Source organism: Streptomyces noursei (assembly GCF_001646665.1).
Lineage (GTDB): Bacteria > Actinomycetota > Actinomycetes > Streptomycetales > Streptomycetaceae > Streptomyces > Streptomyces lavendulocolor.
In genome coordinates this window covers 143,786-201,456 of the sequence record NZ_LWBU01000363.1, presented here as the reverse complement: position 1 = coordinate 201,456, position 57,671 = coordinate 143,786, and the positions used below count along the sequence as shown (strand labels likewise).

Below are 57,671 nucleotides of genomic sequence, written 5' to 3'. Positions count from 1 at the left end.
CCGAGCGCGCCGGCAACAGCGTGGAGGTTTGCTGACCCGCTACGCCAAGTGCCTCGACGGACGGCAAGACGTCGCCAACCGGCGTATTGAGGATCTGTTGCGCGAGTACGAGTGATCGCAGACGACGGTAGTCCCGATGCCCCCGGACTTGTTCCGGGGCATCGGCATGCCTTGGCCGAGAGGGGCGTTCCTGTCCTCAGGAATTCCGCGCCGGTGGCTCCGGGGTGTATGTCGGGCCGGGCCATGAAGTAAGGCCGGCTTCCATCACTCGTTCAGAGGCGCCTCTCATGCGCATTACGCGCATGATGCCCAGAGTTGACCACGACTAGTTGCGTCTACTTACAGGGGTAGAGGATCATGCCGACGTTTGTTGCGCTGCTGAACTGGACCGACCAGGGAGTTCGCGGCTACAAGGACACCCCGCAACGCGCCGAAGCCTTCACGGCAGCGGCTCAGAAGCTCGGGGTGAAGGTCCTGAACCTCTTCTGGACCGTCGGCCCGTACGACATCGTGGCTGTCGTGGAGGCGCCCGACGACGAGACTGCCACCGCGGTGCTCCTACAGGTCGGCGCGTTGGGCAACGTCCGTAGCACGACCCTGCGAGCCTTCGGCCGGGAGGAGATGGACCGCATCATCGCCAAAGCCACCGGCTGAGGGACTTCCCCTTCCCCGTCGAGGCTCTGTTGGTGAGAGTGACGCGCTCAAGGCGGTAACCCCAAGGCCCCTGGACCTGTCCGGGGCCTTGGGGAGCCGGGCATGACCTGCGCTTACGTTCCAAGATCCCGTCCACGCCTCGTCCACAGACCTCGACATACGGTCGCTCCGGGCGGCATGTGGCTGCGTATACGCGAAGACCCCGCTCGCAGCGTTTCCGCTGGTGACGGGGTCTTTGGGCACCTCATACAGGGTGCCCCCGGCAGGATTCGAACCTGCGCACACGGCTCCGGAGGCCGTTGCTCTATCCCCTGAGCTACGGGGGCGTGTCCGTCGCGGTGGTGTTGCTCGCGGCGACGGGTAGAACACTACCAGCTCCGGGGCGGTGCCTGTGAACAGGTATTTAGGGGTGGCCGGGAGGGTCGGGTCGCCCGTGTGGGGCGGAAGTGGGGAAAACCCGGACGCAGGGCAGCGGCTCGACCTACTCTCGAGTTGTGTCAGGCGTGTCCGGCCGGGTGCTCGTCGTGGACGACAACAGGGTCATCCGGCAGCTGATCAGGGTCAACCTCGAGCTGGAGGGCTTCGAGGTCGTGACCGCGGCCGATGGTGCCGAGTGCCTGGACGTGATCCATGACGTCCGGCCCGACGTGGTGACCCTCGACGTCGTCATGCCCCGCCTGGACGGTCTGCGGACCGCCGAGCGGCTGCGGGAGGATCCGCGGACCAGACACCTGCCCGTGGCGATCGTCAGCGCGTGCACGCAGTACGAGGTGGAGAGCGGGCTCGCCGCCGGGGTGGACGCGTTCCTGGCGAAGCCCTTCGAGCCGGCCGAGCTCGTGCGGCTGGTGCGGCAGCTCATGCACCGGGAGACTCCGCCGCCCGTCGACGGGCGGAGCGGCGCCGGGCATGCCGGGAGCGCCTGGAGCTGACCGGCCGGCCGGGTGGCGGGTGACCGGATGGCGAAACCGGTTCCTTCCCGGAGGGGGTCCTCCCATACGCTTGTCCCGTGACCCCCGCGGACCTCTCCCTCACCGTGCTGCACGCCGTGCGCCGCGCGGTCGGTGAAGGCGCGCTGCGGGCGGGCACCCGGGTCCCCGAGCGGGTCGGGATCGAGCGCCCGCGGCCCGGCGGCAGCGGGGACTGGGCCACCAACGCCGCCCTCCAGCTGGCCCGCGAGGCCGGGATGGCCCCGCTGGGCGTCGCCCAGGTGCTGCGGCCCAGGATCGCGGAGGCCGAGGGCATCGAGCACGTCGAGATCACCGGGCCGGGGTTCCTCAACATCACGCTGGCCGACCGGAGCCGGCACGCCCTGGTGCGCGACGTCCTCGACAAGAAGGAGCGGTACGGCCACGGCGACGCCCTGCGGGGCCGCGCCTACCGGCTGGTGCACCCCGGCGACGTACGGGCCACCGTGCTGGCCGAGGCGGTACGCGCCCTCCTCCTCGCGCAGGGCGCCCACGTCCACGACGAGCGGCACGACGACCCCCGCCACGACGCCCGCCCGCGCCACGACGACCCCCGCCACGACGCCCGCCCGCGCCACGACGAACGCCACGACGGCCACCCCCACGCCACCCGCCCCGAGACCGTCACCCTCCGCCCCCTCCCCGCCGCCCACGACGTCGCCGCCCTCGGCCCCGACGCCGCCCGCTGGGCGCTGCTGCGGCCCGCCGCGCACGACCGGGCCCTCGTGCCGGACGGGCTGCTCGTCCAGAGCGAGGCCAACCCGCTGTTCACCGTGCGGTACGCCCACTCCCGGGCGCGCGCCCTGCTCCGCAACGGAGCCCAGCTCGGCATCACCCCCGCGTGCGAGGAGGACGTCGCCGCGCCGCGCCTCCTCGCCGCCCTCGGCGATCACCCCGCCGTCCTCGAGGCCGCCGCCCGCCACCGCGCCCCCGACCGGGTCGCCCGGCACCTGGAGGCCACCGCCGACGCGTTCCTGGGGTTCCAGCACACCGTGCTCCCCCTCGGCGACGAGAAACCCTCGGCCGCCCACCGCTCCCGGCTCGCCCTCGCCGAAGCCGCCGGGACGGTGCTGGCCGGCGGCCTGGCCCTGCTCGGCATCAGCGCCCCTGACTACCTGTGAGAGAGAAATGAGCCGTTCCGCACACCCCGCAGGGCCCCGCCACGCCGACGTCCTGCCCGAGGGCCACTACTCCGGCCCGCCCGCCGACCTCAACCGGCTCGACGAGAAGGTCTGGTCCCGGACCGTCGCCCGCGACGCGGACGGGGTCGTCACCGTCGGCGGGATCCCCGTCACCACCCTCGCCGAGGAGTTCGGCACCCCCGCGTACTTCCTCGACGAGGCCGACTTCCGCGCCCGCTGCCGTGCCTGGGCCGAGGCGTTCGGCAGGGACGCGGACGTGTTCTACGCCGGCAAGGCCTTCCTGTCCCGTGCCGTCGTGCGGTGGCTGAAGGAGGAGGGGCTCAACCTCGACGTCTGCTCGGGCGGTGAGCTGACGACCGCGCTCGAGGCCGGGATGCCGCCCGAGCGGATCGCCTTCCACGGCAACAACAAGAGCACCCACGAGATCGAGCGGGCGGTGCAGTCCGGCGTCGGGCGGATCGTGCTCGACTCGTTCCAGGAGATCGTGCGCGTCGCGCACGTCGCCCAGTCGCTGGGCAAGCGGCAGAAGGTGCAGATCCGGGTGACGGTGGGCGTCGAGGCCCACACGCACGAGTTCATCGCCACCGCCCACGAGGACCAGAAGTTCGGCATCGCGCTGGCCGGCGGCGAGGCCGCCGAGGCCGTACGGCGGGCGCTGCGCCTGGACGGGCTGGAGCTCATCGGCATCCACTCCCACATCGGTTCGCAGATCTTCGACACCTCCGGGTTCGAGGTGGCCGCCCACCGGGTGGTGGGGCTGCTCAAGCAGGTCCGCGACGAGCACGGCGTCGAGCTGCCGGAGATCGACCTCGGCGGCGGCCTCGGCATCGCGTACACCTCGGACGACGACCCGCGCGAGCCGCACGAGATCGCCAAGGCGCTCAGCGACATCGTGACGCGCGAGTGCGAGGCCGCGGGGCTGCGCACGCCGCGCATCTCCGTCGAGCCGGGGCGGGCGATCGTCGGCCCCACCGCGTTCACGCTGTACGAGGTCGGCACCGTCAAGCCGCTCGCGGGGCTGCGGACGTACGTGAGCGTCGACGGCGGCATGTCGGACAACATCCGCACCGCCCTGTACGACGCCGAGTACAGCGTCGCGCTGGTCTCGCGGACGAGCGACGCGGAGCCGATGCTCAGCCGGGTCGTCGGCAAGCACTGCGAGAGCGGCGACATCGTGGTCAAGGACGCGTTCCTGCCCGCCGACGTGGCGCCCGGCGACCTCATCGCCGTGCCGGCCACCGGCGCGTACTGCCGCTCCATGGCCAGCAACTACAACCACGCACTCCGCCCGCCCGTCGTCGCCGTCCGCGACGGCGAGGCGCGCGTGATCGTCCGGCGCGAGACAGAGGAAGATCTTCTGCGTCTCGATGTCGGCTGATGAAATAGATATCTCATAATCCGGACGGAAGGGAGAAACTTCCGTCCGGTGAGTGAGACTGGTCCACACCGTAGAAGTATGAGAAGTGAGGTCGGATGATGCGTACGCGTCCGCTGAAGGTGGCGCTGCTGGGCTGTGGAGTGGTCGGCTCAGAGGTGGCGCGCATCATGACGACGCACGCCGACGACCTCGCCGCGCGCATCGGCGCGCCGGTCGAGCTCGCCGGTGTCGCCGTCCGCCGGCCCTCCAAGGTGCGGGCCGGCATCCCGCCGGAGCTGATCACCACCGACGCGACCGCCCTGGTCAAACGCGGGGACATCGACGTGGTCGTCGAGGTCATCGGCGGCATCGAGCCCGCCCGCACGCTCATCACCACCGCCTTCGAGCACGGCGCCTCCGTGGTGTCGGCGAACAAGGCGCTCCTCGCCCAGGAGGGCCAGAGCCTGTACGCCGCGGCCGAGCAGCACGGCCGGGACCTGTACTACGAGGCCGCCGTCGCCGGCGCCATCCCGCTGATCCGCCCGCTGCGCGAGTCCCTCGCCGGTGACAAGGTCAACCGGGTGCTGGGCATCGTCAACGGCACCACCAACTTCATCCTCGACAAGATGGACACCTCGGGCGCCGGGTACTCCGAGGCGCTCGACGAGGCCACCGCCCTCGGGTACGCGGAGGCCGACCCGACCGCCGACGTCGAGGGCTTCGACGCCGCCGCCAAGGCCGCGATCCTCGCCGGCATCGCCTTCCACACGCGCGTGCGCCTCGACGACGTGTACCGCGAGGGCATGACCGAGGTGACCGCCGCCGACTTCGCCTCCGCCAAGCGGATGGGCTGCACCATCAAGCTGCTCGCCATCTGCGAGCGGGCCGCCGACGGCGGGTCCGTCACCGCGCGCGTGCACCCCGCGATGATCCCGCTGAGCCACCCGCTCGCCTCGGTGCGCGGCGCGTACAACGCCGTGTTCGTCGAGGCCGACGCGGCCGGGCAGCTCATGTTCTACGGACCCGGTGCCGGCGGTTCGCCGACCGCGTCCGCCGTCCTCGGCGACCTCGTCGCCGTCTGCCGCAACCGCCTCAACGACGCGACGGGTCCCGGCGAGTCCGCGTACACCCAGCTCCCCGTCAGCCCCATGGGCGACGTGGTGACGCGGTACCACATCAGTCTCGACGTGGCCGACAAGCCGGGCGTCCTCGCCCAGGTGGCGACGGTCTTCGCCGAGCACGGCGTATCCATCGATACGGTGCGCCAGCAGGGCAAGGACGGCGAGGCGTCCCTCGTCGTCGTCACCCACCGCGCGCCCGACGCCGCCCTGTCCGGGACCGTCGAGGCGCTGCGGAAGCTCGACACCGTGCGCGGTGTCGCCAGCATCATGCGGGTCGAAGGAGAGTAACCAGCAATGACTCACCAGTGGCGCGGAATCATCGAGGAGTACCGCGACCGGCTGCCGGTCACCGACACGACCCCGGTCGTCACGCTCCGTGAGGGTGGTACGCCGCTCGTGCCCGCGCAGGTGCTCTCCGAGCGCACGGGGTGTGAGGTCCACCTGAAGGTCGAGGGTGCCAACCCGACCGGCTCCTTCAAGGACCGCGGCATGACGATGGCCATCACGCGGGCCAAGGAGGAGGGCGCGCAGGCCGTCATCTGCGCCTCCACCGGCAACACGTCCGCGTCGGCGGCCGCGTACGCCGTCCGGGCCGGCATGGTCTCCGCCGTCCTCGTCCCGCAGGGCAAGATCGCGCTCGGCAAGATGGGCCAGGCGCTGGTCCACGGCGCCAAGATCCTCCAGGTGGACGGCAACTTCGACGACTGCCTGACGCTGGCCCGCGCGCTGTCCGACAACTACCCGGTGGCGCTGGTCAATTCGGTCAACCCGGTCCGTATCGAGGGCCAGAAGACCGCCGCGTTCGAGATCGTGGACATGCTGGGCGACGCCCCGGACATCCACGTCCTGCCCGTCGGCAACGCCGGCAACATCACCGCGTACTGGAAGGGCTACACCGAGTACGCCGCGGACAAGGTCGCCACCCGCACCCCCCGCATGTGGGGCTTCCAGGCCTCCGGCTCCGCGCCGATCGTGCGCGGCGAGGTCGTCAAGGACCCGTCGACCATCGCCACCGCGATCCGCATCGGCAACCCGGCCTCCTGGAACTACGCCCTGGCCGCGCGGGACGAGTCGGGCGGGTTCATCGACGAGGTGACGGACCGTGAGATCCTGCGCGCCTACCGCCTGTTGGCCTCGCAGGAGGGCGTCTTCGTGGAGCCCGCCTCCGCGGCGTCCGTGGCCGGCCTGCTGAAGGCGGCCGAGCAGGGCAAGGTGGACCCGGGGCAGACGATCGTGTGCACCGTGACCGGAAACGGTCTGAAGGACCCGGACTGGGCGGTCGCCGGAGCGCCCCAGCCGGTCACCGTGCCGGTCGACGCGGCCACCGCCGCCGAGCGGCTCGGACTGGTCTGAGCGACGGTCGGGACCGGCCCGGCGCCCCCTCGGGCCCGGGCCGCTCCCGACCGGGCGCCGGCCGCCCCCGCACCCGCGAAGTCTGGCCGAAAACCGCAACCCGCACAGCGCCGTACGCGGAAGCACGGGCGGGCTCGCGACACGCATCGTGCGCCTCCTGTGCGCCCTATGTCGCCACAGAACCTTCCTTCGATAGGCTGTACCGAACCCGCCCCGCCGCATATGCCGCGGTGCTGTTGCCGTTGACGCCGCTGCGGCCCCGGGTCTCCGTACCCCTCGTAGAACCCCGACCCCCACGAACGCCCTCAGAACCCCCTCGAACACCCCGAAAACCCTCGACAATCACGTCGTCAGATCCAAGGAGAGTCAGCGAGCGATGGCCGGTCCAGCGTTCCGCGCCGCCGCCGTCCGGGTGCGCGTTCCCGCCACCAGCGCCAACCTCGGCCCGGGCTTCGACGCCTTCGGCCTGTCGCTGGGGCTGTACGACGACGTGGTCGTCCGGGTCGCCGACTCCGGGCTGCACATCGACATCGCCGGAGAGGGCGCCGACAACCTCCCGCGCGACGAGAGCCATCTGCTCGTACGCTCCCTGCGCACCGCCTTCGACCTGCTCGGCGGACAGCCGCGCGGCCTGGAGGTCGTCTGCGCCAACCGCATCCCGCACGGGCGGGGCCTGGGCTCCTCCTCGGCCGCCATCTGCGCCGGCATCGTCGCCGCCCGCGCGGTGACCATAGGCGGCGACGCCCGGCTCGACGACGCCGCGCTGCTGGAGCTGGCCACCGAGATCGAGGGCCACCCGGACAACGTCGCCGCCTGCCTGCTCGGCGGCTTCACCCTCGCCTGGACCGAGGGCGGCGCCGCCCGGGCGATCAGGATGGACCCCGCCGATTCCATCGTTCCGGTGGTTTTCGTCCCCGGTAAGCCGGTCCTCACCGAAACCGCCCGCGGCCTGCTGCCGCGCACCGTCCCCCACGTCGACGCCGCGGTCAACGCCGGCCGCGCCGCGCTGCTCGTCGAGGCCCTGACCAGGCGCCCCGAGCTGCTGCTCGCCGCCACGGAGGACCGGCTGCACCAGGAGTACCGGGCCCCCGCGATGCCGCAGAGCATCGATCTTGTGAACCGACTGCGTGCGGACGGCGTCCCCGCGGTCATCTCCGGTGCGGGCCCCACGGTGCTCGCGCTGGCCGAGGACGGCACGGCGGAGAAGGTCGCGCGGCTGGCGGGCGAGGGCTGGGCGGCCAACAGGCTGGCCCTCGACGTCCCGGGCGCGAGCGTCCTGCCGCTCGCCCCGTAGTGCACGGTTGCCGGTGTTGGAGAGGGGGAATGTTTGTTGGAGCCGGTAGTGTTAACCTCGAATCTGCACCCGACGTCTTTGTGGCGCGGTGCTGAGTGTCCCCATCCGGGACCACCATTCTTCCGGGAGCCTCCTCCACTGCCTGAGCAGCCTGCCTGAGCAGTTTCGAGCACGCTCCGGAACCGGCGCGCGACACCCCTCGCTTTTCCCAGGAGCGGGCCGAGCAGGGGGCCTCGGGCCGGAACCCAGCACGTCTTTTCTTCTCCGCCGTACCCGGCGGGACCACCGCCCCGACTCGGTCCACCGATCAAGGACCGCCGTCGGACAGCACAACCGGTCGCCGAGCCAGAAGGCCGACGTCCGCTCCAGGGAAGGACCCTTCGTGAGCGACACCACCGATCTGATGGGCGTGACTGCCGACAACAGTGTCGACACCACCGCGCCCGCCGCAGGTGCTGCCACTGGCACCACGTCACGGCGCCGCCGCTCCGGCACCGGCCTCGAGGGCATGGTCCTGGCCGAGCTGCAGCAGGTCGCGTCAGGCCTCGGCATCAGGGGCACCGCGCGCATGCGCAAGAGCCAGCTGATCGAGGTCATCAAGGAGGCGCAGGCCGGAGGCGGCGCCTCCGCGCCGAAGACCGCCGACGCGGCCGGTGCCGCCGAGACGAAGCCGAAGCGCCGCGCCACCTCCAAGGCCCGTACGGGCGACGACGCCGCCAAGGCCGTCGACAAGACCGCCGTCGCGGCCGACAAGGCCGTCGAGACGTCCGCCGGGAAGGCGGACAAGGTCGTGGCGCAGCAGCAGATCGAGATCCCCGGTCAGCCCGCCAGCGACGACCAGCCCGTCGGCGAGCGCCGCCGCCGCCGCGCCACCGCACCCGCCGGCAGCCCCGAGGGCGACGTCCGCACCGAGGTGCGCACGGACGTCCGCACGGAGGCCAGGACCGACACCAAGGCCGACGGGCAGTCCGAGGCCAAGGCCGAGGCGTCCGCCGACACCGCCGAGGGCAGCCGCCGCGACCGCCAGCGCGACCGCGGTGACCGTGGCGACCGCGGTGACCGTGGTGAGCGCCGGGACCGTCAGCGCGACCGTCAGCGCGACCGCGGCGGCAAGGGCGACGACCAGCAGGGCGGCCAGCGCCAGCAGCGCCAGGGCGGCCAGCAGGGCGGCCAGGCCGGCCCGCAGGACGACTTCGACGACGAGGGCGGCCGCCGCGGGCGCCGCGGCCGGTACCGCGACCGCCGCGGCCGTCGTGGCCGCGACGAGTTCGCGACCGGTGAGCCGCAGGTCTCCGAGGACGACGTCCTGATCCCCGTCGCGGGCATCCTGGACATCCTCGACAACTACGCGTTCATCCGGACCTCCGGCTACCTGCCGGGCCCGAACGACGTGTACGTCTCCCTCGCCCAGGTCCGCAAGAACGGCCTGCGCAAGGGCGACCACATCACCGGTGCCGTGCGCCAGCCTAAGGAGGGCGAGCGCCGCGAGAAGTTCAACGCGCTGGTCCGTCTGGACTCGGCCAACGGCATGGCCGCCGACTCCGGCCGGGGCCGTCCCGAGTTCAACAAGCTGACCCCGCTCTACCCGCAGGACCGCCTCCGTCTGGAGACCGACCCGGGTGTGCTGACCACGCGGATCATCGACCTCGTGTCGCCGATCGGCAAGGGCCAGCGCGGCCTGATCGTGGCCCCGCCGAAGACCGGCAAGACCATGATCATGCAGGCGGTCGCCAACGCGATCACCACGAACAACCCCGAGTGCCACCTGATGGTCGTCCTCGTCGACGAGCGTCCGGAAGAGGTCACCGACATGCAGCGGTCGGTCAAGGGCGAGGTCATCTCCTCGACCTTCGACCGTCCCGCCGAGGACCACACCACCGTCGCCGAGCTGGCCATCGAGCGCGCCAAGCGCCTCGTCGAGCTGGGTCACGACGTGGTCGTCCTGCTGGACTCCATCACCCGCCTGGGCCGCGCGTACAACCTCGCGGCGCCCGCCTCCGGCCGCATCCTGTCCGGTGGTGTCGACTCGACCGCGCTCTACCCGCCGAAGCGCTTCTTCGGTGCCGCGCGCAACATCGAGGACGGCGGCTCGCTGACCATCCTGGCCACCGCGCTGGTCGACACCGGCTCGCGCATGGACGAGGTGATCTTCGAGGAGTTCAAGGGCACCGGCAACATGGAGCTCAAGCTCGACCGGAAGCTCGCCGACAAGCGCATCTTCCCGGCGGTGGACGTCGACGCGTCCGGCACCCGCAAGGAGGAGATCCTGCTGGGCAGCGACGAGCTCGCCATCGTCTGGAAGCTGCGCCGGGTGCTGCACGCGCTCGACCAGCAGCAGGCGATCGAGCTGCTGCTCGACAAGATGAAGCAGACGAAGTCGAACGCCGAGTTCCTGCTCCAGATCCAGAAGACGACCCCGTCCGGCAACGGCGGCGACTGACGCCGTATCAGCAGGACATAACGGACCGCCCCGTCACTTCGGTGACGGGGCGGTCTCGCTTTCACGAATTTCTCACCCGCCGCTGGTCAACCAGCACTTGACAGGCGTAGCATCCTCGCATCGACGTGGGGGGATTCCACCGCGCAGCAAGAGCCGAGGCCAGGGGGGTTTTCCGGCTCGCTGCCCGTGTGCCGGCAGAGCCCGCCACCGTCATGGATTTCTTCCGGCGCGGCGGTCGCGCTGCGCCGGGTCGACCCAAGGGGTTTACCTAGTGCAGATACGCACGCGCGGCGGCCGTCACCGGCGCCGTATGACACTGGCGCTGCCGGCCGCTGCCGCAGTCGTCGCCCTGGTGGGAGCGGGCATCGCGGTCACCGGCTCGGACTCCGCGGAGGCCGGCGAGGCGCCGCGGATCAGCATGGACACGCAGAAGCCCGCCGAGCCCTCCAAGCAGGAGCTCCGCCAGCGCACCATCAAGGCGATGAAGGGCGACGCGACCAGCGAGCGTTCCCTGGTCAAGCAGCCCGACGCCGCGGCGGCCGACAGCACCGGCAGCGCCCCGAGCGCGCGCATCATCGGCGGCTCGACGACCACCATCTCCACCGCGCCCTGGATGGCGCAGCTCCACTTCAGCGACAGCACCGGCGCGGGCTACTTCTGCGGCGGCGTGGTCATCGCCCCGACGAAGGTCGCCACCGCGGCGCACTGCGTCAAGGGCATCAAGTGGTACGAGGACGGTGCGGTCATCACCGGCACCGACAAGGTGCCCACCGAGAACGCGGACGGCAGCTGGGACTTCCACGGCGGCACCGTGTTCGGCGCCTACCGCCAGTGGAACCACCCCTCGTACAGCCCGTACACGCTCGACGGGGACGTCGCCGTCCTCACCCTCACCTCGCCCACCACCGCCAAGCCGCTGCCGCTCGCGCAGCCGACGGACGGCGCGCTGTACCAGGCGGGCCTGGACGGCAAGGTGTACGGCTGGGGCCGCACCAGCTCCACCGAGCCCAACAGCGGCTCGCCCACGCTGAAGGTGGCCGACGCCGACATCGTCTCGGACACCGCGTGCGGCGCCGCCTACCCGGACGGCTTCATCAAGGGCCACATGCTCTGCGCGGGCGCGGCGCCGACCGGCAGCGACGAGACCAGCGAGACCACCTGCAACGGTGACTCCGGCGGCCCGCTGGTCGTGAGCGGCCGGCTCGTCGGCATCGTCTCCTGGGGCGACGAGAACTGCTCCGCCGCCGGCAAGTACGGCGTGTACGCGAAGGTCTCCACGTACTCCGCCTCGCTCCAGTCCCGCGTCGACGACGCCAACTGGAACAACGACCACGCGGCCGACCTGCTGACCCGCCGCACCTCCGACTCCACGCTGTTCGGCTGGAACTCGAAGATCAGCTCGCTGAGCCGTACCTACAACATGGGGTACTTCGGCGGCTACACCCTGGCGCTGCAGACGGACCTCGACCGCGACGACAACGAGGACATGCTGACGCGCTACAACGGCAGCGTCTACTGGGACCACTGGGTCCCGGCGCTCGGCGAGTGGCAGTCCAAGCTCGTCGCCACGGGCTGGGGCAAGCACAAGGCGATCGTCGCCCCCGGCGACGTCACCGGTGACGAGCTGCCCGACCTGGTCACGGTCGACTCGGCCGGCACCATGCGCGTCTACCCGGGCCGCGGCAACGGCGGCTTCAACGCCCCCGTCACCGTCGGCACCGGCTGGGGTTCGTACACGATGGTCCGCGGTCACGGTGACTTCACCAACGACGGCAAGGCCGACATCTTCGCCCGCGCCACGGACGGCAAGACCTACCTGTACAAGGGCACCGGCGTCGCCACCAAGCCGTGGTCCGCGCCCGTCCTGGTCGCCGCCTTCGGCTCGATGAACGCCCTCGCCACCACCGGTGACGTCAACAGCGACGGCGTCGCCGACGTCCTGGCCCGCGACACCACCGGCAAGCTCTGGCTGTACCCGGGCAAGGGCAACGGCGGCTTCAACACCCGGGTGGCGTTCGGCACCGGCTGGCAGGCCTACAACCTGTTCGGCTGACCGACCCTCCCGGCAGCCGGGGAACGTGCGACGTTCGCCACGTCCGGGACGGCTCGTCCACGAGCCGCCCCGGGCCCCCGGCCCTCCGGAAACCGCAGGTGAACCACGATCTGTGCCCATCGCGCCCCGGCGCGGTGGGCACAGCGCGTTCTCCGGGAGTCCTCGGCCCGCCGTGCAACCCTTTGGGCCGCTTCCCCGTCTGACAGGCCACACGGTGCCTGATCACCACAGCTGGGGGTAGCGGAACCAGCGAGGACTGAGGAGAACATGGCCGAGCAGGGCAGCAGCAGCCGAATACGCGCCACGGGACGCCGTCGCAGGCATCCCGGGAAGAGCCGCAGGGCGCTCACCGTCGCCGCGTGGTCCGCCGCCGGACTGGTGATGGTCGGCGGGTGCGGCCTCGGATACGTGTACTTCACGCTCAACGGCAACATCGAGAGCGTCGACATCAACGCCCAGCTGCGGGACGACGACCGTCCGCAGAACGTCGACAACGGCTCCCTGGACATCCTGGTGCTGGGCTCCGACACCCGGGCCGGCGCCAACGGCGAGTACGGCAGGGACGAGGGCGCCGCCCGCTCCGACACGGCGATGATCCTGCACGTGTACGAGGGCCACAAGAAGGCCGCCGTCGTCTCCGTACCCCGCGACACGATCGTCGAGCGCCCCGACTGCACCGACCGGACCGGCAAGGCCGCCCCCGGGCAGCGCAAGGCCATGTTCAACACGGCGTACGAGGTCGGCGGCCCGGCCTGCGCGGTCAAGACCGTCGAGACGATGTCCGGCATCCGCATGGACCACTACATCGAGGTCGACTTCACCGGCTTCAAGAAGCTCATCGACGAGCTGGGCGGCGTGGAGATCACCACCACCGAGCCGATCAAGGACAGCAGCAGCCACCTCGACCTGGCCGCCGGCCCGCACACGCTCACCGGCGAGCAGGCCCTGGGCCTCGTCCGCACCCGCAAGGGCGTCGGCGACGGCAGCGACCTCGGCCGGATCCAGCTCCAGCAGGCGTTCATGAAGGCCTTCATCGAGCAGGCCAAGAGCGTCGGCGTCTTCACCAGCCCCAAGAAGCTCTGGGACCTCGCGGACACCGCCACCAGGGCTATCAAGCCCGACTCCGAGCTGGACTCGGTCAAGGAGCTGGCGGACTTCGCGGGCGGCCTGAAGCAGCTCGGCGCGAACGACGTCGACATGATCACGCTGCCGGTGCGGTACGACCCGGCCGACCTCAACCGCGTCATACCCCTTCAGGCCCAGTCCCGCCAGGTGTGGGCCGCCCTGAAGGCGGACCGGCCGATCCCCGCCTCCGCCACGAAGGACACCGCCAAGGGACAGGCCGACGGCGTCGTGAAGTAGCCCCCCCGGGGGCCCGGAATAGATCCGGCCACCCCCCGGTTTTGGGAGATACGGCCGGTCCTGGCAGACTGGTACGTCGGCCCCGGTTCACGCACGCGCAGCCCGCGCGGGCGACCCGGCGCCCTCCCGAAACTAGGAGACACCTTGAAGCGCGAGATCCACCCCGAGTACGTCGAGACGCAGGTCAGCTGCACCTGTGGCGCCTCGTTCACCACCCGTAGCACCATCCAGAGCGGCAACATCCGCGCCGAGGTCTGCTCCGAGTGCCACCCGTTCTACACGGGCAAGCAGAAGATCCTCGACACCGGTGGCCGCGTGGCCCGCTTCGAGGCCCGCTTCGGCAAGAAGGCTGCCGGCTCCTCCAAGTAGCGAGCCACCGCGCCGGTCTCCGGCCGCCCCGCGTGTCGGGGTGGCCGGGACCGGCGCTTTGCCGTCTTCCACAGCAGCCACATCCGCGAAACCAGGAGCCCCCGATGTTCGAGGCGGTCGAGGAACTGATCGGCGAGCACGCCGATCTCGAGAAGAAGCTTGCCGACCCTTCGGTCCACGCCGACCAGGCCAACGCCCGCAAGCTCAACAAGCGCTACGCCGAGCTGACCCCGATCGTCGGCACGTACCGCTCCTGGAAGCAGACCGGCGAGGACATCGAGACCGCCCGCGAGTACGCGCAGGTCGACCCCGACTTCGCCGCCGAGGTCAAGGAGCTGGAGAAGCAGCGCGAGGAGCTGACCGACAAGCTGCGGCTGCTGCTCGTCCCGCGCGACCCCAGCGACGACAAGGACGTCATCCTGGAGATCAAGGCGGGCGCGGGCGGCGACGAGTCCGCCCTGTTCGCCGGCGACCTGCTGCGCATGTACCTGCGGTACGCCGAGCGCGTCGGCTGGAAGACCGAGATCATCGACGCCACCGAGTCCGAGCTGGGCGGCTACAAGGACGTCCAGGTCGCCGTGAAGACCAAGGGCGGCAACGGCGCCACCGAGCCCGGCCAGGGCGTCTGGGCACGGCTGAAGTACGAGGGCGGGGTGCACCGCGTGCAGCGCGTGCCCGCCACCGAGTCGCAGGGCCGCATCCACACCTCCGCCGCCGGTGTCCTCGTGACGCCCGAGGCCGAGGAGATCGACGTCGAGATCCACGCCAACGACCTGCGCATCGACGTGTACCGGTCCTCCGGCCCCGGCGGCCAGTCCGTCAACACCACCGACTCCGCCGTCCGCATCACCCACCTGCCGACCGGCATCGTCGCCTCCTGCCAGAACGAGAAGAGCCAGCTCCAGAACAAGGAGCAGGCCATGCGCATCCTGCGCTCCCGGCTCCTCGCCGCCGCGCAGGAGGAGGCCGAGAAGAACGCCGCCGACGCGCGCCGCAGCCAGGTGCGCACCGTCGACCGGTCCGAGAAGATCCGGACGTACAACTTCCCGGAAAACCGGATCTCGGACCACCGGGTCGGCTTCAAGGCGTACAACTTGGACCAGGTGCTCGACGGAGAGCTCGACGCGGTGATCCAGGCGTGTGTCGACGCCGACTCCGCCGCGAAGCTCGCCGCCGCCCAGTGACACCGGCGACCCCCACCCCGTGACCGACCCCGCAGCCCGGAGGACCAGCGTGCAGCAACATTTTGGGGGGCGACCCCCAAGCCCCCGCAGTGTGCTGCTTGCCGAGGTGGCCCAGGCCACCCAGCGGCTGGCCGACGCCGGCGTGCCCTCCCCGCGCTTCGACGCGGAGGAGCTCGCCGCGTTCGTGCACGGCGTCAAGCGGGGAGAGCTGCACAACGTCAAGGACGCCGACTTCGACGCCCGGTACTGGGAGGCGATCGCCCGCCGCGAGGCCCGCGAACCGCTCCAGCACATCACCGGCCGCGCGTTCTTCCGGTACCTGGAGCTCCAGGTCGGGCCCGGCGTCTTCGTGCCGCGCCCCGAGACCGAGTCGGTCGTCGGGTGGGCCATAGACGCCGTACGGGCGATGGACGTCGTCGAGCCGCTCATCGTCGACCTGTGCTCCGGCTCCGGCGCCATCGCGCTCGCCATGGCCCAGGAGGTCCCGCGCTCCCGTGTGCACGCCGTGGAGCTGTCCGAGGACGCCCTGGTGTGGACGCGCAAGAACGCCGAGGGGTCCAGGGTCACCGTCCACCAGGGCGACGCCCTGACGGCCCTCCCGGAGCTCGACGGCCAGGTCGACCTGGTCATCTCCAACCCCCCGTACATCCCGCTCACCGAGTGGGAGTACGTCGCGCCCGAGGCCCGCGACCACGACCCGGAGATGGCGCTCTTCTCCGGCGAGGACGGCCTCGACACCATCCGCGGCATCGAACGCACCGCCCACCGGCTGCTGCGCCCCGGCGGCCTCGTCGTCGTCGAGCACGCCGACACCCAGGGCGGCCAGGTGCCGTGGATCTTCAACGAGGAGGCCGGCTGGACGGATGCCGCCGACCACCCCGACCTGAACAACCGCCCGCGCTTCGCCACCGCGCGCAAGGCGACGCCATGACAGAGCACGTGTACGAGGAGGCCCGCTGATGGCACGGCGATACGACTGCAACGACGCGACCGACCGCACGACCGGCCTCCGCGAGGCCGCGTCCGCCGTCCGCCGCGGCGAGCTCGTCGTGCTGCCCACCGACACCGTGTACGGGATCGGTGCGGACGCCTTCAGCCCGGAGGCCGTCGCGGACCTGCTGGACGCCAAGGGCCGCGGCCGCAACATGCCCACCCCGGTCCTGATCGGCTCGCCGAACACCCTGCACGGCCTCGTCACGGACTTCTCCGAGCAGGCCTGGGAGCTCGTCGACGCCTTCTGGCCGGGCGCCCTGACGCTCGTCGCCCGGCACCAGCCGTCGCTCCAGTGGGACCTCGGCGACACCCGCGGCACCGTCGCGATCCGGATGCCGCTGCACCCGGTCGCCATCGAGCTGCTCACCGACGTCGGCCCGATGGCCGTCTCGTCCGCCAACCTGACCGGCCACCCGGCGCCGGAGGACTGCGACGCCGCGCAGGGCATGCTCGGCGACTCCGTCTCCGTCTACCTGGACGGCGGCCCCACGCCGGGCATCGTCCCGTCGTCGATCGTCGACGTCACCGGCAAGGTCCCGGTCCTGCTGCGGGCGGGCGCCCTCTCCGTCGACGAGCTGCGCAAGGTGGTACCCGACCTCGAGGTGGCCAATTGACCGCCCCTGAGGGGCGTGGCATAGGCACGGATACGTCGTTCCGCATCCTCCACGTCAGCACCGGCAACGTCTGCCGCTCGCCGATCACCGAGCGGCTGACCCGCCATGCCCTGTGCGACCGGCTGGGCGACCCGCTGGGCGGCGGCCTGATCGTGGAGAGCGCCGGCACCTGGGGCCACGAGGGCGCCCCCATGGAGGCCAACGCCGAGATCGTCCTCGCCGACTTCGGCGCGGACGCGAGCGGCTTCGTCGGGCGCGAACTGCTCGACGAGCACGTCATCCGCGCCGACCTGGTGCTGACGGCGACCCGCGACCACCGGGCCCAGGTCATCTCGATGGGCCACTCGGCGGGGCTGCGCACCTTCACCCTGAAGGAGTTCACCCGCCTGGTACGGGCCATAGATCCGGCCACCCTGCCCGACCCCGCCGACGACGGCATGGTCGAGCGCGCCCGTGCCCTGGTCCGCGCCGCCGCGGCGCTGCGCGGCTGGCTCCTCGCCCCCAGCGCGGAGGCGGACGAGGTCAACGACCCGTACGGCGCCCCCATCACCTTCTTCCGCTCCATCGGCGAGGAGATCCAGCAGGCCCTGGACCCGGTCGTCACGGCCCTGACGGGCGTCCCCACGAAGCACTGAGGCACCGGCCGGTGGCGTCCGGTCCCGCCGGACGGAGTACGGCGCAGCGCCGCGAAGCCGGCGAGGCCCCCGGGGCCGAGGGGTGCGAGGGGCGCGTCGGGGATGGGCTCCGGCAGGCCCTGGACCCGGTCGTCACGGCCCTGACGGGCGTCCCCACGAAGCGCTGAGGCTTATCGCCCCCCACACCCCGGCAGGGCGCCCACGCGGTCGTCACGGCCCCTGACGGGTGCTTCCGCCCGGCGGCGGGGGCGGGGCGGGCCTACATTGGGTGTGACGGGGCCCGCCCACGCCTGGAGCCACTGATGCCGGTCACCGCTGCTGCCGCCGACGTGCGCGAGACGAACGCGCACGGGGCGGACGTCGACGTCCTGCGACGGCAGGACCCCGAGATCGCCGACGTGCTGGCGGGGGAGGGGCGGCGGCAGGCCGACAGCCTGCAACTGATCGCCGCCGAGAACTTCGTCTCGCCCGCGGTGCTGGCCGCGCTCGGGTCGCCGCTCGCCAACAAGTACGCCGAGGGCTACCCCGGCTCCCGCCACCACGGTGGCTGCGAGTACGCGGACGCCGCCGAGCGGATCGCCGTCCGGCGGGCCACCGAGCTGTTCGGCGCCGAGCACGCGAACGTCCAGGCCCACTCCGGCTCCTCCGCCGTCCTCGCCGCCTACGCGGCGCTGCTGCGGCCGGGCGACACGGTGCTGGCCATGGGTCTGGCGTACGGGGGGCACCTCACGCACGGGTCGCCGGCGAACTTCTCCGGCCGCTGGTTCGACTTCGTCCCCTACGGCGTGGACGCCGAGTCGGGGCTCATCGACTACGAGCAGGTCCGGGTCCTCGCGCACGAGCACCGCCCGAAGGCGATCGTGTGCGGCTCGATCTCGTACCCCCGGCACATCGACTACGCCGAATTCCGCGAGATCGCCGACGAGGTCGGGGCGTGCCTCATCGCCGACGCCGCCCACCCCATGGGGCTGGTGGCCGGCGGGGCGGCGCCCAACCCGGTCCCGTACGCGGACGTCGTCTGCGCGACCACGCACAAGGTGCTGCGCGGCCCCCGCGGCGGGCTGCTCCTGTGCGGCGCGGAGCTGGCCGAGCGCATCGACCGGGCGGTGTTCCCGTTCACGCAGGGCGGCGCGCAGATGCACACGATCGCCGCCAAGGCGGTGGCCTTCGGGGAGGCGGCGACGCCGGCGTTCACCGCGTACACCCATCGGGTGGTGGCCAACGCGCGGGCGCTCGCCGACGCCCTGGGCCAGGAGGGCTTCGCCATCACCACCGGCGGCACCGACACCCACCTGATCACCGCCGACCCGGCGCCCCTGGGCAGCGACGGACGGGTTGCCAAGGCCCGGCTCGCGGCCGCGGGCATCGTCCTGGACACCTGCGCCCTGCCGTACGGGGACGGCCGCGGCATCCGGTTCGGCACGGCGGCCGTGACGACGCAGGGGATGGGCGCGGCCGACATGGAGCGGATCGCCGCGCTGTTCGCGGCGGCCCTGCGCGAGGACCCCGACTCGGCCGGAAGGGTCCGCTCCGAAGTGCGTGAACTGGCCGACCGATATCCACCGTATCGGGGGTAGAAGGACCCCCGTGCAACCGTTCACGACACCCGTGTGTCCATAACCATGGGGGCGGCGGAGCTAGGGTGTGGGGCTGAGATGGCCAGCGATTCCTGTGGGGCAGCCCGTGCGTGATTACCTGCTGACGCTCTGTGTCACGGCCGCGGTGACCTATCTGCTCACCGGTCCGGTGCGGAAGTTCGCCATCGCGGCCGGAGCGATGCCGGAGATCCGCGCCCGCGACGTGCACCGAGAACCGACGCCGAGGCTCGGCGGCATCGCCATGTTCTTCGGGCTGTGCGCGGGACTGCTCGTCGCGGACCACCTGCCGAACCTCAACAGCGTGTTCGAGCTGTCCAACGAGCCGCGCGCGCTGCTCTCCGGGGCCGCCCTGATCTGGCTGATCGGCGTCCTGGACGACAAGTTCGAGATCGACGCCCTGATCAAGCTCGGTGGCCAGATGATCGCCGCGGGCGTCATGGTCATGCAGGGCCTGACGATCCTGTGGCTGCCGATCCCGGGCATCGGCACGGTCGCGCTCACCCAGTGGCAGGGCACCCTCCTGACGGTCGCCCTGGTCGTCATCACCATCAACGCGGTCAACTTCGTCGACGGTCTCGACGGCCTGGCCGCCGGCATGGTGTGCATCGCCGCCGCCGCGTTCTTCCTGTACGCCTACCGGATCTGGTACGGCTTCACGATCGAGGCCGCGGCCCCGGCGACGCTGTTCGCCGTGATCCTGATGGGCATGTGCCTGGGCTTCCTGCCGCACAACATGCACCCGGCGCGCATCTTCATGGGCGACTCCGGCTCCATGCTGATCGGCCTGGTGCTGGCCGCCTCGGCCATCTCGATCACCGGCCAGGTCGACCCGGACGCCCTGAAGATCTTCGAGGGTTCGACCCGGGAGGCCACGCACGCCGCGCTGCCGGTCTTCATCCCGCTGCTGCTGCCGCTGACGATCATCGCCATCCCGGTGGCGGACCTGGTGCTGGCGATCGTGCGCCGCACGTGGAACGGCCAGTCGCCGTTCGCGGCCGACCGCGGGCACCTGCACCACCGGCTGCTGGAGATCGGCCACTCGCACAGCCGGGCCGTGCTGATCATGTACTTCTGGTCGGCGCTGATCGCCTTCGGGACGCTGGCCTACTCCGTGCACTCGGCGTCGATGTGGATCGTGCTGGTGATCGTCGCGCTGAGCGCCATCGGCCTGGTGCTCCTGCTGCTGCCGCGCTTCACCCCGCGCGCCCCGCGCTGGGCCGAGTCGTTCGTCCCGCCGCGCTACCGCCGCCGCGCGGTGCGCCCGGCGGCGCCCGTCGCCGGATCGCCGGCGCCGTCCGGCGACGAGGACGACGAGCGCGTGCCCGTTCCCGCGGGGGTCAACGGGGCGACCGCCCTCAGTGCCCTTCCCGAGCTCCCCGACCGGCGGAAGGCCGGAACGCGCGGTTGACGGAAACGTAGGACCGGGCCATTACCAGACAAACCATCCCGGCGTCCTGCACACACGCGCAGGGTCACTCTCATGTGTGAGAGTCAGCACACCTCAGGGTAAAGACCTCATCAAATAGTTTGTGATACCGTTCACGAGACCCGGCGACAGAGCCGAAGGACCGTAGTGCGACGGTTCCTCGGACCCCGAGAGCACGCCTCGGACCGGGCTTACGCTCGTCCATGACGACACCACTGCCCCCACCAGCAAGCGGAGATGCCGCCATGCCGTCCAATGACGTCCGCACCCTCCTGCAGACCGCCGTACCCACCCTTGCCGTCGGCGCGATCGCGACCGTCGTCAGCGGTGTGGTCGCCGGTGGCAAGGGGGCGATCGGCGCCGTCGTCGGGACGCTCGTGGTCGTCCTCTTCATGGGGGTGGGCCTCGTGGTGCTCCAGCGGACGGCGAAGTCGCTGCCGCAGCTGTTCCAGGCCATGGGGCTGATGCTCTACACGGCCCAGCTGCTGCTGCTCTTCATCTTCCTCGCCTTGCTCAAGGACACCACGCTGTTCGACTTCAAGGCGTTCGCGTTCACCCTGCTCGCGGCGACCGTCGTCTGGGTCGCGGCCCAGGCCCGCGCCTACATGAAGGCCAAGATCCTCTACGTCGAGCCCACGTCCGACAAGGGCGCCAAGCCCGAGAAGACGGGGCAGTCGACGTGAGGGGTAGGGCCGGGATAAATGCTCGTTCGCGTTGCTGCTATCGTCCGGTGCCAACTGCGGCACTGCGGGCGCGGCCATCCGAGCTGACGCCTGTTCCAGCGCGAGGCTCGACGCCGAACCGCCGCCCCCCATCCGTAAGACCAGTCCAGTGCCGACCCGCGGCTGCGTGCCGCGCCGACACAACGAGGTTGCCGTACCTATGCGCCACGCTGAAGGAGCCCGCGGTGAGTGCTGACCAGACGCTTGCCTTCGACCCGAGCTGTCACCTCTTCATCGAGGGATGTGGCTTTCCGGCACCGGGCCTCCACACCTTCCTGTACGAGCCCATCGCCACCATCGGCAGCTTCGAGTTCACGAAGCCGATGCTGCTGGCCCTGCTCGGATCGATCGCGATCGTCGCGTTCTTCTGGGCGGCCTTCGCGAAGCCGAAGCTCGTCCCGGGCAAGCTGCAGATGGTCGGTGAGGCCGGGTACGACTTCGTGCGCCGCGGCATCGTCTACGAGATCATCGGCAAGAAGGACGGCGAGAAGTACGTCCCCTTCATGGTGTCGCTGTTCTTCTTCGTCTGGATCATGAACCTCTGGTCGATCATTCCGCTCGCCCAGTTCCCGGTCACCTCGCTGATCGCGTTCCCGGCCGGCCTCGCCGCCGTGGTGTACGTGATGTGGGTCAGCCTGACCTTCAGGAAGCACGGCTTCGTCGGCGGCTGGAAGAACATCCTCGGCTACGACAAGTCCCTCGGCGCGATCCTGCCGCTGATCATGGTGCTCGAGTTCTTCTCGAACCTGATCATCCGGCCGTTCACGCATGCGGTGCGACTCTTCGCGAACATGTTCGCCGGCCACCTGCTGATCGTCATGTTCTCCCTGGCGACCTGGTACCTGATGAACGGCCTCGGTTTCGTCTACGCCGGCGCCTCGTTCGTCATGGTCATCATCATGACGGCCTTCGAGCTCTTCATCCAGGCCGTTCAGGCGTACGTCTTCGTGCTCCTGGCCAGCAGCTACGTCCAGGGCGCGCTCTCCGAGCACCACTGAGCGGGCCTCGGCCCAGCCCAACCCCCTACCAACAGACGTCCGGTGGCCAACCCCCACCGGGTCCTTGAAAGAGAAGGAAGAACCGGCATGTCCGCTCTCGAGACTCTCGCCGCTGTCAACGGAAACGTCGCCTCCATCGGCTACGGTCTGGCCGCGATCGGCCCCGGCGTCGGCGTCGGCATCATCTTCGGTAACGGCACCCAGGCCCTCGCCCGTCAGCCCGAGGCGGCCGGCCTGATCCGTACCAACCAGATCATGGGTTTCGCCTTCTGTGAGGCGCTCGCCCTCATCGGCATCGTCATGGGCTTCGTCTACAAGTAAGCCGGACCGACAGCCCAACCCCTTTCACGGAAGGCACTGATGTGAACGCTCTGTTCCTTGCGGCGGCGGAGGAGCCTCAGAATCCTCTGCTCCCGCATCTCGACGAGCTCGTCATCGGCCTGATCGCCTTCGCCATCGTCTTCGGCTTCCTCGCCAAGAAGCTCCTCCCGAACATCAACAAGGTTCTGGAGCAGCGCCGCGAGGCGATCGAGGGCGGTATCGAGGAGGCCGAGGCGGCCAAGATCGAAGCCCAGAGTGTGCTGGAGCAGTACAAGGCTCAGCTCGCCGAGGCCCGCCACGAGGCCGCGCGGCTGCGTCAGGAGGCGCAGGAGCAGGGCACCGCGATCATCCAGGAGATGAAGGCGGAAGGCCAGCGCCAGCGCGAGGAGATCATCGCGGCCGGCCACGCCCAGATCGAGGCCGACCGCAAGGCCGCGGCGACCGCGCTGCGCCAGGACGTGGGCAAGCTCGCCACCGACCTGGCCGGCAAGCTGGTCGGCGAGTCCCTCGAGGACGTCGCCCGCCAGAGCCGCACCATCGACCGCTTCCTCGACGAGCTCGAGGAGAAGGCCGAGGCCGCCCGATGAACGGAGCGAGCCGCGAGGCACTGGCTGCCGCGCGCGAGCGCCTCGACGCGCTGACCGACAACACGTCGGTCGACGTGGCGACGCTCGCCGGTGAGCTGGCCGCCGTTACCGCGCTGCTCGACCGCGAGGTGTCGCTGCGTCGGGTCCTGACCGACCCGGCGCAGGCCGGCGAGGCCAAGGCCGCGCTGGCCACGCGACTGCTGAGCGGTCAGGTGGGCGGGGAAGCCGTCGACCTGGTCTCCGGCATGGTCCGGTCCCGCTGGTCGTACTCGCGTGACCTCGTCGACTCCCTCGAGGAGCTGGCGAACACCGCGGACCTCACCGCGGCGCAGCAGGCCGGCGCGCTCGACGACGTGGAGGACGAGCTGTTCCGGTTCGGCCGGATCGTGTCGTCCAGCACCGAGCTGCGGGCCGCGCTGACCGACAAGGCGGCCACCGGCTCCGCCAAGAGCGAGCTGCTGCGCAGCCTGCTCGGCGGGAAGGCGAACCCGGCCACCGAGCGGCTGATCGTGCGTCTCGTGACCCAGCCCCGGGGACGTAGCCTGGAAGCGGGACTCGAGTCCCTGTCCAAGCTCGCCGCGGCGCGCCGGGACCGGATGGTCGCGGTCGTCACCTCGGCGGTGCCGCTGAGCGACCAGCAGAAGCAGCGCCTCGGCGCCGTGCTGGCCAAGCTGTACGGCCGCCAGATGCACCTGAACCTGGACGTGGACCCCACGGTCCTCGGCGGGATCACGGTGCGGGTCGGCGACGAGGTCGTCAACGGCACCGTCGCCAGCCGTCTCGACGAGGCGGCCCGGCGACTCGCCGGCTGACCAGCACAACCCAAAAAGCGTTACCTACGGCCCGGTTGGGCCGTGCAGAGGATGCAGAAGTTCTGGGGGGAGCCCCCAGATCCCCCAAAGATACTTCGGGCCCAACAAGGAGAGCAGGGAACCCAGATGGCGGAGCTCACGATCCGGCCGGAGGAGATCCGGGACGCGCTGGAGAACTTTGTCCAGTCGTACAAGCCGGACGCGGCCTCGCGCGAGGAGGTCGGTACGGTCAGCCTTGCCGGCGACGGCATCGCGAAGGTCGAGGGTCTGCCCTCGACCATGGCGAACGAGCTGCTGAAGTTCGAGGACGGCACCCTCGGCCTCGCCCTCAACCTCGAGGAGCGCGAGATCGGTGCCATTGTCCTCGGTGAGTTCAGCGGCATCGAGGAGGGCCAGTCGGTCACCCGCACCGGCGAGGTCCTGTCCGTCGCTGTCGGCGAGGGCTACCTGGGCCGGGTCGTCGACCCGCTCGGCACCCCGATCGACGGTCTCGGCGAGATCGCGACCGAGGGCCGCCGCGCCCTCGAACTGCAGGCACCCACGGTCATGCAGCGCAAGTCGGTGCACGAGCCGATGGAGACCGGCTACAAGGCCGTCGACGCCATGACCCCGATCGGCCGTGGTCAGCGTCAGCTGATCATCGGTGACCGTCAGACCGGCAAGACCGCCCTGGCCGTCGACACGATCATCAACCAGCGCGACAACTGGCGCTCTGGCGACCCGAAGAAGCAGGTCCGCTGCATCTACGTCGCCATCGGCCAGAAGGGCTCCACCATCGCGTCCGTGCGCGGCGCGCTGGAGGAGGCCGGTGCCCTGGAGTACACGACCATCGTCGCCGCCCCGGCGTCCGACCCGGCCGGCTTCAAGTACCTGGCGCCCTACACCGGCTCCGCCATCGGTCAGCACTGGATGTACCAGGGCAAGCACGTCCTGATCATCTTCGACGACCTGTCGAAGCAGGCCGACGCCTACCGTGCCGTCTCCCTGCTGCTGCGCCGCCCGCCGGGCCGCGAGGCCTACCCGGGTGACGTCTTCTACCTGCACTCGCGTCTGCTGGAGCGCTGCGCCAAGCTCTCCGACGACATGGGCGCCGGTTCGATGACGGGTCTGCCGATCGTCGAGACCAAGGCCAACGACGTCTCGGCGTTCATCCCGACCAACGTCATCTCCATCACCGACGGCCAGTGCTTCCTGGAGTCCGACCTGTTCAACGCCGGCCAGCGTCCGGCCCTGAACGTCGGTATCTCGGTCTCCCGCGTCGGTGGCTCCGCCCAGCACAAGGCGATGCGCCAGGTCTCCGGCCGTCTGCGCGTGGACCTCGCCCAGTTCCGCGAGCTGGAGGCGTTCGCCGCCTTCGGTTCCGACCTGGACGCCGCGTCGAAGGCGTCGCTGGAGCGCGGTAAGCGCATGGTGGAGCTGCTGAAGCAGCCCCAGTACCAGCCGATGGCGACCGAGAACCAGGTCGTCTCCGTCTGGGCCGGCACCACGGGCAAGATGGACGACGTCCCGGTCGCGGACATCCGCCGCTTCGAGAGCGAGCTGCTGGACTTCCTGCACCGCGAGCACAAGGGGCTGATGACCTCCATCCGCGAGGGCGCGAAGATGTCCGACGACACCCTCACGGCCGTCGCCGACGCCATCGCCGCCTTCAAGAGGCAGTTCGAGACCTCGGACGGGAAGCTGCTGGCCGAGGACGCCCCGGCCGCCGCCAACGTCTCGAAGTGACGACGGAAGGGACCTGACTCATGGGAGCGCAGCTCCGGGTCTACAAGCGTCGCATCAAATCCGTCACGGCGACCAAGAAGATCACCAAGGCGATGGAGATGATCGCCGCCTCGCGCATCGTCAAGGCGCAGCGCAAGGTGGCGGCCTCGACGCCGTACGCGACCGAGCTCACCCGCGCGGTCACCGCGGTGGCCACCGGGTCGAACACCAAGCACCCGCTGACCACCGAGACGGACAACCCGACGCGGGCCGCGGTTCTGCTCATCACGAGCGACCGCGGTCTGGCCGGCGGTTACTCGTCCAACGCCATCAAGGCCGCGGACCAGCTCACCGAGCGGCTGCGCGGCGAGGGCAAGGAGGTCGACACGTACATCGTCGGCCGCAAGGGTGTCGCCTACTACGGCTTCCGCGAGCGCAAGGTCGCGGAGTCGTGGACGGGCTTCACCGACAGCCCGAGCTACGGGGACGCCAAGAAGGTCGCCGCACCCCTCATCGAGGCCGTCACCACGGAGACGGCCGAGGGCGGGGTCGACGAGCTGCACATCGTCTTCACGGAATTCGTGTCGATGATGACGCAGACGCCCGTGCAGAACCGGATGCTCCCGCTCAGCCTGGAGAAGGCTGCGGAGGAGACGGGGACCAAGGGCGAGATCCTTCCGCTGTTCGACTTCGAGCCGTCGGCCGAGGACGTCCTCGACGCCCTGCTGCCGCGGTACGTCGAGAGCCGCATCTACAACGCACTGCTGCAGGCCGCCGCTTCCGAGCACGCCGCCCGCCGCCGCGCGATGAAGTCGGCGACCGACAACGCCGGAGACCTGATCAACAGCCTCTCCCGGCTTGCCAACGCGGCCCGCCAGGCCGAAATCACCCAGGAAATCAGCGAGATCGTCGGTGGCGCGAGCGCCCTGGCCGACGCGACCGCGGGGAGTGACAAGTAATGACCACCACTGTTGAGACGGCCACGGCGACGGGCCGCGTCGCGCGGGTCATCGGCCCGGTCGTCGACGTGGAGTTCCCCGTCGACGCGATGCCGGAGATCTACAACGCGCTGCACGTCGAGGTTGCCGACCCGGCCGAGGACGGCAAGAAGAAGACGCTGACCCTGGAGGTCGCCCAGCACCTGGGTGACGGCCTGGTCCGCACCATCTCGATGCAGCCCACCGACGGTCTGGTCCGCCAGGCCGCGGTGACCGACACGGGCGCCGGCATCTCGGTCCCCGTCGGTGACTTCACCAAGGGCAAGGTGTTCAACACCCTCGGTGAGGTGCTGAACCACCCCGAGGAGAACGCCAACGTCGGTGAGCGCTGGCCGATCCACCGCAAGGCCCCCGCCTTCGACCAGCTCGAGTCCAAGACCGAGATGTTCGAGACCGGCCTGAAGGTCGTCGACCTTCTCACCCCGTACGTCAAGGGTGGAAAGATCGGTCTGTTCGGTGGTGCCGGTGTCGGCAAGACCGTGCTGATCCAGGAAATGATCATGCGTGTCGCCAACCTCCACGAGGGCGTCTCCGTCTTCGCGGGCGTCGGTGAGCGCACCCGTGAGGGCAACGACCTCATCGCGGAGATGGAGGAGTCCGGCGTTCTGGACAAGACCGCCCTGGTCTTCGGCCAGATGGACGAGCCCCCGGGCACCCGTCTGCGCGTCGCCCTGGCCGGTCTGACCATGGCGGAGTACTTCCGCGATGTGCAGAAGCAGGACGTGCTCTTCTTCATCGACAACATCTTCCGGTTCACCCAGGCCGGTTCCGAGGTGTCCACCCTGCTCGGCCGTATGCCGTCCGCGGTGGGTTACCAGCCGAACCTGGCCGACGAGATGGGTCTGCTGCAGGAGCGCATCACCTCGACGCGTGGTCACTCGATCACCTCGATGCAGGCGATCTACGTCCCCGCGGACGACCTGACCGACCCGGCCCCGGCCACCACCTTCGCCCACCTCGACGCGACGACGGTTCTCTCCCGTCCGATCTCCGAGAAGGGCATCTACCCGGCCGTGGACCCGCTGGACTCCACGTCCCGGATCCTGGACCCGCGCTACATCTCCGAGGACCACTACGCCGCGGCCACCCGCGTCAAGGGGATCCTGCAGAAGTACAAGGACCTCCAGGACATCATCGCGATCCTCGGTATCGACGAGCTGGGCGAGGAGGACAAGCTCGTTGTCCACCGTGCCCGTCGCGTCGAGCGCTTCCTGTCCCAGAACACCCACGCGGCGAAGCAGTTCACCGGCGTGGACGGCTCGGACGTGCCGCTCGACGAGTCGATCGCCGCGTTCAACGCGATCTGCGACGGTGAGTACGACCACTTCCCCGAGCAGGCCTTCTTCATGTGCGGTGGTCTCGAGGACCTCAAGAAGAACGCCAAGGAGCTCGGCGTCTCCTGAGTCCCGTGACTCGCGAAGGGGGGCGGGCGCGTCCCGCCCCCCTTCGTACGCCCCTTGTGTGACCCGAGGGGCCCGGCGTGACCACGCCGGGCGCCCTACTAGACTTATGACCCAACACCCGGCACACGCCGGGTGGTGACCCGAGGAGCCACCCTTGGCTGCTGAGCTGCACGTCGAGCTGGTCGCCGCGGACCGGAGTGTCTGGTCCGGCGGGGCCACCCTGGTCATCGCGCGCACCACGTCCGGCGACATCGGCGTCATGCCCGGCCACCAGCCGCTGCTCGGTGTGCTGGAGTCGGGCCCGGTGACCATCCGTACGAGTGAGGGCGGGACTGTCGTCGCCGCCGTGCACGGCGGTTTCATCACGTTCGCGGACAACAAGCTTTCGCTGCTCGCCGAGATCGCCGAGCTGGCGGAGGAGATCGACCCCCAGCGCGCCGAGCGCGCGCTGGAGCGCGCGAAGGCCGAGTCGGACGCCGCCGCCGAGCGGCGCGCCGATGTCCGGCTCCGCGCGGTGGCGGTGCGATAGCGCACCGCGCCGACAGTTGTGCCCTCAGCCGCGGCCCGGTCTGGAATCATCCAGACCGTGCCGCGGCTGAGGTCGATGCAGGTGCAGGTTGTATTTCGTTGAACGAACGATGCGAGGAGGTCGGTGGAGATGTTCCTCGCTCTGCTGGTGAGCGCCCTGGTCGTCGCCCTGGTGGTGATCGGGCTCTTCGTGTTCGGGCTGCGCCGGCGGCTGATCCAGCGCTCCGGCGGCACCTTCGACTGCAGCCTGCGCTGGACCGTCCCCGACGCCGGTGACGGTTCCCCCGGCTCCGCCGGGGGGACCCCCAGCGGCAAGGGGTGGGTGTACGGCGTCGCCCGTTACAGCGGCGACCGGGTCGCCTGGTTCCGCGTCTTCTCCTACGCGCCCCGCCCGCGCCGCGTCCTGGAGCGTTCCGGCATCGAGGTGCTGGCCCGCCGGATGCCGGAGGGCGAGGAGGAGCTGGCGCTCCTCTCCGACTCGGTGGTGCTGGGCTGTCTGCACCACGGGCGCCATCTGGAGCTGGCGATGAGCGAGGACGCGCTCACCGGCTTCCTCGCCTGGCTGGAGGCGGCGCCTCCCGGGCAGAGGGTCAACGTGGCGTGAGCGCGGACGTACCCCGCGTAGGGGCGGGGGAGTGCCATGTCTGGTTCGCCGACGCCGTCCACGTACCCGCGCTGCTCGCCCTCCTGGACGACCGGGAACGGGCCCGCCACGACGCCTTCGTCCGGGCCGGTGACCGCGCGCTGTACCTGACCGCGCACGCCCTGGCGCGGCAGCTCGTCGCGGCGCAGCTGGGCGTCGGGCCGCCCGCGGTGCGGCTCACCCAGGAGTGCCGGCACTGCGACCGGCCGGAGCCGCACGGGAAGCCCGGGGTGGCGGACGCGGACCTGGAGCTGTCGTGGTCGCACTCGGGCGGCCGGGTGGCGGTCGCGCTGTCGCTCGCCGGGCCGGTGGGCGTGGACATCGAGGAGGTCGCCGCCGAGGGCCGGGCCGCGGAGCTGGCGGCGACGGTGCTGTCGGCGGTGGAGCGGGCCGAGCTGGAGCGGTTGCCGGCGGCGGAGCGGGCGGCGGGTTTCATCCGCTACTGGGCGCGGAAGGAAGCGGTCCTCAAGGCGACCGGGGACGGGCTGATGGTGGAGCCCGCCCTGCTCACGGTGAGCGCGCCGGACGCGCCGGCCGCGCTGCTGGAGTGGCGGGAACGGGCGGAGCCGCACCTGCCGGTGCGGCTCCGTGATCTCGACGCGGGCGACGGCCACCGCGCGGCGGTCGCCGTCCTGGGGGCCGAGTGCCCGGTGGTGCTGCACGAGGCGGTGTACGGCGGGGACGGCACCTTGCGCCATCCCCGCCGCGGGGTGGTTACTTCAGCCCGTTGCTGATGGCGCTGACGAGTTCGCCGTTCGCGGTGTCACCGCTGAACTCCCAGAAGAACGCGCCGCCCAGGCCCTGGTTCTTCGCCCAGCCCATCTTGGACGTGACGGTGGCCGGGGTGTCGTAGCTCCACCAGTTGGTGCCGCAGTGCGCGTACGCGGTGCCGGCGACCGTGCCGTTGGCGGGGCAGGAGTTCTTCAGGACCTTGTAGTCCTCGATGCCCTGCTCGTACGTGCCCTGGGCCGGGCCCGTCGCGGTGCCGCCCGGCTCCTTCTGCGTGACGCCGGTCCAGCCGCGCCCGTAGAACCCGATGCCGAGGAGCAGCTTGGTGGACGGGACGCCCTTCGCCTTGAACTTGGCGATCGCCTCGGCGGAGTTGAATCCCGCCTGCGGGATGCCCGGGTACGAGGTGAGCGGGGAGTGCGGGGCCGTCGGGCCCTTCGCCGCCCAGGCGCCGAAGAAGTCGTACGTCATGACGTTGAGCCAGTCGTAGTACGGCGCGGCGCCGCCGTAGTCGGCGGCGTCGATCTTGCCGCCGGAGGAGGCGTCCGCCGTCACGGCGGCGGTGACCAGGTTGTTGGCACCGAACTTGGCGCGCATGGCCTGCATCATGTTCTTGAAGGAGGCCGGCCCGCTGGTGTCACAGGTCAGACCGCAGGCGTTGGGGTACTCCCAGTCCAGATCGATGCCGTCGAAGACGTCGGCCCAGCGCGGGTCCTCGACCAGGTCGTAGCACGACTGGGCGAAGGCGGCGGGGTTCTGCACGGCCTGGCCGAAGCCGCCGGACCAGGTCCAGCCGCCGAACGACCACAGCACCTTGATGTGCGGGTACTGGGCCTTCAGCTTGCGCAGCTGGTTGAAGTTGCCGCGCAGCGGCTGGTCCCAGGTGTCGGCCTTGCCGTCGACGGACTGGTCGGCGGTGTAGGCCTTGTCGTAGTCGGCGTAGGCGTCACCGATGGTGCACTTGCCGTTCTGGACGTTGCCGAAGGCGTAGTTGATGTGCGTGATCTTCTGCGCCGAGCCGGACGTCACCAGGTTCTTGACGTGGTAGTTGCGCCCGTAGACGCCCCAGTTGGTGAAGTAGCCGAGGTTGACCTTGGCGCCGGGGCCCGGTCCGGGGTCGGTGCCGCCGCCGGTGGTGCGCACGGCGCGGGCGCCGCTGACGGGGCCGGTCTGGTCGGCGGTGTCCCGCGCCTGGACGCTGTACGAGTAGTCCGTGCCGGCGGTCAGGGCGGTGTCGGTGTACGTCAGGCCGGTGACCGTGGCGACCTTGGCGCCGTCGCGGAGCACGTCGTAGTTCTTGACGCCCTTGTCGTCGGTGGCCGCGGTCCAGGTGAGCTTCACCGAGGTGTCGGTGATGTCGGACGCGGCGGGGGTGCCGGGCGCGGAGGGCGCGGTGTCACCGGGGACGGTGGGGCCGCCGTCGCAGGAGCCGCCGTTGAGCTTGCAGCCCGTGGGCGATCCGGTGCCGGTGCCGTTGAACCCGAAGGAGACGGAGGCGCCGGGGGCGAGGGTGCCGTTCCAGCCGACGTTCTTGGCGGTCCAGTGGGTGCCGCTGCTGGTGACGGTGGCGTCCCAGGCGGAGGTGACCGACGTGCCGGAGGGGAAGTCCCACTCGACGGTCCAGGAGGAGAGGGTGGTGGTACCGGTGTTCTTCACCGTCCACCGGCCCTCGAAGCCGGAGCCCCAGTCGGAGGCCTTGGTGTACGTGGCGGTCGCCGAGGTGGCCGCCTGGGCGGGGGAGGCGAGGCCGACCATGGCGGCCAGCGGCAGCAGAAGGGCGGTCAGCCCGGCCGTGGCTCTGGCTCGGAACCTCGTTCTGCGCGGAAGTGCTTGAGTGCTCAACGGTGCTCCTCAAGTTGCGGACGGGGGAAGGTGGGGGTTCGCGTCCGGATACGTGAAAGGTGCGCGCCGTGAGCGTAGGAAGGTCTGGACCAATCGTCAATAGGTCCAGACCACAGGTGACGCTCTCGTTCAGACGCCCAACTCCTGCGCGAGCACCGCCGCTTGCACCCTGCTGCGCAGCTCCAGCTTCCCCAGCAGCCTGCTCACATGGGTCTTCACCGTCGCCTCGGCCATCTCCAGACGTACGGCGATCTCCGCGTTCGACAGCCCCTCGCCCAGGCACGACAGGACCTCCCGCTCCCGACGGGTCAGCACGTCCAGCACCGCCGGGTCGGGCGCGTCCGGCGCCCGCACCGGCCTCGACGGCGCCGCGAACTCGGCGATCAGCCGGCGGGTCACCGCGGGCGCGATCATGCCCTCGCCGCGCGCCACCGTCCGTACCGCCTCGATCAGGTCCCTGGCGTCGGTGTTCTTCAGCAGGAACCCCGCCGCCCCGGCGCGCAGCGCCCCGAACACGTACTCGTCCAGGTCGAACGTCGTCAGGACCAGGACGTCGGCGAGGCCCTCGTCCACCACCTGACGGGTGGCCGAAACGCCGTCCAGACGCGGCATCTGCACGTCCATCAGCACCAGGTCGGGCCGCAGCAGGCGGGCCAGGCGCACCGCCTCCTCACCGTCCCCCGCCTCCCCGACCACCTCGATGTCGGGCGCGCTGCCCAGGATCAGGACCAGTCCCGCGCGCACCGCGCTCTGGTCCTCGGCCACCAGCACGCGTACGCGCGGGGCTCCGTTTCCGGTCATGCCGACGGCTCCTTGTCGTCCTCCGCCACGGGCAGTTCCGCCCGCACCCGCCAGGTCGTCCCGCCCCGCTCCTGCGCCGGGCCCGCCTCGAACACGCCGCCCAGCAGCGCGATCCGCTCCCGCATCCCCACCAGCCCCGCCCCCGAACCGGGCGCGCGCGGCCCCGGCCGGCTGCCGTAGGCGCTGGTCACCTGGACGGTCAGCCCGTGGTCGGCGGAGTGCAGCGCGACGGTCACCTCCCCCGCGTCCGCGTGCTTGAGCGTGTTCGTCAGCGACTCCTGCACGATGCGGTACGCCGCCAGCTCGACGGGTGCGGGGAGCGGGTCGGCGCCCGGCGCCCGGTCGTCGACCAGCCGGAAGGTCAGGCCGCTCGCGGCGCCGTTCAGCCCGGCCTGCCGTACCAGCGCGTCCAGGCCGTCGAGCGTCGGCGCGGCGGCCGGCTCGTCGTGGCCGCTGGTGTCGCGCAGCAGGCCGATCAGCCGGCGCATCTCGGCCAGGCCGTCGACGCTGTTCTCGCGGATGACGCCCAGCGCGTCGCGGGAGGTCTTCGGGTCGTTGAGGGAGAGCGCCGCGGTGGAGTGGATGGCGATCGCGGACAGGTGGTTGGCCACCATGTCGTGCAGCTCGCGCGCCATCCGCGACCGCTCGGCGATCACCGCCTGCCGGCGGTCCATCTCGGCGAGCAGTGCGGTCTGCTCCGCCCGCAGCCGGGCCGTGTCGGCGGCCTGGCGGTGGTTGCGGACGACCGCGCCGGTGAGGGCGGGGAAGAAGGTGATCAGCGCCGTGACCACGCCGATCAGCAGCGCCTCCGGCTCCTGGAACCAGGCGAGGAACCCGAGCGTCACCGCGATGGTGATGAGCCCGGTGGTGACCGGGATCCGGCGGGCAGAGGCGGGTGGTCCGTACACCACGGCCGCGTAGACGATGTCGGCGAACATCACGACCGTCATCAGGTTGCCCCGGGTGAACTGGTCCCCGACGACCGCGACCGTCCCGGCGAGCAGAGCCGTGCGCGGCATGGTGCGGCGCACCAGCGCCAGAGAGGTCATCGCGACCAGCGGCACGAGCACCACCGGACCGTCGGGCAGCGGGCTGCTCGGGCCCTGCGTGTACAGCCCGAACCCCCACAGCAGCAGCCCGCAGGCCAGCCCGGCGGCGGCGATCAGCACGTCGTCACGGTGCGTACGGGGAAGTCTCACCCCTCCATCCAACACGCCGGGCGCCGGCCGGACCTCCACGTGCGGTCGGAGTGCCCACTACATCGAAGGATGCAGTACCGATTCGTCAGCGGTGACGACGCGCCGGCGCGCGGCCGCCGGGAGGCTGGAGGGGCAACGAAGGGAGAGTGCCGTGGTAGTCGCGCTCATCGTGATCTGTGAAGTCGGCTTCTGGGTGCTGCTGGCCGCCGGACTGGCCGCCCGCTACCTGCTGCGGATGCCCCGCACGGGCGCGGCGCTGCTGCTGTGCGAGCCGCTGCTGGAGGTCGTCCTGCTGGTCGTCACGGCGATCGACCTCAAAAACGGCGCCGATCCGAGCTGGAAGCACGGGCTGGCCGCGCTGTACATCGGCTACACCGTCGGGCACGGCCACCGCACCGTGACGTGGCTGGACGGCCACGCCGCCCACCGCCTCGCCGGCGGCCCCCGGCCCGTGACGCCGCCCCGCTACGGCATGGCGCGCGCCCGGCACGAGGGCCGGATCTGGCTGGGCACACTCGTCGGCGCGGTGGTCGCCACGGTCCTGCTGTGGCTCGCGATCCTGTACGTCGGCGACCCCGGCCGCACCGCCCCGCTGCAGGGCTGGATGGGCGCGGCGTGGAAGACGGCGGTCATCCACGGCCTGATCGCGGCGTCGTACGCGGTCCGGCCGCGGAAGGCCCCGGCCGCGGAGCCCGCCCCGCGCGAACCGGCCCGGGCGGAGCGCCCCTGACACCGGCCCGGCAGGGGTGTCAGCGTTCGCCGCCGGGGACCCACAGCACGTCGCCGACCTCCTTGTTGGCGGTGCGCGCCAGGATGAACAGCAGGTCGGAGAGGCGGTTGAGGTACGTCGCGGTCAGGGCGTTCATCGTCTCGCCGTGCACCTCCAGCGCGGCCCACGTCGACCGCTCGGCGCGCCGGACGACCGTGCACGCCTGGTGCAGCAGGGCCGCGCCCGGGGTGCCGCCGGGGAGGATGAAGGAGCGGAGCTTGTCCAGGTCCTCCAGGAACCGGTCGCAGTCCGCCTCCAGCTTGTCGATGTACGACTGCTCCACCCGCAGCGGCGGGTACTGCGGGTTCTCGACCACCGGTGTCGACAGGTCCGCGCCCACGTCGAACAGGTCGTTCTGGACGCGGACGAGGACCTTGACGACCTCCTCGCCGAGGCTGCCCAGCGCGATGGCGGTGCCGATGACCGCGTTGGCCTCGTTGGCGTCGGCGTACGCCGCGATCCGCAGGTCCGTCTTGGCCGTGCGGCTCATGTCGCCGAGTGCCGTCGTGCCCTTGTCGCCGGTGCGGGTGTAGATGCGCGTCAGATTGACCATGCGGCCAGCCTAGTTACGCCCCGGCCTCGCGGAACACCCGTGTGCCCACCGTCACGGCCAGGGCCGCGAAACCGGCCGCGACCAGCACGCCGTACAGCATCGCCGGGCCGGTGTAGTCGCCCACGTACGCCGCCCGCACCGCGTCGACCAGGTACCGGAACGGCATGAGGTGCGACAGGGCGTCGAGCCAGGCCGGTGCCAGGGCCATCGGCAGCATCAGGCCCGACAGCAGCATCGACGGCATGCTCACCGCGTTGACGGCCGGCCCGAACTCCTGCGGCTTGGGCACCCTGAGCGCCAGCGCGTACGACAGGGACGCCAGCGCGACCGTCAGGACGGCGACGAACCCGAACCCGATCAGGATCCCGCCCAGCGGCGCCCGCAGCCCCATCGCCACGGCGGCCAGCACCAGCAGCACCGCCTGGAAGACGAAGAGCGCCGCGTCCCGCAGGACCCGGCCCAGCAGCAGCGGCAGCCGGCCGACCGGGGTGACGCGCATCCGTTCGACCACCCCCATCTGCTTCTCGATGATGATCGCGAACCCCGCGAACGAGGCGCCGAACAGGCCGAGCTGGAGCAGCAGCCCGGGGACGAGGACCTGCCAGGAGTCGCCCCGGGCGCCGAGCGGCAGACCGGTGAGGAGCGGGCCGAAGAAGAGCAGGTACATCAGCGGCATCAGCACGCCGAAGAGCAGCTGGAACCGGGAGCGCAGCGTCTGGCGGGCGTACCGGCCGAAGACGAGCGCGGTGTCGTGGATCAGCACGGGGACTCCTATACGGCCACGGGGGCCTGGTCGGCGGGCGCGGGGCCGCGCCCGGTGATGGCGAGGAACGTGTCCTGGAGGGAGGCGCGGGGCGACCCGGCGTACCGCTCCTTCAGCGCGGCAGGGGCGCCCTCCGCCACGACCGCGCCCCTGTCCACCACCACGAGCCGGTCCGACAGCTCGTCGGCCTCGTCGAGGTAGTGGGTGGTGAGGAAGACGGTCGTGCCGTGGGTGTCCCGCAGCCGCCGCACCAGCCGCCACAGGCCGGCGCGGCTGGCCGGGTCGAGGCCGGTGGTCGGCTCGTCGAGGAAGAGCACCCGGGGGCGGTGCGTGAGCCCCATCGCGATGTCCAGGCGCCGCCGCTGCCCGCCGGAGAGCGCGGCGCAGGGGCGGTCCAGCAGCTCGGTGAGGTCCAGTTCGCGCGCCAGCTCGGCGGCGCGGTCGGCCGCCTCGGTCCTGGAGAGGCGGTAGAGGCGGGCCTGGGTGACCAGTTCCTCGCGTACGGAGACGGACAGGTCGACGCCGCCGGACTGGGCGACGTACCCGATCCTGCTCCGGACGCCGGCCGGGTCGCCGACCAGGTCGCACCCCGCGACGGTGGCGGTGCCGCCGGTGGGCGGGAGGAGCGTGGTGAGCATCCGGAGCGTGGTGGTCTTGCCGGCGCCGTTGGGGCCGAGGAGGCCGAGGATCTCGCCGGCGCCGACGGTCAGGTCGATGCCGCGGACGGCTTCGACGGGGCCGCGGCGGGTGCGGAAGGTGTGGGCCAATCCGGCCGTGTGGATGAGGGACGACATGCTCCTAAGAAAAACAGAGTCGGTGAAAGTTTGCAACGACTCCAAGTTTTCAGAGGGTCCAGGAAAGTTAGGATGGGCGCATGGCGACGACCGAAGGACTGAGAGAGCGCAAGAAGCGGCAGACCAGACAGCACATCTCCGACGTGGCCACCGGCCTGTTCCTGGAGCGCGGCTTCGACGCCGTGACGATCGCCGAGATCGCCAGGGCGGCCGACGTCTCCGTCAACACCGTCTACAACTACTTTCCGGCCAAGGAGGACCTGTTCCTCGACCGCGGCGAGGACGTCATCGACCGCCTCTCCCGGTACGTGCGCGGCCGCCGCCCCGGCGAGTCCGCCGCCGACGCCGTCCTGCGCGAACTGCGCGCCGCGGTCGTCGGCCAGTCGCCCACCGTCGGCCTCTTCGCCGGCTGGGCCGACTTCATGCGCGTCATCACCGACGCCCACGCCCTGCGCTCCCGCCTCTGGGCCATCCAGCAGGAGGCCCTCGCCGACCTCACCACCACCCTCGCGCGGGAGACCGCCGCGCGCGACGACGACCCGGTGCCGGCCCTCGTTGCCGGACAGCTCTCCTGGATCCACAGCACCCTGATGGCCTGGATCGGCACCGAGATGGTCCGGTGGCGCGACATCGGCGAGGTCGCCCGCGAGGCCCTCGGCCTCCTCGACGAGGCGGAGGAACTGCTCGGCGACAAGGTCCGGGCGTACGCGCGGCGGCCGGCCGAGTGACCCGGCTCACGGCCCGGGGGGCGCCCCGGCTCACCGCGGCACCCGTATCGGTGTGATGTCCGTCATCTGAGACGTGACGCGCATCTCTTCGGCGCCACAGGGCCGCGCGCGCCCGCTAACCTCCGCGAAGAGCCGATACGTAAACGGGTGTTAAGGGGAAGATCGTGGCCAGGAAGCTCGCCGTCATCGGGGCCGGACTCATGGGGTCCGGAATCGCGCAGGTCTCGGCCCAGGCGGGCTGGGAGGTCGTGCTGCGCGACGTCACCGACGCCGCCCTGACCCGCGGCACCGACGGCATCAAGGCCTCGTACGACAAGTTCGTCGCCAAGGGCCGGCTCGAAGCCGCCGACGCCGAGGCCGCCTTGGCCCGCATCACCACCACCACCGACATGGACGCGGCCGCCGACGCCGACATCGTCGTCGAGGCGGTCTTCGAGAAGCTGGACGTCAAGCACGACATCTTCCGTACGCTCGACAAGCTCGTACGCGACGACGCCGTCCTCGCCTCCAACACCTCCGCCATCCCGATCACCAAGATCGCGGCCGTGACGGAGCGCCCCGAGCGCGTCGTCGGCACCCACTTCTTCTCGCCGGTCCCGATGATGCAGCTGTGCGAACTGGTGCGCGGCTACAAGACCAGCGACGAAACCCTCGCCACCGCCCGCGAGTTCGCCGAGTCCGTCGGCAAGACCTGTATCGTCGTCAACCGCGACGTCGCCGGCTTCGTGACGACCCGTCTGATCTCCGCGCTGGTCGTCGAGGCCGCGAAGCTGTACGAATCGGGCGTCGCCTCCGCCGAGGACATCGACATCGCCTGCAAGCTCGGCTTCGGCCACGCGATGGGCCCGCTGGCGACCGCCGACCTCACCGGCGTGGACATCCTGCTCCACGCCACCAGCAACATCTACACCGAGTCCCAGGACGAGAAGTTCGCGCCGCCGGAGCTGATGCGCCGGATGGTGGACGCCGGTGACATCGGTCGCAAGAGCGGGCAGGGCTTCTACAAGCACTGAGCCGTCCCGACCCCTGCACGATCACCCCCCGGGGTGAATTCGGTATCGGTTCGCTTACAAGGCGCAACTGGTCCGCCGGTCCGGCAGTCAGTTGTTGCATAGAAGTACGTGACGACGGAAGACGTGACGACGACGCACTCTCGGGGAGCGCATATGCACATCAGGGGCGACCACGCCGAGCTGGTCGTCGGGGGCCGCCTCGACGTCCGCAGCGCGGCGGACGCCCGTACGGTCCTGCACTCGGCCGTCGACGACGGCGCCGGCGACCTGGTGCTGGACCTGACCGGCCTCGACTCCTGGGACGCCACCGGTCTCGGAGTCATCATGGGCGCCCACCGGCGAGCGGGCCGCTGCGGCCGCCGGCTGGTGCTGCGGGGCGTACCGCCCCAGATGCAGCGCCTGCTGGTGGCCACCCGGCTGCACCGCATCCTCGCCATCGAAGGCGGCATCGCCGCCGAAACGTTGCCCCGGGTGTAGGCACGGTCCCGGAAATCCACACCAGGCGCGCAATCCTCACAAGACCGTGACGTCTTGGGCGCCGTGCCACCCCGGCTCTTCATTCATACTGAGCCAACGTCTAGGGTTCGGTCGCCCGCCCTTGACGAACCCACCCGGCGGGCACCGGACCAGAAGCGACAGCGGGCGTGCAGAAAGGCCGGGAGGGGCTTTCCGCGCACCACGCTTTTGGGGGCTTTCACCATGGACCCGATCAACCGGGGACCGGAAGACTTCGGCCACGACGACCGCGACGGCGACAACCGCCCGCGCACCACGCGCGACAGCGGCCCCATGCCCCCCTTCGGGCAGGGCGGCGCACCGCCGGGCCCCGCCAGGACCGCCCAGCTCGTCTCGGGCGACCTCCTGCTCACCATCAACCCCATAGACGGCAGCGAGATCGAGCCGTGCCCGCCCGGCCGCCTGCCGGAGGCACCCGGCCGCCACACCCCCGAGGAGCGCGCCGACCTCGCCCGCACGGCCGGCCCGCCCGTGCCCCCCGGCCCCGCCGCCGTGCCCCTGCCCCTCCTGGAACGCCAGGAACAGCGCGAGCGGCTCGTCCGGCTGCTGTCGCGCGGACGCTCCGTACGACTCACCGGACCGGCCGGTTCCGGCCGCACCGCCCTGCTCGACGCCGTCGCCGCCGACTGCGCCGACCTCGCGCCCGACGGCGTCGTCCGGCTCTCCGGCCACCACCGCACGCCCACCGAGCTGCTGTACGACCTGTTCGCCGCCGTCCACCGCGCGCCGGCCCAGCGCCCCGACCGCGCCGGGCTGCTGACCGCCGTCCACTCCATCGGCGCCGTCGTCGTCCTGGACGACCTGGAGTTCGGCGGCGCCGGGCTGGAGGAACTCCTCGACGCCACCCCCGAGTGCGCCTTCCTGCTCGCCGCCACGCCCGACGTCGCCGCCCCGTCCCCCGAGTCCCACCTCGAAGAGGTGTTCCTCTCCGGGCTGGACCGCAGCTCCGCCCTGGAGCTCCTGGAGCGCGGCGTCGACCGGCCGCTCACCGACGACGAGGCCAACTGGGCCGGCGACCTCTGGTTCGAGTCCGAAGGACTCCCGCTCCGCTTCGTCCAGGCCGGCGCCCTCCTGCGCCAGCGCGACGAACTGCGCGCCGCCCCGTCCGGGGACGACGACGAGGACAACGTCTTCGCCGACACCCGCGAGGCCCCGCTGCCGTCGCTCCGCGACGGTGCGGCCCCCGCCCCGCTGCTCGCCTCCCGGCTCTCCGAATCCGCCCGCGAAACGCTCCGCTTCGCCGTCGCGCTCGGCGGCGAGGTGCCGCACCAGGCGCACCTGCCGGCGCTCGTCAACGACACCCACGCCGACGCGGCACTCGGCGAGCTGCTGCGCTGCGCCCTGCTCACCCCGGTCGGCACCCGCTACCGGCTCGCCGCCGGAGTGCAGGCCCAACTCGTCGCCGACGGCTACGACGAGGGCGCCGCCGACCGCGCCCACACCGCCGCCCAGCACTACGCCTGGTGGGTCGGCCACCCCTCGGTCAGCCCCGAACGGGCGGTCGCCGAGGCGGACGCCGTCCTGGCCGCGATGACCGCGCTGGTGCAGGCCGCCGCCGACACCGGCACCGGCGGCACCACCGCCTCCGGCTCCGGTTCCCCGGACGTCTCCGGTGTGTTCGGCGGCACCGGGACCCCCGAGGAGCCCGCCGACACGGACGCCGCCCCCGGCGAGGACGAGGGGTACGCCGACGCGGCGGTCGTCCTCGCCCGCAGCGCGGCACCGGCGTTCGCCGCCGGTCTGCACTGGGGCGCCTGGGAACGGGCGCTGCGCACCGGTGCCGAGGCCGCCCGGCACGCGGGCCAGGTCGCCGAGGAGGCCTACTTCCACCACGAGTTGGGCGTCCTCGCCCTGTGCGCCGGCAACCTCGACCGGGCCCGCGCCGAGCTGGAGGCGTCCATCGCCATGCGCGGCGCCCTCGCCGACAAGCGCGGCACGGTGGCCGGCCGGCGCGCCCTGGCCCTGGTGGCGGACCGCGAGCGCGGGCCGCTGCCGGGCGGCCGGACGGCGGCCGGCGAGGAGGTGCCCGCGGCGCGGTACGAGGAGTCGGCGTCCCCGCCCGGCGGCGTCCCCGCGGGCCCCGTGCGGCAGCAGCCCGCGGCGGCGGCCCCGCCCCCCGTCCCCGGCACCCCCGCCGCGCCGGGGACCCTCACGGCCACCCGTCAGGAGCCGCCCGCCCCCGCGGCCGGGCCGACGACGCGGCGCACCATCCTGAGCGGCGCCCGGCGCAACCTGGTCGCCGCGGGAGCGGGCGCCGTCCTCGCGGCCGTCCTGGGCACGGTGGTGACCCTGGGCGCGACGTCGGGCGGCGACGAGGGCAACGGCGGCTCGCGGCGCGTCACTTCCGACCGGTCCACCGACGAGAAGGGCGGCGACGGCGCCCCCGGCATCGACGAACCGGCCCAGGGCTCCACCCGCGACCCCGGCGACGGCGGCGGCCACGGCGGCACGACCGGCTCCGGCTCGGGCTGGGGCACCTCCGGCGGGCCCGGCTCCTCGGCGACCCCGGGCGAGTCCGGTGCCGCGGGCACCCCCTCCAGCCCCTCGGGCGACCCGTCCGCCACGTCCGGCTCCACCGCCACCAGCGGCACCCCGACCACAGGGGGCACGTCCACCACGACCGGCGGCACCACCACCCCGACGACCGGCGGCACGTCCTCGCCCACCACCGGCGGCACCAGCTCGCCCACCACCGGCGGGACGTCGTCCCCCACCACGGGCGGTACGGACACGACCGGCGGTACGGACACGACCGGCGGCACCGACACGACCGGCGGCACGGACACCACGGGCGGTACGGACACCACCGGCGGCACCGACACGACGGGCGGCACCACGACCGGCGGTACGGACACCACCGGCGGGACCGACACCACCGGCGGCGCGGGCGGCGGCACCAGCAGCGGCGGGACCGACACCACCGGCGGGGCGGGCGGGGCCACCCAGAGCGCCCCCGCCACGAGCAGCGGCCCGTCGCCGGACGGCGGGACGCCGGCCTGACACACGCGGGCCCCGGGACGGTGACGTCGCCCCGGGGCCCGCGTACGGCGGTACACGTGCGCGGGCGGCCGGTCCTGGCCGCCCGGCGCGGTCAGAACAGCCGCAGCTTGTCGTCCTCGATGCCGCGCAGCGCGTCGTAGTCCAGCACCACGCAGCCGATGCCGCGGTCCGTCGCCAGCACCCGCGCCTGCGGCTTGATCTCCTGGGCGGCGAAGACGCCCTTCACCGGCGCGAGGTGGGGGTCGCGGTTCAGCAGCTCCAGGTAGCGGGTGAGCTGCTCCACGCCGTCGATCTCACCGCGCCGCTTGATCTCCACGGCGACGGTCGCGCCGTCCGCGTCACGGCACAGGATGTCGACCGGGCCGATGGCGGTCGGGTACTCGCGGCGGATCAGCGTGTACCCGTCGCCGAGTGTCTCGATCCGGTCGGCGAGCAGCTCCTGGAGGTGCGCTTCCACGCCGTCCTTGATGAGACCGGGATCGACGCCCAGTTCGTGCGACGAGTCGTGGAGGACTTCCTCCATGGTGATGATCAGTTTCTCGCCCGCTTTGTTGACGACCGTCCAGACGCGGTCGTCACCCTCCTTGAGGGTGCACGGCGGCGACATCCAATTGAGCGGTTTGTACGCCCGGTCGTCGGCGTGGATGGACACGCTGCCGTCGGCCTTTACCAGGATCAGACGGGGTGCGGAGGGCAGGTGGGCGGTGAGCCGGCCCGCGTAGTCCACGGAGCAGCGGGCGATGACGAGACGCATGGTCGGCAACGCTACAAGACACACGCTCTTCCGCGCGATTCGGTCCTAAACTCCCGTTCCTCCATGGCCGGTTGTCCACCCAATCTCCTGGTGCGGTCCGGACAGCGCGCTTACCGTGGAAGCGGGAGGTTGTCGCTCGTGCACGCAGCGTGTCGTGCGGGGGTCGTCCTCCTTCCCTGCCCGTAAGACCCCGGTGCCCCGGGGTCGCGAGAGGAGAACCCATGTCGCTCGACGTCTCACCGGCGCTGTTGGAACAGGCCGAGCGAGGCGAGGTCGACGAAGCCGACTTCGTCGACTGCGTCCGGACCTCCCTGCCCTACGCGTGGGAGATGATCAGCTCTCTGGTGGCCCAGCTGAAGGTGGACGGTGGTGCGTTCGCCGACAACCAGACGCCGCCCCCGGACGAGCAGGCGCGCGGCCAGCTGCTGCGCGCGCTGGCGAGTGACGCGATCCGGGGTGCGCTCCAGCGGCACTTCGGCGTGCGTCTGGCATTCCAGAACTGCCACCGCGTCGCGGTGTTCCCGCTGGACTCCTCGGTCGACGAGCGGCTCGCCCGCTTCACCTCCGTACGAGCCCAGCTGCTGAACCAGTCGCCGACCCTGCGCGACTGCTGACGCCTTGTGCTGCCGCTCGGCATCGCGGGAGGTGCGTCTGGTGCGGGGCGGCAGCATGATGGGCATCAGGCGAGCCGGGGCACCACCTCGGCGCCCAGCCGCCGGACGTTCTCCTCCGTCGCGGCGACATCGCCGGACCCCTCCACGAGCAGCGCGAACCGCGTGATGCCCGTACGCTCCGAGGTCGCCGCCAGCCGGTCCGCCGCCACCCGGGGCGAGCCCACCGGGTGCAGCCGGCACAGCAGCTCCGTGTAGGCGACCGGGTCGCGCATCGAGCGGCGCCTGCCGTCCACCGTGACATGGGCGTCCAGCCCCTGTTTCAGCCAGCCGGGCATCGCCTTGACCAGCACCTCCGCCGCGTCCGCCGTACGGTCGGCGATCTGCGCCACGCCCGCCGACACATGGCCCCGGCCCGCCGCGGCGACCGCGTCCGGGGTGTGGCCGGCGGCCCGCGCCTCACGCCGCCACAGGGCCACCATCTCCGCCTTCTCCTCGTCGCCGCAGTGCATCCCGAGCAGCATCGGCAGGCAGCGCTCGGCGGCCAGCCGCACGCTCCGCGGCGAGGTGCAGGCGACGATCGTCTCCGGTACGGGATCCCCGTCGATCAGCTCCTGCGGCCGGGGCACGACGGCGACCTCGCGGAACCGGTGGCGCGGCCCCTCCGCCGCCACCCGCGGCTCACGCAGCCAGCGCAGCAGCAGGTCCAGCGACTCCGGGAAACCCGTCTCGTACGCCTCGAGACCCGCGCCGAACACCTCCAGGTCCACCCACGGCCCGCCCCGGCCCACGCCCAGCGTGAACCGCCCGCCGGACGTGATGTGCAGCAGCGCCGTCTGCTCGGCGAGCGCCACGGGATGGACCGACGGCAGTACGCTCACGGCGGTCCCGACCCGGATCCGGCGCGTGCGCCCGAGCAGCAGCGCGGCGAGCGTCACGGCCGAGGGACACACGCCGTACGGTACGAAATGGTGCTCGGCCAGCCATACCGAGTCCAGTCCCGTCTCTTCCGCCACCTCCGCCGACCGCACCGCGCGGTGCAGCGTCTCCCCCTGGCCCTGGCCGGGAAACTGGGCCGCCAGTACAAAAGTTCCCACACGCATCGCCTTATGCCTCCTTGACCGGCCGACGCGGCTCCCCTCACTGGCAACAACGGCTGGCAGGTGCCAAAGGCAACGGCCCGGCGGGAAGTTGTTGCGATTTTCCGGTAACTCGAACCGGACGGTGCGAGTACCCACAGTCGCGACCCTTAGGCTGGACGGACACACATCCGCAGCCCGCTCCAGTGAGGTGTTCCGTGTCACCGCGCCGCAACCGCCCCCGTGGCGGCGAGAAGCCGAACGAGACCGGCGGCGAGTCGGGCGACCGGTACGGCGGTTTCCAGCGCACCGAGTCCTGGCAGGACGAGGAGTGGTCCGTCCGCCTCGTGGCGGGCGCCGGCACCGTCGGCAAGCGCTACCGCTGCCCCGGCTGCGACCAGGAGATCCCGGCGGGCGTGCCGCACGTGGTGGCGTGGCCGGAGTACGGCGGCGTGGACGACCGCCGCCACTGGCACAAGGCCTGCTGGAACGCGAAGGACCGCCGCACCACGCGGGTGCAGCGGTCCCGTAACGCGCCCCGCCACTAGGGGCCGGCCGGCTCAGACGTCGCGCTTCTCGGTGGCGAGGAACGCGCCGGCCAGCGCGACGGCGGCCACACCGCTCAGGATCCACAGCGGGGTCCAGCCGTGCGGGCCGCCCTCGATCAGACCCGTGTCGCTGTAGAAGGCGATGAGCAGGCTCGGGATCGAGTACTGGAAGACGAACTCCTGCACCTTCGGCAGCGACGACATGAACATCCCGGCCACCAGCGGCAGCAGCATCACGCCGATCATGATGGTGATCGCGCCCGCGGAGTGCCGGACCAGCGCGCCCATGGCGAGCGCCACGAGGCCGAGGACGGCGGTGAACAGCCCCGCGCCGATCGTCGCGCGCACCCACTCCTCGGCGGACGCCGCGCTGCCGGAGTCGATCATCGCGGTCTGCATGCCGGCGACCACGGCGGCGGTCACCGCCGTGACGACGAGCGTGAGCAGGAAGAAGACGATGGCCTTCGCGGCCAGCACGCGGCCCCGGCTGGGGCAGGCGGTGAGCGTCGTCCGGATCATGCCGGTGCCGTACTCGGACGAGATGGTCAGCACGCCCAGCGTGACCACGCAGATGCTGCCGAGCAGCACGCCGTTGAACCCCAGCGAGAGAACGGACTCCGGGCCCAGGTCGGAGTCGGTCGCGTTGATCGCCACGATGCTCAGCAGGCCGACACCGACCATGAGCAGGATCATGACGCCGAGCGTCCACATCGTGGAGCGCACCGAGCGGATCTTCGTCCACTCGGAGGCGAGCGCGTCCCCGAGGTGGGCGCGGCGCACCGGGATCGGCGAGGTGTACTGCTGCGGGTAGGGGGCGGTGGTCATCGGGCGTCCTCGCTCTTGCTCAGGTCTGCGGGGGCTGCGGCGGGGGCGGGCGGCGCGGCGGGCGCGGGCGGCGCGGCGGCGGGCGGCGCCTGGTACGGCCGCTGCTGCTGTTGCGGCGGCTGCGGCTGCGCGCCGGGCTGCGGTGCGCCCGCGTACGGGTTCTGGCCGGGCGGCGGCGGGGCGTACCAGCCCTGCTGCGGCACCTCCGGCACGACGACCTGCTGCGCGGGCGCGTACCCCATGGGGTCCGGCTGCTGCATCAGCCCGGCGCGCTGGTCGGTCGTGGAGCGGTAGTCCACCGCGCCCTGGGTCAGGCGCATGTACGCCTCCTCCAGCGACGCCTGGTGCGGCGACAGCTCCCACAGGCGTACGTCCGCGTCGTGCGCGAGGTCGCTGATCCGCGGCAGCGGCAGCCCGGCCACCCGCAGGGCGCCGTCCGGCTCGGACATCACCTGGCCGCCCGCCTCCGCCAGCACGCCCATCAGCTTCTCCCGCTGGGCGGGCTCGGTCTGCGGCGTACGCACCCGGGCGAAGTCCGCGGAGTTGGCCGAGATGAAGTCCTTGACGCTCATGTCGGCCATCAGCTGGCCGCGCCCGATGACGATCAGGTGCTCGGCGGTGAGGGCCATCTCGCTCATCAGGTGCGAGGAGACGAAGACCGTCCGCCCCTCGGCGGCCAGCGCCTTCATCAGGTTGCGCACCCAGAGGATGCCCTCGGGGTCCAGGCCGTTGACCGGCTCGTCGAAGAGCAGCACCTGCGGGTCGCCCAGCAGCGCGGCGGCGATGCCGAGGCGCTGCCCCATGCCGAGGGAGAACCCGCTGGACCGCTTGCGGGCCACGTCCTGAAGGCCCACCACCCCGAGCACCTCGTCCACCCGGCGCGCCGGTATGCCGGCGAGCTGGGCCAGTGAAAGCAAGTGGCTGCGCGCGCTGCGCCCGCCGTGCACGGCCTTGGCGTCGAGCAGGGCGCCCACCTGCCGGGGCGCGTTCGGCAGCTGCCGGTAGGGGTGGCCGCCGATCGTCACGTGGCCCGACGTCGGCCGGTCCAGCCCGAGGATCATGCGCATCGTCGTCGACTTGCCGGAGCCGTTCGGCCCCAGGAAGCCCGTCACGGTACCCGGCCTCACCTGGAAGGAAAGGTTGTACACGGCCGTCTTGGCGCCGTAGCGCTTCGTCAGGCCGACTGCCTCGATCATTCTCCAGCCCCATCGACAGGTGTTCACGTCGTCGGGCCCGCCGCACGCACACGCAGAGCCCCCGTAAGAGGTAAGAGGGTATCCGCCCCTTGACGGTTCCGCCGAGGCCGGCAGGAGATGGATCACCAGGTGGTCCCGCCGGGCCGGCGGGCCACTGCCTAGGCGTCCCGGCGCTTCAGCACCAGGTAGCCGCCCGCGAGGGCCGCCGCCACCCACAGGAGCATGATGCCCATGCCGCCCCACGGGCTGTAGGGCGCCGGGTCGCTGCCGAGGGCGCCGGGGACCACCTGCATGATCGTCGAGCCCGCCTGGTCCGGGAAGTACTCGGCGACCTCCTTCGCCTTCGGCACGGCCGAGAGGATCTGGGAGACCAGGAAGAAGAACGGCACCAGGATGCCCAGCGACAGCACCGTCGAGCGCAGCATCGCCGCCACGCCCATCGAGAACACGGCCATCAGGCCCATGTAGAGGCCGCCGCCGACCACCGCCCGCAGGACGTTCTCCTCACCGAGGTCCGTACGGTGCTCACCCAGCAGCGCCTGGCCGAGGAAGAAGGAGAGGAAGGCGGTCGCCAGGCCGACCAGCAGGGCCAGCACCCCGGCCACCGCGATCTTGCTGAAGAGGAAGGCCGCCCGCTGCGGGACGGCGGCCAGCGACGTACGGATCATTCCGGTGCTGTACTCGGTGCCGACCACCAGGACCCCGAACACCACCATCGCCAGCTGCCCCAGCAGCATGCCGGAGAAGCTGACCACGGTCGCGTCGAACGTGGCCCGCTCGACGGCGGGCATCTCGTCGAACGTCTCCCGCACCAGGGCCGACAGTGCCGCGCCCATCGCGACGGTGACGACGAGCGCGCTCGCCAGTGTCCAGACCGTGGAGGAGACCGTACGGATCTTCGTCCACTCCGACCGGAGGACCGCGGGTGCCGACGCCATCGTCAGACCTCCTTCGACCACTGGGGCACGGTGGCGGAGTGCGCGTGGTACTCCACCGTCGCCGCCGTCATCCGCATGAACGCCTCCTCCAGCGAGGCCCGCTGGGCGCTCAGCTCGTGCAGGGTGATGCCGTGGCGGGCCGCCAGGTCGCCGACCTGCTCGGCCGTCGCGCCGTCGACCTCCAGCGTGCCGTCCCCCGCCTCGACCGCGGTCAGGCCGGCGCCGTGCAGCGCGTCCAGCAGCCGCTCCCGCTGCGGGGAGCGCAGCCGTACATAACTGCGGGAGTTGCGGTGGATGAAATCCGCCATCGACGTGTCCGCCAGAAGCCTGCCCTGTCCGATGACGATCAAGTGGTCGGCCGTGAGCGCCATTTCGCTCATCAGATGACTGGAAACGAAGATCGTCCGTCCTTCGGCCGCCAGCGTCTTCATCAGATTGCGGATCCAGTGAATTCCTTCGGGGTCCAGACCATTGACGGGCTCGTCGAACATCAGGATCTGCGGATTACCCAGGAGCGCGGCGGCGATTCCCAGCCGCTGCCCCATACCCATCGAAAAACCTTTCGGTTTCTTCCTCGTGACGGCCGACAGCCCCACGAGCTCCAGCACCTCGGTGACCCGGCTCTCCGGAATGCGGTTGGACTGGGCCAGGCACAGCAGGTTGTTGTACGCGGTGCGCCCGCCGTGCAGCCCCCGCGCCTCCAGCAGCGCCCCGATGTACTTCAGCGGCTCGTCGAGCTCCCGGTAGTGCCGGCCGTCGATCCGGACCGAGCCGCTGGTCGGGTGGTCGAGGCCCAGCGCCATCCGCATGGTCGTCGACTTGCCCGCACCGTTGGGGCCGAGGAAGCCCGTCACCACGCCGGGGCGGACCTGGAAGGAGAGATCGTCGACCGCCGTCTTCGAACCGAAACGTTTCGTCAGACCCTGGAGCTCGATCACCCGTCCACGCTACGGGCGCCCCGACCGGGCCGCCACCGGAACGACACGGCCGGCCCTCCCGGGGACGGCCAGGCGCGGAGGCGCCTCCCGCGGCGCCCGGCGTACGCGAAGGGCCCTGCGAGGCCCACGCGCGCCCGCCCCTCGGGGCGTACACGTCATGGGTCCCACAGGGCCCTCGGACACGGCCGTGGAGCCGGCCGGAACTCCGACTAGCGGGTCTGCTGCGCCGGGACGCCGCGGGAGACCGGCTCGTCGTCCGCCGGCGAACCGGCCGCGGCCACCGCCGCGCCCGTGAGGGTCGCCAGCATCTCGCGGACGTTCGTCAGCTGGGCGTTGATCGAGTCGCGACGGTTCGTCAGCGCCGCCAGCTCGCGCTCCGATTCGCTGCGGATACGATCCGCCTTGGCGTTGGCGTCCGCCACGATGTCCTCGGCCTGACGCTGCGCCGTCTCCACCGTCTGACGGGCCCGGCGCTCCGCGTCCGTACGCAGCTTCTCCGCCTCCAGGCGCAGCTGCTCCGCCCGGTGCTCGATCTCGGCGAGACGCTTCTCCGCCTTCGCCTGGCGCGACGCCAGGTCCCGCTCCGACTGCTCCCGCCGCTTGGCGAGGTTCGTCTCGAAGTCGGCGGCCGCCTGCGCGGCCTTCGCGCGGGTCTCCTCGAAGAGCGCGTCCGCCTCCTCACGCTTCGACTGCGCGTCCTTCTGCGCCTCGGCGCGCAGCGAGTTCGCCTCGCCCTGGGCCTTCTCGACGATCCGGACGCCCTCGTCCTCGGCCTTCGCCTTCCGCTCCGCCGCGAACGACTCGGCGTCGTTGCGCACCTGCTGCGCGGCCGACTCGGCCAGCTCGCGGTGCTGCTCGGCGGCGCGACGGGCCTCCTCGCGCAGGTCCTTCGCCTCCTCCTCGGCGAGACGGAGGATCTTCTCGACGCGGGCACCGAGACCGGCGTACGACGGCTCGGCGTCGCTGACCTGGGCCTGGGCGTTCTGCGTCTCGAGGTGGAGCTCCTCGATGCGCTTTTCCAGAGAGGTGATTCGGGCCAGAGCACTGTCTCGGTCGGCGACGAGCTTGGTAATGCGGTCATCCACCTGACCGCGGTCGTAACCACGCCGCACGAGCTCGAAGCCGAAGGGGGAGGAAGTGTCGCTCATGGGGTTCCTGTCGAATGAGACCGGTGAGGTGTTAGGGGGAATCCTAGGGGTCCACACGGCGTGTCTTCGAGCGGATGCCCGTTCAAACTGGAGAATGTCCAGCCTTTTGAGTGGCTTACTCGTCGGTTGACTTGCCACTCGAACGGGTAACCCCCGCCGCCGCGGTGGCCTTCACCCCGCCGTCCTTCGTACCCCCCGATGGCGCCTCGAAAGATTCCAACGCCTCCAGTACGTCCTGGACACGGGAGATCTCGGCCTGGATGTCCTCGCGACGGCGCACCAGAACCTCCAACTCCCGCTTGCCCTCGGAGATCATCTTCTCGGCCTCGCGCTCCGCGTCCGCCTTGATCTTCTCCGCCTCGCGCGTGAGCGTCGCCTTCTTCTGCTCCGCCTCCTTGAGCAGCCCCTCCGCCTTCTTCACCGCCGAGATCCGGACCTTGCTCGCCTCCGAATTCGCGTCGGCCAGCAGCTCCTTCGCCTTCGCCTCCGCCTCGGCCCGCTGCTCGGTGGCCGCCTTCACCAGCTTGTCCACCCGCTCGCCCGCCGACTTCATCTGCTCGGCGCTCTCCCGGCGGGCCCGCTCGTGCAGCTCCTCGATCTCCGCCTCCGTACGCCGGCGGAGCTCCTCCGTCCGCTCCCTTATGGCCGTCGCGTCACCACGCGCCCCGACCAGCAGCTCATCGGCGTCCGTACGGGCCTTCTCCACCAGCGCGTTGCCCTCGACGGTCGCCTCCGAGACGATCCGCTCCGCCTCCTTGCGGGCCGCGCCCACCATGGTGTCGGCCTGCGACTCGGCCTCCGCGGTCGCCCGCAGCGCCTCCTCCTGCGCCTTCGCCACCAACTGGTCGGCCTGCTCGGCCGCGTCCGCCCGCCGCTTGGCCGCCGCCTCGCGCGCCTCGTCGACCACCCGGTCCGCCTCGGCCCGCGCCTCGGCCCGCAGCTCCTCGGCCGCCGCCTCCGACTCGGCCCGCAGCCGCTCCGCCTCGGTACGGATGCGCTCCGCCGCCTGCTGCGCCGAACCGACCGCCTCGGCCGCCTCCGCCCGCAGCCGCTCCGCCTCGTCCGTCGCCTCGGCCCGTACGCGCTCGGCCTCCGCCTCCGACTCGGCCCGCAGCCGCTCCGCCTCCGCCGTCGCCTCCGCGACCAGGCGCTCCACCCGCTCCGCGGTCTCGGCGCCGATCCGCTCGGCCTCGCCCGTCGCCTCGCCGACCAGCTGGTCCGCCTGCTCGGCCGCGTCCGCCCGCCGCTTGTCGGCGGCCTTCCGCGCCTCGTCGAGGACCCGCTCGCCGTCCGCCCGGGCAGCCGCCCGCAGCTCCTCGGCCTGCGCCTCGCCCTCCGCCTTGACCTGCTCGGCCTCGCCCAGCAGCCGCGCCGCGTCCTGCTCCGCCATGGCCAGCAGCTCGGACGCCTCGGCCGTCATCCGCTCGGCCTCGGCCGTCGCCTCGCCGACCAGCCGGTCCGCCTGCGCCGCCGCCTCCGACCGGATGCGGTTGGCGTCCTCGCGGGCCTCCGCACGGGTACGCGCGGCGTCCTGCTCCGCCGATGCGAGCGAGTCCGACGCCTCCGTCCGCATCCGCTGCGCGTACTCGGCCGTGTCCTGCTTCAGCCGCTCCGACTCCGAGATCGCGTCGGCCATGGTGCGCTCCGCGAGCGCCTTGGCGGCCTCCGCCTCCTCCTGGGCGCGCTGTCGCACCCGGCCCGCGTCCTCCGCGGCCCGCTCCCGCTCCGCGTACGCGTCGGAACGGACCCGGTCCGCCTCCTCCTGCGCCTCGCCGCGCGTCCGCTCCGCCACGTGCTCGGCCGCCGACCGCAGCCCGGCGATCTCCTCCTCGGCCTGCTCGTGCAGCCCCGCGACCGCGTCCCGCACCTGCTGCGCGGTCTGCTCGGCGGCCGACACCATCTCGGTCGCCCGCCGGTCCGCCTCCTCGACCAGCCGCTGCGCCTCGGTCTGCGCCTCCTCGACGCGCTTGCGCGCCGACGCCAGCAGCTCCTCGCTCTGCTCGCGGGCCCGCTCCCGCTCCTGGTCCGCCTCCGTGCGCGCGGAACCCAGCGTCTCCTCCGCCTCGCGGCGGCGACGGTTGGCCTCCTCGCGGGCCGCGGCCAGCTCCTCGGCGGCCTCCGCGGTGACCCGCTCGGCCGCGGCCTGCGCCTCGGCACGCACCCGGTCGGCCGACTCCTGCGCCTCCGACTTCAGCCGCTCCGCCTCGGCGGCGGCCTCGGAACGCAGCCGTACCGCCGCGTTCTCCGCCTCCGCACGGGCCGCCGACGCGTCGGCCGCGGCCTCGGTGCGCAGCCGCTCGGCCTCCTGCTCGGCCTGCCCCTGGAGCGTACGGATGCGCTCGGCGGCCTCGCCGCGCTGCCGCTCCGTCTCCTCGGCGGCCTCGCGGCGGATCCGCTCGCCCTCGGCCCGCGCGTCGGCGAGCGCCTGCTCGGCGGCCGTGAGCCGGGTCTCCGCCTCCGCATGCAGCCGGGCCAGCTCCTCGGCGGCCTCCGCCTGCCGGGCGGCGATGCCCCGCTCGGTCTCCTCGCGCAGCGCCGCGGCAGCCTGCTCCGCCGCGGCCCGCACCGACTCGGCCTGCTCCTCGGCGTCGGTGCGCAGCTGCTCGGCCTCGCCCCGGGTGCGCTCCAGCGTCTCCTCGGCCTGCCGGCGCAGGGCCGTCGCCCGCTCGATCGCCTCGGTGCGGACCCGCTCGCTCTCGGCCGTCGCGGACGTCCGCAGCTCGTCGGCGTCCGACTTCGCCTTGGTCAGCAGCTCCTCGGCGGTCTTGGCCGCCTCCTCGATCTGCTGGACCGCCTCGCGCCGCGCCTCGCCGCGGATCCGCTCGCCCTCGGCGATGGCCTCCGCCCGCAGCTGCTCGGCCTCGCCGCGCAGCCGGCGCGCCTCCTCCTGGAGCTCGACCGTCTTGGCGCGGTACTCCTTGGTGTCGTCCTTCGCGGCGCCCTTGAGCTGCTCGGCCGTGTCGTGCGCCTGGGCCCGCAGCCGGTCCGCCTCCGCCTCCGCCTCGCGGCGGATCCGCTCGGCCTCCTCGGACGCCTTGCGGGTGGTCTCCTGCGCGTCGTCCGACGCCTTGGACAGGACCTCCTCGGCGGTGCGGGCAGCCTTGGCGAGCTGGGCGGCGCTGTCCTCGGCCGCCGCCGTGCGGGCCTTCTCGGACGCCTCGGCGACCAGCTTCTCCGCCACCGCGCGGGCGTCGGCGAGCGCCTGCTCGGCCTCCGCCTTCAGCGCCTCGGACTCCTTCGTCGCCTCCGCCACCAGCCGGGCGATCTCCGCCTTGGCCGTACGGGTGCGCTGCTCGGTCTCCGATTCGGCGGTCGACAGCCGCTTGGCCGCCGACTCACGGGCCTCCGCGACGACCTTGTCGGCCTCCGCGCGGGCCTCGCGCAGCCGCTCCTCGGCCTCGGCCATCCGCTGCTCGGCGGCCCGGGCGAGCTCCGCGGCCTGCTGGCGCGCCTGGTCCGACTCGGCGTTCGTGGCGCTGCGCAGCTGCTCGGCGTGGCTGGTGGCCTCCTGGGCCTGGGTGGACGCGGCGTTCAGCAGCCGCTCGGCGTCCTTCCGGGCGCGCAGCAGGATCGCCTCGGCCTCCGCGCGGGCCGTCTCCGTCTCGGCGCCCAGGCGCCGGCGGGCCTCCTCGGCGATCCGGGTGGCCTCCGCGCGGGCCGCGGCGAGCGCCTGCTCGGCCTCCGCCCGGGACTCCTCCATCAGGCGGCGGGCCTGCGCCTCCGTACGGGCGCGCAGCTGCTCCGCCCACGCCACGTTCTCGTTGACGTGCGCCTCGACGGTCTGGCGGCGCTCCGACAGCTCCTGGTCGAGCCGCTGCCGGCGCTGCACCGCCTCGGCGTGCAACTCCGCCTGGAGCCGGGCCTGGTGCTCGGCGTGCTCCTGCAGTATCCGCTGCGTCTGGGCCCGGGCCTCGCGCAGCTCGCGCTCGGCGTCCGAGCGCAGCTGGTCGGCCTGGATCTGGGCGTTCCGCAGCAACTGCTCGGCCTGGTAGCCGATGTCGGCGTTGTCGTACGCCGGTCGGGACGCGATGGTGCGGCGCGCCTCGTGGAGCTTGGCGCGCAACACCTCGACCTGGTAACCGAGGTCCTCGGCGTGCTGGACGGCCTTCTCCCGCTCGGTCTTCAGCCGGTCCATCTCGGCCTCGAACCGCGAAAGGTGGTCGTCAGCCCGGTGGCTCTCCTGGCGTTCGTAGCCCCGCACTGCGCGGTCCCATCCGTCCCCTGGTCGCAACTCTCTTGGTACGAGCACCGTTCGCCGGCGAACGGCCCCCCGGGGAATGGTGTCAGATCGAATGGCTCGACCACGACGCCGCGGCACGGCCCCGATCCGGCCCCGGCCCGGAGCCGCCCACTCTACCGGGCCAGGAATCCGGAGGTCAGTGCTCCACCGAGGACGTCCCGGCCGAGGTCACCAGTTCCGTCAGGACACCGTGACAGTCCTTGGGGTGCAGGAACGTGATGCGGGACCCCATGGAGCCGATGCGCGGCTCGTCGTACAGAACCCGCACACCCTTTTCACGGATCGCGGTGGCGTCCCCGTCGACGTCCGCCGTGCCGAAGGCGATGTGGTGCACGCCCTCGCCGTTCTTGGCGAGCCACTTGCCCACCGCGGAGTCCTCACGGGTCGGCTCCAGCAGCTGGAGGTAGGAGGCACCCCCGTCGGACGTCTCGTTGATCTTGAGCATGGCCTCGCGGACCCCCTGCTCCTCGTTCACCTCCTCGTGGAACACCTCGAAGCCGTACGTGGCACGGTAGAACTCAACGGTCTTGTCGAGGTCGAAACAGGCGATCCCGATGTGGTCGATTCGCGTCAGCATGGCACCAGTGCAGCGCTCCGGAGGTGGTTACGCAACGTGCGCGCCATCACACTGGCTGCCCGGTGACCAGGACACGTACCGCTCAGTACATTGGCGGTAAACCCTCGTTCACTCCCACATCCAAGGGGCCGTGCCTCATGTCTGGAACGACCGGTACCACCTCAGTCATCGTCGCGGGCGCGCGCACGCCCATGGGCCGCCTGCTCGGCTCGCTCAAGACCTTCTCCGGCGCCGACCTCGGCGGCTTCGCCATCAAGGCCGCGCTGGACCGGGCCGGCATCGGCGGCGACCAGGTGCAGTACGTGATCATGGGCCAGGTGCTGCAGGCCGGCGCCGGCCAGATCCCCGCCCGTCAGGCCGCCGTCAAGGCCGGCATCCCGATGAACGTGCCCGCGCTCACCATCAACAAGGTGTGCCTCTCCGGCCTCGACGCCATCGCGCTCGCGGACCAGCTGATCCGCGCCGGCGAGTTCGACGTCGTCGTCGCCGGCGGCCAGGAGTCCATGACCAACGCGCCGCACCTGCTGCCCAAGTCCCGCGAGGGCTACAAGTACGGTGCGATCGAGATGATCGACGCCATGGCGTACGACGGCCTCACCGACTCCTTCGAGAACATCGCCATGGGCGAGTCCACGGAGAAGCACAACACGCGCCTGGGCATCGCCCGCGAGGCGCAGGACGAGATCGCCGCCCTGTCCCACCAGCGGGCCGCCGCCGCGCAGAAGAACGGCCTCTTCGAGGCGGAGATCACGCCCGTCGAGATCCCGCAGCGCAAGGGCGAGCCGGTCGTCTTCAGCAAGGACGAGGGCATCCGGCCCGAGACCACCGTCGAGTCCCTGGGCAAGCTGCGCCCCGCCTTCGCCAAGGACGGCACGATCACCGCGGGCACCTCCTCGCAGATCTCCGACGGCGCGGCGGCCGTCGTGGTGATGAGCAAGGCCAAGGCCCAGGAGCTGGGCCTCGACTGGATCGCCGAGATCGGCGCCCACGGCAACGTGGCCGGCCCGGACAACTCCCTCCAGTCCCAGCCGTCCAACGCGATCCGGCACGCCCTGAAGAAGGAGGGCCTGGACGTCGCCGACCTCGACCTCATCGAGATCAACGAGGCGTTCGCCGCCGTCGCCGTCCAGTCAATGAAGGACCTCGGGGTGTCCCCGGAAAAGGTGAACGTCAACGGCGGCGCGATCGCGCTCGGGCACCCGATCGGCATGTCCGGCGCCCGTGTCGTCCTCCACCTGGCGCTGGAGCTCAAGCGGCGCGGCGGCGGCGTCGGCGCGGCGGCGCTGTGCGGCGGCGGCGGTCAGGGCGACGCGCTGATCCTCCGCGTCCCGGGCAACGGCAAGTAATCCTCGCTGCGAGTAAGGAGCTACGTACGTGAAGGTGGACGTCCCCGCACTGGTCGCCCAGGCACGGGAGGGCCGGCCCCGGGCCGTAGCCCGGCTGATCTCGCTCGTGGAGGGGGCGTCCCCGCAGCTCCGTGAGGTGATGGCGGCGCTGGCCCCGCTGGCGGGCGGTGCGTACGTGGTGGGCCTCACCGGCTCGCCCGGTGTCGGCAAGTCGACGTCGACGTCGGCGCTGGTCAGCGCGTACCGGCGGGCCGGGAAGCGGGTCGGCGTGCTCGCCGTCGACCCGTCGTCGCCGTTCAGCGGCGGCGCGCTGCTGGGCGACCGGGTCCGGATGTCGGAGCACGCCTCCGACCCGGGCGTCTACATCCGCTCGATGGCCACCCGCGGCCACCTGGGCGGCCTGGCGTGGGCCGCCCCGCAGGCCATCCGGGTGCTCGACGCGGCCGGGTGCGACGTGGTGCTCGTCGAGACGGTCGGCGTCGGGCAGTCCGAGGTGGAGATCGCCTCGCAGGCCGACACCTCCGTGGTGCTCCTCGCGCCCGGCATGGGCGACGGCATCCAGGCGGCGAAGGCGGGCATCCTCGAGATCGGCGACGTGTACGTCGTCAACAAGGCCGACCGGGACGGCGCCGACGCGACCGCGCGCGAGCTGAACCACATGCTCGGGCTCGGGGAGTCGCGCGGCCCGGGCGACTGGCGGCCGCCGATCGTGAAGACCGTCGCCGCGCGGGGCGAGGGCGTCGACGAGGTGGTCGAGGCGCTGGAGAAGCACCGCGCGTGGATGGAGGAGCGGGGCGTCCTCGCGGAGCGCCGCCGTGCGCGGGCGGCGCACGAGGTGGAGACCATCGCGGTCACCGCCCTGCGCGAGCGGATCGGCGACCTCCACGGCGACCGGCGCCTGGACGCGCTGTCGGAGCGGATCGTGGCGGGCGAGCTGGACCCGTACGCCGCCGCGGACGAACTGGTCGCGGGCCTCACGGGCCGCTGACCCCCGCCCCGGTCGGGCGCCGTGCGGGGCGCGGCCGGGGCGCTTTTCCGCCGGTGGGCCCGGGGCGCGCAGCCCCGGGCCCACTGTCTCCCGCCCCGCGCCTGCGCCCCGCAGGCCGGGGGCGGGGCGGTGCGCCGTGCGGGGCGTGGCCGCGGATGGATTGCTGCCGGTGGCCGGGTACGGGGCGGTTCCCCGTGCGAGGTGTGGCCGGGGGGCTTTTTGCCGGTGGGCTGGGTACGGGGCCCCTCCGGGCTCACCTCCTCGCGGTTGGCGGGGCGCCCAGCCGGTCCAGTGACCGTCACTCGCCGCCAATCCGCTGCGGGGGCGACCCTGCACGGCCCCTCCGCGCCGAGTCCGGGAACATCCCGCCACCGTTCGTGAGACCGCTTAGGCGCTGGCACGAGCCGTACTCCCACCCACCGGCCCGCTGATGGTCGACGGCCCGAGGGTCGAGGCCACCCACCGGCCCGCAGACGGGGGACGGCCCGGGGTGGGGCCGT

At 71.8% G+C, this 57,671-nt stretch carries 52 protein-coding genes, 1 tRNA gene and 1 pseudogene (1 of these 54 cut by a window edge); 38 read left to right on the top strand and 16 right to left on the bottom strand.

Features of this window, described 5'->3' with window-relative positions:
- Together A4V12_RS26050 and A4V12_RS26045 are read left to right on the top strand one after the other, a co-directional pair.
- Positions 1–115, top strand: a pseudogene (locus A4V12_RS26050) (tyrosine-type recombinase/integrase) (it extends 1,258 nt beyond the left edge of the window).
- A gap of 242 nt (positions 116–357) precedes the next feature.
- Positions 358–654, top strand: a complete 297-nt coding sequence (locus A4V12_RS26045; RefSeq protein ID WP_031077045.1) for a GYD domain-containing protein — start codon at positions 358–360, stop codon at positions 652–654.
- A gap of 254 nt (positions 655–908) precedes the next feature.
- On the opposite strand, the gene A4V12_RS26040 is transcribed toward A4V12_RS26045, so the two are convergent.
- Positions 909–980 (bottom strand) — tRNA-Arg (locus tag A4V12_RS26040).
- Positions 981–1,100: 120 nt separating this feature from the next.
- Between A4V12_RS26040 and A4V12_RS26035 the strand changes: the two genes are divergently transcribed.
- The 27 genes from A4V12_RS26035 (at position 1,101) to A4V12_RS25905 (ending at position 30,010) form a co-directional block, all read left to right on the top strand.
- Positions 1,101–1,583 carry a response regulator gene (locus A4V12_RS26035; protein WP_079137346.1) on the top strand — a complete coding sequence of 161 codons (483 nt, stop codon included), beginning with the start codon at positions 1,101–1,103 and terminating at the stop codon, positions 1,581–1,583.
- Positions 1,584–1,660: 77 nt separating this feature from the next.
- Positions 1,661–2,740 carry an ArgS-related anticodon-binding protein NrtL gene (gene nrtL / locus A4V12_RS26030; protein ID WP_064071848.1) on the top strand — a complete coding sequence of 360 codons (1,080 nt, stop codon included), beginning with the start codon at positions 1,661–1,663 and terminating at the stop codon, positions 2,738–2,740.
- 7 nt (positions 2,741–2,747) lie between these two features.
- The gene (gene lysA / locus A4V12_RS26025; RefSeq protein ID WP_064071847.1) at positions 2,748–4,139 is read left to right on the top strand and encodes a diaminopimelate decarboxylase; all 1,392 of its coding nucleotides are present in this window, start codon (positions 2,748–2,750) and stop codon (positions 4,137–4,139) included.
- 98 nt (positions 4,140–4,237) lie between these two features.
- Entirely contained in the window at positions 4,238–5,527 is a 1,290-nt protein-coding gene (locus tag A4V12_RS37130; protein ID WP_064071904.1) for a homoserine dehydrogenase, read from the top strand.
- A 6-nt stretch (positions 5,528–5,533) separates the two neighbouring features.
- Positions 5,534–6,592, top strand: a complete 1,059-nt coding sequence (gene thrC, locus A4V12_RS37125; RefSeq protein ID WP_064071846.1) for a threonine synthase — start codon at positions 5,534–5,536, stop codon at positions 6,590–6,592.
- Between the two features lie 376 nt (positions 6,593–6,968).
- Positions 6,969–7,886: a homoserine kinase gene (thrB, locus tag A4V12_RS26010; RefSeq protein ID WP_064071845.1), complete on the top strand. Its 918-nt coding sequence runs from the start codon at positions 6,969–6,971 to the stop codon at positions 7,884–7,886.
- 382 nt (positions 7,887–8,268) lie between these two features.
- The gene (rho, locus tag A4V12_RS26005) at positions 8,269–10,326 is read left to right on the top strand and encodes a transcription termination factor Rho (RefSeq protein ID WP_064071844.1); all 2,058 of its coding nucleotides are present in this window, start codon (positions 8,269–8,271) and stop codon (positions 10,324–10,326) included.
- A 310-nt stretch (positions 10,327–10,636) separates the two neighbouring features.
- Entirely contained in the window at positions 10,637–12,379 is a 1,743-nt protein-coding gene (locus A4V12_RS26000; protein ID WP_064071843.1) for a trypsin-like serine protease, read from the top strand.
- 267 nt (positions 12,380–12,646) lie between these two features.
- On the top strand, positions 12,647–13,741 hold the full coding sequence (locus A4V12_RS25995; RefSeq protein WP_064071842.1) for an LCP family protein: 1,095 nt from the start codon (positions 12,647–12,649) through the stop codon (positions 13,739–13,741).
- Between the two features lie 144 nt (positions 13,742–13,885).
- Positions 13,886–14,110: a 50S ribosomal protein L31 gene (gene rpmE / locus A4V12_RS25990; RefSeq protein WP_064071841.1), complete on the top strand. Its 225-nt coding sequence runs from the start codon at positions 13,886–13,888 to the stop codon at positions 14,108–14,110.
- A 104-nt stretch (positions 14,111–14,214) separates the two neighbouring features.
- On the top strand, positions 14,215–15,294 hold the full coding sequence (gene prfA, locus A4V12_RS25985) for a peptide chain release factor 1 (protein ID WP_064071840.1): 1,080 nt from the start codon (positions 14,215–14,217) through the stop codon (positions 15,292–15,294).
- A 49-nt stretch (positions 15,295–15,343) separates the two neighbouring features.
- Positions 15,344–16,225: a peptide chain release factor N(5)-glutamine methyltransferase gene (prmC, locus tag A4V12_RS25980; protein WP_199831389.1), complete on the top strand. Its 882-nt coding sequence runs from the start codon at positions 15,344–15,346 to the stop codon at positions 16,223–16,225.
- 28 nt (positions 16,226–16,253) lie between these two features.
- Positions 16,254–16,901, top strand: a complete 648-nt coding sequence (locus A4V12_RS25975; RefSeq protein ID WP_064071839.1) for an L-threonylcarbamoyladenylate synthase — start codon at positions 16,254–16,256, stop codon at positions 16,899–16,901.
- Complete coding sequence (locus A4V12_RS25970) at positions 16,898–17,536, top strand: protein-tyrosine-phosphatase (protein ID WP_064071838.1); 639 nt, start codon at positions 16,898–16,900, stop codon at positions 17,534–17,536. The genes A4V12_RS25975 and A4V12_RS25970 overlap by 4 nt, the downstream gene beginning before the upstream one ends.
- Positions 17,537–17,838: 302 nt before the next feature.
- Positions 17,839–19,113 (top strand): serine hydroxymethyltransferase, encoded by a 1,275-nt coding sequence (gene glyA / locus A4V12_RS25965; RefSeq protein ID WP_064071837.1) that lies wholly within the window; start codon positions 17,839–17,841, stop codon positions 19,111–19,113.
- 106 nt (positions 19,114–19,219) lie between these two features.
- A complete protein-coding gene (locus A4V12_RS25960) occupies positions 19,220–20,542 on the top strand; it encodes an MraY family glycosyltransferase (RefSeq protein WP_064071902.1) in 1,323 nt (440 codons plus the stop codon).
- A 263-nt stretch (positions 20,543–20,805) separates the two neighbouring features.
- Positions 20,806–21,243 carry a hypothetical protein gene (locus A4V12_RS25955; RefSeq protein ID WP_064071836.1) on the top strand — a complete coding sequence of 146 codons (438 nt, stop codon included), beginning with the start codon at positions 20,806–20,808 and terminating at the stop codon, positions 21,241–21,243.
- 224 nt (positions 21,244–21,467) lie between these two features.
- Positions 21,468–22,280, top strand: coding sequence for a F0F1 ATP synthase subunit A (gene atpB, locus A4V12_RS25950; protein ID WP_064071835.1), 813 nt, complete (start codon positions 21,468–21,470; stop codon positions 22,278–22,280).
- Between the two features lie 87 nt (positions 22,281–22,367).
- The gene (gene atpE / locus A4V12_RS25945) at positions 22,368–22,601 is read left to right on the top strand and encodes an ATP synthase F0 subunit C (RefSeq protein WP_010474382.1); all 234 of its coding nucleotides are present in this window, start codon (positions 22,368–22,370) and stop codon (positions 22,599–22,601) included.
- A gap of 41 nt (positions 22,602–22,642) precedes the next feature.
- Positions 22,643–23,188 carry a F0F1 ATP synthase subunit B gene (locus A4V12_RS25940; protein WP_064071834.1) on the top strand — a complete coding sequence of 182 codons (546 nt, stop codon included), beginning with the start codon at positions 22,643–22,645 and terminating at the stop codon, positions 23,186–23,188.
- Positions 23,185–24,000, top strand: coding sequence for a F0F1 ATP synthase subunit delta (locus A4V12_RS25935; protein WP_064071833.1), 816 nt, complete (start codon positions 23,185–23,187; stop codon positions 23,998–24,000). Before A4V12_RS25940 ends, A4V12_RS25935 begins: the two co-directional genes overlap by 4 nt.
- Positions 24,001–24,126: 126 nt before the next feature.
- Entirely contained in the window at positions 24,127–25,725 is a 1,599-nt protein-coding gene (atpA, locus tag A4V12_RS25930) for a F0F1 ATP synthase subunit alpha (RefSeq protein WP_064071832.1), read from the top strand.
- A gap of 20 nt (positions 25,726–25,745) precedes the next feature.
- The gene (locus tag A4V12_RS25925; protein ID WP_064071831.1) at positions 25,746–26,663 is read left to right on the top strand and encodes a F0F1 ATP synthase subunit gamma; all 918 of its coding nucleotides are present in this window, start codon (positions 25,746–25,748) and stop codon (positions 26,661–26,663) included.
- Positions 26,663–28,105 (top strand): F0F1 ATP synthase subunit beta, encoded by a 1,443-nt coding sequence (gene atpD / locus A4V12_RS25920; protein ID WP_064071830.1) that lies wholly within the window; start codon positions 26,663–26,665, stop codon positions 28,103–28,105. The genes A4V12_RS25925 and atpD overlap by 1 nt, the downstream gene beginning before the upstream one ends.
- 154 nt (positions 28,106–28,259) lie before the next feature.
- Positions 28,260–28,634, top strand: coding sequence for a F0F1 ATP synthase subunit epsilon (locus A4V12_RS25915; RefSeq protein WP_064071829.1), 375 nt, complete (start codon positions 28,260–28,262; stop codon positions 28,632–28,634).
- A 123-nt stretch (positions 28,635–28,757) separates the two neighbouring features.
- Complete coding sequence (locus tag A4V12_RS25910; RefSeq protein ID WP_064071828.1) at positions 28,758–29,237, top strand: DUF2550 domain-containing protein; 480 nt, start codon at positions 28,758–28,760, stop codon at positions 29,235–29,237.
- Positions 29,234–30,010 (top strand): 4'-phosphopantetheinyl transferase family protein, encoded by a 777-nt coding sequence (locus A4V12_RS25905; RefSeq protein WP_064071827.1) that lies wholly within the window; start codon positions 29,234–29,236, stop codon positions 30,008–30,010. The genes A4V12_RS25910 and A4V12_RS25905 overlap by 4 nt, the downstream gene beginning before the upstream one ends.
- On the opposite strand, the gene A4V12_RS25900 is transcribed toward A4V12_RS25905, so the two are convergent.
- From A4V12_RS25900 to A4V12_RS25890, 3 genes are all read right to left on the bottom strand, one after another.
- A complete protein-coding gene (locus tag A4V12_RS25900) occupies positions 29,991–31,847 on the bottom strand; it encodes a glycosyl hydrolase family 18 protein (protein WP_079137345.1) in 1,857 nt (618 codons plus the stop codon). The two genes, A4V12_RS25905 and A4V12_RS25900, sit on opposite strands and share 20 nt — an antisense overlap.
- A gap of 129 nt (positions 31,848–31,976) precedes the next feature.
- Positions 31,977–32,648, bottom strand: a complete 672-nt coding sequence (locus A4V12_RS25895; RefSeq protein ID WP_064071825.1) for a response regulator — start codon at positions 32,646–32,648, stop codon at positions 31,977–31,979.
- Positions 32,645–33,847 (bottom strand): sensor histidine kinase, encoded by a 1,203-nt coding sequence (locus A4V12_RS25890; protein WP_079137344.1) that lies wholly within the window; start codon positions 33,845–33,847, stop codon positions 32,645–32,647. The genes A4V12_RS25895 and A4V12_RS25890 overlap by 4 nt, the downstream gene beginning before the upstream one ends.
- A 151-nt stretch (positions 33,848–33,998) precedes the next feature.
- Here A4V12_RS25890 and A4V12_RS25885 point away from each other — a divergent pair, with 151 nt between their 5' ends.
- The gene (locus A4V12_RS25885) at positions 33,999–34,577 is read left to right on the top strand and encodes a hypothetical protein (protein ID WP_064071823.1); all 579 of its coding nucleotides are present in this window, start codon (positions 33,999–34,001) and stop codon (positions 34,575–34,577) included.
- A gap of 19 nt (positions 34,578–34,596) precedes the next feature.
- Here the strand turns inward: A4V12_RS25885 and A4V12_RS25880 are convergent, their stop codons facing one another.
- Genes A4V12_RS25880 through A4V12_RS25870 form a run of 3 tightly spaced genes read right to left on the bottom strand, consistent with a single transcriptional unit; the run spans position 34,597 to position 36,726 of the window.
- The gene (locus A4V12_RS25880; protein WP_064071822.1) at positions 34,597–35,169 is read right to left on the bottom strand and encodes a cob(I)yrinic acid a,c-diamide adenosyltransferase; all 573 of its coding nucleotides are present in this window, start codon (positions 35,167–35,169) and stop codon (positions 34,597–34,599) included.
- A 13-nt stretch (positions 35,170–35,182) separates the two neighbouring features.
- The gene (locus A4V12_RS25875) at positions 35,183–35,932 is read right to left on the bottom strand and encodes an ABC transporter permease (protein ID WP_064071821.1); all 750 of its coding nucleotides are present in this window, start codon (positions 35,930–35,932) and stop codon (positions 35,183–35,185) included.
- 8 nt (positions 35,933–35,940) lie between these two features.
- Positions 35,941–36,726 carry an ABC transporter ATP-binding protein gene (locus tag A4V12_RS25870; RefSeq protein ID WP_064071820.1) on the bottom strand — a complete coding sequence of 262 codons (786 nt, stop codon included), beginning with the start codon at positions 36,724–36,726 and terminating at the stop codon, positions 35,941–35,943.
- 80 nt (positions 36,727–36,806) lie between these two features.
- Here A4V12_RS25870 and A4V12_RS25865 point away from each other — a divergent pair, with 80 nt between their 5' ends.
- The 4 genes from A4V12_RS25865 (at position 36,807) to A4V12_RS38155 (ending at position 41,983) form a co-directional block, all read left to right on the top strand.
- Positions 36,807–37,454: a TetR/AcrR family transcriptional regulator gene (locus A4V12_RS25865; protein ID WP_064071819.1), complete on the top strand. Its 648-nt coding sequence runs from the start codon at positions 36,807–36,809 to the stop codon at positions 37,452–37,454.
- A 164-nt stretch (positions 37,455–37,618) separates the two neighbouring features.
- Positions 37,619–38,467 carry a 3-hydroxyacyl-CoA dehydrogenase family protein gene (locus A4V12_RS25860; RefSeq protein WP_064071818.1) on the top strand — a complete coding sequence of 283 codons (849 nt, stop codon included), beginning with the start codon at positions 37,619–37,621 and terminating at the stop codon, positions 38,465–38,467.
- Between the two features lie 153 nt (positions 38,468–38,620).
- Positions 38,621–38,944, top strand: a complete 324-nt coding sequence (locus A4V12_RS25855; protein WP_031073773.1) for an STAS domain-containing protein — start codon at positions 38,621–38,623, stop codon at positions 38,942–38,944.
- A gap of 222 nt (positions 38,945–39,166) precedes the next feature.
- Entirely contained in the window at positions 39,167–41,983 is a 2,817-nt protein-coding gene (locus A4V12_RS38155) for an ATP-binding protein (protein WP_064071817.1), read from the top strand.
- A gap of 91 nt (positions 41,984–42,074) precedes the next feature.
- Here A4V12_RS38155 and nucS read toward each other — a convergent pair whose 3' ends face one another.
- Positions 42,075–42,737: an endonuclease NucS gene (gene nucS, locus A4V12_RS25845; RefSeq protein ID WP_064071816.1), complete on the bottom strand. Its 663-nt coding sequence runs from the start codon at positions 42,735–42,737 to the stop codon at positions 42,075–42,077.
- 221 nt (positions 42,738–42,958) lie between these two features.
- Between nucS and A4V12_RS25840 the strand changes: the two genes are divergently transcribed.
- Complete coding sequence (locus A4V12_RS25840) at positions 42,959–43,351, top strand: SCO5389 family protein (protein ID WP_064071815.1); 393 nt, start codon at positions 42,959–42,961, stop codon at positions 43,349–43,351.
- A 65-nt stretch (positions 43,352–43,416) separates the two neighbouring features.
- Here A4V12_RS25840 and A4V12_RS25835 read toward each other — a convergent pair whose 3' ends face one another.
- The gene (locus tag A4V12_RS25835) at positions 43,417–44,451 is read right to left on the bottom strand and encodes an LLM class flavin-dependent oxidoreductase (protein WP_064071814.1); all 1,035 of its coding nucleotides are present in this window, start codon (positions 44,449–44,451) and stop codon (positions 43,417–43,419) included.
- A gap of 194 nt (positions 44,452–44,645) precedes the next feature.
- Between A4V12_RS25835 and A4V12_RS25830 the strand changes: the two genes are divergently transcribed.
- On the top strand, positions 44,646–44,975 hold the full coding sequence (locus A4V12_RS25830; protein WP_064071813.1) for a hypothetical protein: 330 nt from the start codon (positions 44,646–44,648) through the stop codon (positions 44,973–44,975).
- 12 nt (positions 44,976–44,987) lie between these two features.
- Here the strand turns inward: A4V12_RS25830 and A4V12_RS25825 are convergent, their stop codons facing one another.
- From A4V12_RS25825 to mce, 7 genes are all read right to left on the bottom strand, one after another.
- Complete coding sequence (locus A4V12_RS25825) at positions 44,988–45,800, bottom strand: ABC transporter permease (RefSeq protein ID WP_064071812.1); 813 nt, start codon at positions 45,798–45,800, stop codon at positions 44,988–44,990.
- Positions 45,797–46,996 (bottom strand): ABC transporter ATP-binding protein, encoded by a 1,200-nt coding sequence (locus tag A4V12_RS25820; protein WP_064071811.1) that lies wholly within the window; start codon positions 46,994–46,996, stop codon positions 45,797–45,799. The genes A4V12_RS25825 and A4V12_RS25820 overlap by 4 nt, the downstream gene beginning before the upstream one ends.
- Before the next feature lie 158 nt (positions 46,997–47,154).
- Entirely contained in the window at positions 47,155–47,934 is a 780-nt protein-coding gene (locus A4V12_RS25815; protein WP_064071810.1) for an ABC transporter permease subunit, read from the bottom strand.
- Positions 47,935–47,936: 2 nt separating this feature from the next.
- Complete coding sequence (locus tag A4V12_RS25810) at positions 47,937–48,872, bottom strand: ABC transporter ATP-binding protein (RefSeq protein WP_064071809.1); 936 nt, start codon at positions 48,870–48,872, stop codon at positions 47,937–47,939.
- 209 nt (positions 48,873–49,081) lie between these two features.
- Positions 49,082–50,020 (bottom strand): hypothetical protein, encoded by a 939-nt coding sequence (locus tag A4V12_RS25805; RefSeq protein ID WP_064071808.1) that lies wholly within the window; start codon positions 50,018–50,020, stop codon positions 49,082–49,084.
- A gap of 115 nt (positions 50,021–50,135) precedes the next feature.
- Complete coding sequence (gene scy / locus A4V12_RS25800; RefSeq protein WP_064071807.1) at positions 50,136–54,221, bottom strand: polarized growth protein Scy; 4,086 nt, start codon at positions 54,219–54,221, stop codon at positions 50,136–50,138.
- A 175-nt stretch (positions 54,222–54,396) separates the two neighbouring features.
- Positions 54,397–54,837, bottom strand: coding sequence for a methylmalonyl-CoA epimerase (gene mce, locus A4V12_RS25795; RefSeq protein WP_064071806.1), 441 nt, complete (start codon positions 54,835–54,837; stop codon positions 54,397–54,399).
- A 137-nt stretch (positions 54,838–54,974) separates the two neighbouring features.
- Between mce and A4V12_RS25790 the strand changes: the two genes are divergently transcribed.
- Both A4V12_RS25790 and meaB read left to right on the top strand, forming a co-directional pair.
- The gene (locus A4V12_RS25790) at positions 54,975–56,183 is read left to right on the top strand and encodes an acetyl-CoA C-acetyltransferase (RefSeq protein ID WP_064071805.1); all 1,209 of its coding nucleotides are present in this window, start codon (positions 54,975–54,977) and stop codon (positions 56,181–56,183) included.
- 28 nt (positions 56,184–56,211) lie between these two features.
- The gene (meaB, locus tag A4V12_RS25785) at positions 56,212–57,171 is read left to right on the top strand and encodes a methylmalonyl Co-A mutase-associated GTPase MeaB (RefSeq protein ID WP_064071804.1); all 960 of its coding nucleotides are present in this window, start codon (positions 56,212–56,214) and stop codon (positions 57,169–57,171) included.
- The last annotated feature ends 500 nt before the right edge of the window (positions 57,172–57,671 follow it).

Bases quoted from the DNA above. Each gene is read 5' to 3' on its own strand.
- A4V12_RS26045 (WP_031077045.1), top strand. From the start codon at position 358: ATGCCGACGTTTGTTGCGCTGCTGAACTGGACCGACCAGGGAGTTCGC.
- lysA (WP_064071847.1), top strand. From the start codon at position 2,748: ATGAGCCGTTCCGCACACCCCGCAGGGCCCCGCCACGCCGACGTCCTG.
- A4V12_RS37130 (WP_064071904.1), top strand. From the start codon at position 4,238: ATGCGTACGCGTCCGCTGAAGGTGGCGCTGCTGGGCTGTGGAGTGGTC.
- thrC (WP_064071846.1), top strand. From the start codon at position 5,534: ATGACTCACCAGTGGCGCGGAATCATCGAGGAGTACCGCGACCGGCTG.
- thrB (WP_064071845.1), top strand. From the start codon at position 6,969: ATGGCCGGTCCAGCGTTCCGCGCCGCCGCCGTCCGGGTGCGCGTTCCC.
- A4V12_RS26000 (WP_064071843.1), top strand. From the start codon at position 10,637: ATGACACTGGCGCTGCCGGCCGCTGCCGCAGTCGTCGCCCTGGTGGGA.
- A4V12_RS25995 (WP_064071842.1), top strand. From the start codon at position 12,647: ATGGCCGAGCAGGGCAGCAGCAGCCGAATACGCGCCACGGGACGCCGT.
- prfA (WP_064071840.1), top strand. From the start codon at position 14,215: ATGTTCGAGGCGGTCGAGGAACTGATCGGCGAGCACGCCGATCTCGAG.
- A4V12_RS25975 (WP_064071839.1), top strand. From the start codon at position 16,254: ATGGCACGGCGATACGACTGCAACGACGCGACCGACCGCACGACCGGC.
- glyA (WP_064071837.1), top strand. From the start codon at position 17,839: ATGCCGGTCACCGCTGCTGCCGCCGACGTGCGCGAGACGAACGCGCAC.
- A4V12_RS25955 (WP_064071836.1), top strand. From the start codon at position 20,806: ATGCCGTCCAATGACGTCCGCACCCTCCTGCAGACCGCCGTACCCACC.
- atpE (WP_010474382.1), top strand. From the start codon at position 22,368: ATGTCCGCTCTCGAGACTCTCGCCGCTGTCAACGGAAACGTCGCCTCC.
- A4V12_RS25935 (WP_064071833.1), top strand. From the start codon at position 23,185: ATGAACGGAGCGAGCCGCGAGGCACTGGCTGCCGCGCGCGAGCGCCTC.
- atpA (WP_064071832.1), top strand. From the start codon at position 24,127: ATGGCGGAGCTCACGATCCGGCCGGAGGAGATCCGGGACGCGCTGGAG.
- A4V12_RS25925 (WP_064071831.1), top strand. From the start codon at position 25,746: ATGGGAGCGCAGCTCCGGGTCTACAAGCGTCGCATCAAATCCGTCACG.
- atpD (WP_064071830.1), top strand. From the start codon at position 26,663: ATGACCACCACTGTTGAGACGGCCACGGCGACGGGCCGCGTCGCGCGG.
- A4V12_RS25895 (WP_064071825.1), bottom strand. From the start codon at position 32,648: ATGACCGGAAACGGAGCCCCGCGCGTACGCGTGCTGGTGGCCGAGGAC.
- A4V12_RS25880 (WP_064071822.1), bottom strand. From the start codon at position 35,169: ATGGTCAATCTGACGCGCATCTACACCCGCACCGGCGACAAGGGCACG.
- A4V12_RS25870 (WP_064071820.1), bottom strand. From the start codon at position 36,726: ATGTCGTCCCTCATCCACACGGCCGGATTGGCCCACACCTTCCGCACC.
- A4V12_RS25865 (WP_064071819.1), top strand. From the start codon at position 36,807: ATGGCGACGACCGAAGGACTGAGAGAGCGCAAGAAGCGGCAGACCAGA.
- A4V12_RS25855 (WP_031073773.1), top strand. From the start codon at position 38,621: ATGCACATCAGGGGCGACCACGCCGAGCTGGTCGTCGGGGGCCGCCTC.
- A4V12_RS38155 (WP_064071817.1), top strand. From the start codon at position 39,167: ATGGACCCGATCAACCGGGGACCGGAAGACTTCGGCCACGACGACCGC.
- nucS (WP_064071816.1), bottom strand. From the start codon at position 42,737: ATGCGTCTCGTCATCGCCCGCTGCTCCGTGGACTACGCGGGCCGGCTC.
- A4V12_RS25840 (WP_064071815.1), top strand. From the start codon at position 42,959: ATGTCGCTCGACGTCTCACCGGCGCTGTTGGAACAGGCCGAGCGAGGC.
- A4V12_RS25835 (WP_064071814.1), bottom strand. From the start codon at position 44,451: ATGCGTGTGGGAACTTTTGTACTGGCGGCCCAGTTTCCCGGCCAGGGC.
- A4V12_RS25825 (WP_064071812.1), bottom strand. From the start codon at position 45,800: ATGACCACCGCCCCCTACCCGCAGCAGTACACCTCGCCGATCCCGGTG.
- A4V12_RS25820 (WP_064071811.1), bottom strand. From the start codon at position 46,996: ATGATCGAGGCAGTCGGCCTGACGAAGCGCTACGGCGCCAAGACGGCC.
- A4V12_RS25815 (WP_064071810.1), bottom strand. From the start codon at position 47,934: ATGGCGTCGGCACCCGCGGTCCTCCGGTCGGAGTGGACGAAGATCCGT.
- A4V12_RS25805 (WP_064071808.1), bottom strand. From the start codon at position 50,020: ATGAGCGACACTTCCTCCCCCTTCGGCTTCGAGCTCGTGCGGCGTGGT.
- mce (WP_064071806.1), bottom strand. From the start codon at position 54,837: ATGCTGACGCGAATCGACCACATCGGGATCGCCTGTTTCGACCTCGAC.
- A4V12_RS25790 (WP_064071805.1), top strand. From the start codon at position 54,975: ATGTCTGGAACGACCGGTACCACCTCAGTCATCGTCGCGGGCGCGCGC.